Annotated in this window: 45 protein-coding genes and 1 pseudogene (1 of these 46 running past the window's edge); 26 read left to right on the top strand and 20 right to left on the bottom strand. The window is 59.8% G+C overall.

Translation table 11 applies throughout. The annotated features are described in order from the left end of the window. The 3 genes in view from V8P77_RS10320 to V8P77_RS10310 are tightly spaced (each overlapping or abutting the next) and all read left to right on the top strand, a layout consistent with a single transcriptional unit that may run on beyond the window. Positions 1–110, top strand: the final stretch of a protein-coding gene (locus tag V8P77_RS10320; RefSeq protein WP_335912291.1) for an ABC transporter substrate-binding protein. 916 nt of this gene lie to the left of the window's left edge; 110 of the gene's 1026 nt are visible here — the last part of the coding sequence; its start codon lies off the left edge, out of view; the stop codon is at positions 108–110. Continuing rightward, positions 107–1147, top strand: coding sequence for a FecCD family ABC transporter permease (locus tag V8P77_RS10315; RefSeq protein WP_335912289.1), 1041 nt, complete (start codon positions 107–109; stop codon positions 1145–1147). Before V8P77_RS10320 ends, V8P77_RS10315 begins: the two co-directional genes overlap by 4 nt. Beyond that, the gene (locus tag V8P77_RS10310) at positions 1144–1905 is read left to right on the top strand and encodes an ABC transporter ATP-binding protein (RefSeq protein ID WP_335912288.1); all 762 of its coding nucleotides are present in this window, start codon (positions 1144–1146) and stop codon (positions 1903–1905) included. The genes V8P77_RS10315 and V8P77_RS10310 overlap by 4 nt, the downstream gene beginning before the upstream one ends. Positions 1906–1931: 26 nt before the next feature. On the opposite strand, the gene glgB is transcribed toward V8P77_RS10310, so the two are convergent. The 3 genes from glgB to V8P77_RS10295 are packed head-to-tail and all read right to left on the bottom strand — an operon-like array spanning position 1932 to position 10645. Beyond that, positions 1932–4142, bottom strand: a complete 2211-nt coding sequence (gene glgB / locus V8P77_RS10305; RefSeq protein ID WP_335912286.1) for a 1,4-alpha-glucan branching protein GlgB — start codon at positions 4140–4142, stop codon at positions 1932–1934. Beyond that, positions 4139–7420 carry a maltose alpha-D-glucosyltransferase gene (gene treS / locus V8P77_RS10300; RefSeq protein WP_335912284.1) on the bottom strand — a complete coding sequence of 1094 codons (3282 nt, stop codon included), beginning with the start codon at positions 7418–7420 and terminating at the stop codon, positions 4139–4141. Before treS ends, glgB begins: the two co-directional genes overlap by 4 nt. Continuing rightward, on the bottom strand, positions 7421–10645 hold the full coding sequence (locus V8P77_RS10295) for an alpha-1,4-glucan--maltose-1-phosphate maltosyltransferase (RefSeq protein ID WP_335912283.1): 3225 nt from the start codon (positions 10643–10645) through the stop codon (positions 7421–7423). It lies immediately after the preceding gene. Positions 10646–10978: 333 nt separating this feature from the next. On the opposite strand from V8P77_RS10295, the gene V8P77_RS10290 reads away from it, so the two are divergent. After that, entirely contained in the window at positions 10979–11884 is a 906-nt protein-coding gene (locus V8P77_RS10290; protein WP_335912282.1) for an MBL fold metallo-hydrolase, read from the top strand. Then, entirely contained in the window at positions 11881–12651 is a 771-nt protein-coding gene (locus V8P77_RS10285) for a phosphotransferase enzyme family protein (protein ID WP_335912281.1), read from the top strand. Before V8P77_RS10290 ends, V8P77_RS10285 begins: the two co-directional genes overlap by 4 nt. A gap of 51 nt (positions 12652–12702) precedes the next feature. On the opposite strand, the gene corA is transcribed toward V8P77_RS10285, so the two are convergent. From corA to V8P77_RS10260, 5 genes are all read right to left on the bottom strand, one after another. Further along, entirely contained in the window at positions 12703–13746 is a 1044-nt protein-coding gene (gene corA, locus V8P77_RS10280) for a magnesium/cobalt transporter CorA (protein ID WP_335912279.1), read from the bottom strand. A 411-nt stretch (positions 13747–14157) separates the two neighbouring features. Then, on the bottom strand, positions 14158–15267 hold the full coding sequence (locus V8P77_RS10275; protein WP_335912884.1) for an alpha/beta hydrolase: 1110 nt from the start codon (positions 15265–15267) through the stop codon (positions 14158–14160). Positions 15268–15516: 249 nt separating this feature from the next. Further along, positions 15517–18591 (bottom strand): efflux RND transporter permease subunit, encoded by a 3075-nt coding sequence (locus tag V8P77_RS10270; RefSeq protein WP_335912278.1) that lies wholly within the window; start codon positions 18589–18591, stop codon positions 15517–15519. Further along, entirely contained in the window at positions 18588–19673 is a 1086-nt protein-coding gene (locus tag V8P77_RS10265) for an efflux RND transporter periplasmic adaptor subunit (protein ID WP_335912276.1), read from the bottom strand. Before V8P77_RS10265 ends, V8P77_RS10270 begins: the two co-directional genes overlap by 4 nt. Continuing rightward, positions 19670–20743 (bottom strand): efflux RND transporter periplasmic adaptor subunit, encoded by a 1074-nt coding sequence (locus V8P77_RS10260; RefSeq protein WP_335912275.1) that lies wholly within the window; start codon positions 20741–20743, stop codon positions 19670–19672. The genes V8P77_RS10265 and V8P77_RS10260 overlap by 4 nt, the downstream gene beginning before the upstream one ends. A 110-nt stretch (positions 20744–20853) precedes the next feature. Between V8P77_RS10260 and V8P77_RS10255 the strand changes: the two genes are divergently transcribed. After that, positions 20854–21486, top strand: a complete 633-nt coding sequence (locus tag V8P77_RS10255) for a TetR/AcrR family transcriptional regulator (protein WP_335912274.1) — start codon at positions 20854–20856, stop codon at positions 21484–21486. Between the two features lie 75 nt (positions 21487–21561). Further along, positions 21562–22638, top strand: a complete 1077-nt coding sequence (locus V8P77_RS10250; protein WP_335912272.1) for a LacI family DNA-binding transcriptional regulator — start codon at positions 21562–21564, stop codon at positions 22636–22638. 250 nt (positions 22639–22888) lie between these two features. Here V8P77_RS10250 and V8P77_RS10245 read toward each other — a convergent pair whose 3' ends face one another. Genes V8P77_RS10245 through V8P77_RS10220 form a run of 6 tightly spaced genes read right to left on the bottom strand, consistent with a single transcriptional unit; the run spans position 22889 to position 31024 of the window. Beyond that, on the bottom strand, positions 22889–23935 hold the full coding sequence (locus V8P77_RS10245; protein ID WP_335912270.1) for a carbohydrate ABC transporter permease: 1047 nt from the start codon (positions 23933–23935) through the stop codon (positions 22889–22891). A 1-nt stretch (position 23936) separates the two neighbouring features. Continuing rightward, on the bottom strand, positions 23937–24932 hold the full coding sequence (locus tag V8P77_RS10240; protein ID WP_128406876.1) for a carbohydrate ABC transporter permease: 996 nt from the start codon (positions 24930–24932) through the stop codon (positions 23937–23939). 2 nt (positions 24933–24934) lie between these two features. Continuing rightward, on the bottom strand, positions 24935–26041 hold the full coding sequence (locus V8P77_RS10235) for an ABC transporter ATP-binding protein (RefSeq protein WP_335912266.1): 1107 nt from the start codon (positions 26039–26041) through the stop codon (positions 24935–24937). Then, positions 26029–27393, bottom strand: a complete 1365-nt coding sequence (pglB, locus tag V8P77_RS10230) for a polygalacturonase PglB (RefSeq protein WP_335912264.1) — start codon at positions 27391–27393, stop codon at positions 26029–26031. Before pglB ends, V8P77_RS10235 begins: the two co-directional genes overlap by 13 nt. Continuing rightward, the gene (gene bglB, locus V8P77_RS10225) at positions 27390–28484 is read right to left on the bottom strand and encodes a beta-galactosidase BglB (protein ID WP_335912262.1); all 1095 of its coding nucleotides are present in this window, start codon (positions 28482–28484) and stop codon (positions 27390–27392) included. The genes pglB and bglB overlap by 4 nt, the downstream gene beginning before the upstream one ends. Positions 28485–28501: 17 nt before the next feature. Beyond that, positions 28502–31024: a hypothetical protein gene (locus tag V8P77_RS10220; protein ID WP_335912260.1), complete on the bottom strand. Its 2523-nt coding sequence runs from the start codon at positions 31022–31024 to the stop codon at positions 28502–28504. Positions 31025–31215: 191 nt separating this feature from the next. Between V8P77_RS10220 and V8P77_RS10215 the strand changes: the two genes are divergently transcribed. Both V8P77_RS10215 and V8P77_RS10210 read left to right on the top strand, forming a co-directional pair. Then, positions 31216–32502, top strand: a complete 1287-nt coding sequence (locus V8P77_RS10215; RefSeq protein ID WP_335912259.1) for an ABC transporter substrate-binding protein — start codon at positions 31216–31218, stop codon at positions 32500–32502. Positions 32503–32859: 357 nt separating this feature from the next. Then, positions 32860–34122 carry a DUF3422 domain-containing protein gene (locus V8P77_RS10210; protein ID WP_335912258.1) on the top strand — a complete coding sequence of 421 codons (1263 nt, stop codon included), beginning with the start codon at positions 32860–32862 and terminating at the stop codon, positions 34120–34122. 75 nt (positions 34123–34197) lie between these two features. Here the strand turns inward: V8P77_RS10210 and V8P77_RS10205 are convergent, their stop codons facing one another. The 6 genes from V8P77_RS10205 to V8P77_RS10180 form a co-directional block, all read right to left on the bottom strand. Beyond that, on the bottom strand, positions 34198–36342 hold the full coding sequence (locus tag V8P77_RS10205; protein ID WP_335912256.1) for a methyl-accepting chemotaxis protein: 2145 nt from the start codon (positions 36340–36342) through the stop codon (positions 34198–34200). Between the two features lie 16 nt (positions 36343–36358). Next, the gene (locus tag V8P77_RS10200) at positions 36359–37288 is read right to left on the bottom strand and encodes a substrate-binding domain-containing protein (protein ID WP_335912254.1); all 930 of its coding nucleotides are present in this window, start codon (positions 37286–37288) and stop codon (positions 36359–36361) included. Positions 37289–37486: 198 nt separating this feature from the next. Next, positions 37487–38371 (bottom strand): carbohydrate ABC transporter permease, encoded by an 885-nt coding sequence (locus V8P77_RS10195; RefSeq protein WP_077976876.1) that lies wholly within the window; start codon positions 38369–38371, stop codon positions 37487–37489. Then, the gene (locus tag V8P77_RS10190; protein WP_183594545.1) at positions 38361–39335 is read right to left on the bottom strand and encodes a carbohydrate ABC transporter permease; all 975 of its coding nucleotides are present in this window, start codon (positions 39333–39335) and stop codon (positions 38361–38363) included. The genes V8P77_RS10195 and V8P77_RS10190 overlap by 11 nt, the downstream gene beginning before the upstream one ends. A gap of 81 nt (positions 39336–39416) precedes the next feature. Next, complete coding sequence (locus V8P77_RS10185; protein ID WP_335912247.1) at positions 39417–40640, bottom strand: ABC transporter substrate-binding protein; 1224 nt, start codon at positions 40638–40640, stop codon at positions 39417–39419. 49 nt (positions 40641–40689) lie between these two features. Further along, positions 40690–42012 (bottom strand): alpha-L-fucosidase, encoded by a 1323-nt coding sequence (locus V8P77_RS10180; protein WP_335912246.1) that lies wholly within the window; start codon positions 42010–42012, stop codon positions 40690–40692. A 208-nt stretch (positions 42013–42220) separates the two neighbouring features. On the opposite strand from V8P77_RS10180, the gene V8P77_RS10175 reads away from it, so the two are divergent. The 17 genes and pseudogenes from V8P77_RS10175 to V8P77_RS10095 all read left to right on the top strand — a co-directional run bounded on the left by V8P77_RS10175 (position 42221) and on the right by V8P77_RS10095 (position 57512). Continuing rightward, positions 42221–43228: a LacI family DNA-binding transcriptional regulator gene (locus tag V8P77_RS10175; protein WP_316030493.1), complete on the top strand. Its 1008-nt coding sequence runs from the start codon at positions 42221–42223 to the stop codon at positions 43226–43228. Between the two features lie 196 nt (positions 43229–43424). Continuing rightward, positions 43425–44153, top strand: a complete 729-nt coding sequence (locus tag V8P77_RS10170) for a FadR/GntR family transcriptional regulator (protein ID WP_080664651.1) — start codon at positions 43425–43427, stop codon at positions 44151–44153. A gap of 193 nt (positions 44154–44346) precedes the next feature. Continuing rightward, a pseudogene (locus V8P77_RS10165) lies at positions 44347–44874 on the top strand (cysteine hydrolase family protein). Further along, positions 44768–45010 carry a hypothetical protein gene (locus tag V8P77_RS10160; protein ID WP_335912243.1) on the top strand — a complete coding sequence of 81 codons (243 nt, stop codon included), beginning with the start codon at positions 44768–44770 and terminating at the stop codon, positions 45008–45010. Before V8P77_RS10165 ends, V8P77_RS10160 begins: the two are co-directional and overlap by 107 nt. 228 nt (positions 45011–45238) lie before the next feature. Beyond that, positions 45239–46798, top strand: coding sequence for a thiol-disulfide oxidoreductase DCC family protein (locus tag V8P77_RS10155; RefSeq protein WP_335912242.1), 1560 nt, complete (start codon positions 45239–45241; stop codon positions 46796–46798). Positions 46799–47327: 529 nt separating this feature from the next. Further along, entirely contained in the window at positions 47328–48020 is a 693-nt protein-coding gene (locus V8P77_RS10150) for a WbqC family protein (protein ID WP_335912240.1), read from the top strand. Between the two features lie 482 nt (positions 48021–48502). Then, complete coding sequence (locus V8P77_RS10145; protein WP_335912238.1) at positions 48503–49600, top strand: class I SAM-dependent methyltransferase; 1098 nt, start codon at positions 48503–48505, stop codon at positions 49598–49600. Further along, the gene (locus V8P77_RS10140; protein WP_335912237.1) at positions 49597–50418 is read left to right on the top strand and encodes a phytanoyl-CoA dioxygenase family protein; all 822 of its coding nucleotides are present in this window, start codon (positions 49597–49599) and stop codon (positions 50416–50418) included. The genes V8P77_RS10145 and V8P77_RS10140 overlap by 4 nt, the downstream gene beginning before the upstream one ends. Beyond that, positions 50415–51362 (top strand): glycosyltransferase family 2 protein, encoded by a 948-nt coding sequence (locus tag V8P77_RS10135; protein ID WP_335912236.1) that lies wholly within the window; start codon positions 50415–50417, stop codon positions 51360–51362. The genes V8P77_RS10140 and V8P77_RS10135 overlap by 4 nt, the downstream gene beginning before the upstream one ends. 397 nt (positions 51363–51759) lie before the next feature. Then, a complete protein-coding gene (locus V8P77_RS10130) occupies positions 51760–52389 on the top strand; it encodes a class I SAM-dependent methyltransferase (RefSeq protein WP_335912234.1) in 630 nt (209 codons plus the stop codon). Positions 52390–52391: 2 nt separating this feature from the next. Continuing rightward, positions 52392–53057 carry an acetyltransferase gene (locus tag V8P77_RS10125; protein WP_164038638.1) on the top strand — a complete coding sequence of 222 codons (666 nt, stop codon included), beginning with the start codon at positions 52392–52394 and terminating at the stop codon, positions 53055–53057. Then, positions 53054–53995, top strand: a complete 942-nt coding sequence (locus tag V8P77_RS10120; RefSeq protein ID WP_335912232.1) for a glycoside hydrolase family protein — start codon at positions 53054–53056, stop codon at positions 53993–53995. Before V8P77_RS10125 ends, V8P77_RS10120 begins: the two co-directional genes overlap by 4 nt. Before the next feature lie 7 nt (positions 53996–54002). Continuing rightward, positions 54003–54392, top strand: coding sequence for a GtrA family protein (locus V8P77_RS10115; protein ID WP_335912230.1), 390 nt, complete (start codon positions 54003–54005; stop codon positions 54390–54392). Next, positions 54389–55270: a class I SAM-dependent methyltransferase gene (locus V8P77_RS10110; RefSeq protein WP_335912229.1), complete on the top strand. Its 882-nt coding sequence runs from the start codon at positions 54389–54391 to the stop codon at positions 55268–55270. The genes V8P77_RS10115 and V8P77_RS10110 overlap by 4 nt, the downstream gene beginning before the upstream one ends. A 70-nt stretch (positions 55271–55340) precedes the next feature. Further along, positions 55341–56228: a glucose-1-phosphate thymidylyltransferase RfbA gene (gene rfbA, locus V8P77_RS10105; protein WP_335912228.1), complete on the top strand. Its 888-nt coding sequence runs from the start codon at positions 55341–55343 to the stop codon at positions 56226–56228. Further along, positions 56225–57361, top strand: coding sequence for a dTDP-4-amino-4,6-dideoxygalactose transaminase (gene rffA / locus V8P77_RS10100; protein ID WP_335912226.1), 1137 nt, complete (start codon positions 56225–56227; stop codon positions 57359–57361). Before rfbA ends, rffA begins: the two co-directional genes overlap by 4 nt. Before the next feature lie 22 nt (positions 57362–57383). Beyond that, complete coding sequence (locus V8P77_RS10095; protein ID WP_373694578.1) at positions 57384–57512, top strand: NAD-dependent epimerase/dehydratase family protein; 129 nt, start codon at positions 57384–57386, stop codon at positions 57510–57512. Positions 57513–57671 lie beyond the last annotated feature (159 nt).

The following is a 57671-nucleotide window of genomic DNA, read 5'->3' as shown; positions in this document are numbered from 1 at the left end:
ACAAGGCGATCGTGATCATGGACGGCCAGGCCATGAACCCGACCGTCCGCACGGTCTACGGCGCCGAGCAGGTGGCCGGCCAGTTGAAGGCTCTCGGTCTGTTGAAGTGACGGAAGCGGGCTGTCTCTTCCGGCAGCTGGGAGGGGTCCTCGCGCTGCTCCTCGCCTCTTTCTGCCTTATCGCTGTCGCCATTGGCGTCAGCGTCGGGATCGGCGACCTGCCTATCCCGCTTGCAACCACGTTTTCGGCCGTTACCAACCGGCTCGGATGGACCGCGGTCGAGCTGAACCGCATCCACGAGACGGTGATCTGGGATTATCGTCTCAGCCGGGCGCTCGTTGCCGCCTTCTGCGGTGCGGGCCTTGCGCTATCGGGCGCGATCATGCAGTCGCTGCTGCGTAACCCGCTTGCCGAACCCTATGTACTCGGCATCTCGGCCGGCGCCTCTTCCGGCGCCGTCGCCATCGTGATCCTGGGGATCGGCTCGGGCGCCGTATCGCTCTCGGCCGGCGCCTTTGCCGGCGCCTTCGCAGCCTTCTTTTTCGTCGCCCTCCTGTCGAACGGCACGCGCGGCGGAGCGGATCGCACCATCCTTGCCGGTGTCGCCGCTTCACAGCTTTTCAACGCCACGACCTCCTATATCGTCACCACCTCGGCCAATGCGCAGCAGGCCCGCGACGTCATGTTCTGGCTGCTCGGCAGCTTCGGCGGCGTGCGCTGGCCGGAATTCGCACTGGTCTCGATCATCGTCGGCATCGGCCTCATCGGCTGCCTGTTTTACGCCCGCGTGCTCGACGCCTTCGCCTTCGGCGACGAGGCGGCATCCTCGCTCGGCGTCAATGTCGGCCGTGCGCGGATGGTGCTCTTCGCGCTGACGGCAATGATGACGGCAACGATCGTCAGCATGGTCGGGTCGATCGGCTTCGTCGGCCTCGTCGTGCCGCATGTCGCCCGCTTTGTCGTCGGGTCGCTGCATGTCCGCCTGCTGCCGGCCTGCGCCATTGCGGGGGCGATCTTCATGGTGCTCGCCGACATCACCGCGCGCGCCCTCATTCCGAACCAGATCCTGCCGATCGGCGTCGTCACGGCCCTGGTGGGCGTCCCCTTTTTCTCGATCATCCTCTACCGGTTCCAGCGCGCATCATGAGCATCAAGGCCGACAACCTCATCTGGAAAATTGGCAGGAAGACCATTCTCGATGACGTTTCCATGGAGGCGCAGCCCGGCCGGATGCTTGGCCTGCTCGGGCCGAACGGCTCGGGCAAGACCTCGTTGCTGCGGCTTCTGGCCGGCCTGAAGCGGCCGCATTCCGGCCGCGTCACGCTCGACCGGAGCGACATCGGCACGATCAGCCGCCGCTCGATCGCCCGGCGGATCGCCTTCGTCGAGCAGCACGCCACGACAAATGCCAATCTTAGGGTCGTCGACGTCGTCAAGCTCGGCCGTTTCCCGCACCGGTCGATGTTTTCAGGCTGGACGAGGGCCGACGAAGAGGCGGTCGAAGAGGCGCTGACGCGCGCCGGCATGGCGGAGAAGCGCGACGATCGCTGGCAGAACCTGTCGGGCGGCGAAAAGCAGCGGACCCATATCGCAAGGGCGCTTGCCCAGTCGCCACAGGAGCTGATCCTCGACGAGCCTACAAACCATCTCGATATCCAGCACCAGATCGGGCTGATGCGGCTCGTCTCCGGCCTGCCGATCACCAGCATCGTCGCCCTGCACGATCTCAACCATGCCGCCATGTTCTGCGACCAGCTGATCATCCTGCAGCATGGCAGGATCGTCGCCTCCGGCGCGCCGCAGGACGTCTTGAGCGAGGATCTTCTAAGGAATGTCTTCTCCATAGAGGCCCGTATCGAAACGTCGCCCTATCATTCGCGCCCGCATATCCACTATCTCAGGTGACGGAACCGTCACCTAGATGACCGCCGTCAGGGCGACGGCCCCTGCAGAAAAATCGTCGATAGCGGCGGCAGCGTCAGGGACAGGGAGACGGGCCGGCCGCGGGCGGGCACAGGTTCAGTCGATACCGCGCCGTTGACCAGGCCCGAGCCGCCATATTCCCGGGCATCCGTCGTCATCCGCTCGATCCACACGCCGTCTCTCGGCACACCGATCCTGTAGCCGTAACGCGGCACCGGCGTAAAATTCGACATGACCAGCACCGACGAAGCGCGATCGGGCGCATAACGGAGCATTCCGAGGACGGAATTGGCGGCGTCATCGGCGGTCGCCCATTCGAAGCCCTCGGGATGAAAGTCGCCGAACTGCAATGCCGGCTCGTCCCCGTAAAGGCCGTTCAGATCCTTCACCAGCCGCTGGATCCCCACATGCTGAGGTTGGTCCAGCACATCCCAGGTCACCGACCCGTCATGGTTCCACTCGCCAGGCTGAGCGACTTCGCTTCCCATGAACAAGAGCTTCTTGCCGGGATGGCCCCACATGAAGGCGAGATAGCTGCGCAGATTGGCGAATTTCTGCCATTCGTCGCCCGGCATCTTCGTCAGCAGCGAGCCCTTTCCGTAGACGACCTCGTCATGTGAAATCGGCAGAATGAAGCGTTCGGAATAGGCATAGATCATGCCGAAGGTCATCGTGCCATGGGCGTAACTCCGGTAAATCGGATCCTTCTCGATGTAACTCAGGCTGTCATGCATCCAGCCCATGTTCCATTTGATGTCGAAGCCCAGCCCCCCTTGCTCCGGCGGCTTCGTCACCCCCGGCCAGGCCGTCGATTCCTCGGCGATCGTCACCGCGTGCGGGCAGCGCTCGTGAATGATGCTGTTCAGGTGCTTGAAGAATTCGACAGCTTCCAGATTCTCCCGGCCGCCATACTGGTTGGGAATCCATTCGCCCTCGTTGCGGCTGTAGTCGCGGTAGAGCATCGAGGCAACGGCATCGACCCGCAAGCCGTCGATATGGTAGCGCTCCAGCCACTCCAGCGCACTCGCGATCAGAAACCCTTTCACCTCGTTGCGGCCGAGATTGTAGATCAGCGTGTTCCAGTCGCGGTGAAAGCCTTCACGCGGATCTTCGTGCTCGTAGAGCGCGCTGCCGTCGAAGCGGGCAAGTCCCCAGACGTCAGTGGGAAAATGGGCCGGCACCCAATCGAGGATGACGCCTAGCCCGGCCCCATGGCAGCGGTCGATAAAATAGGCGAAGTCCTCAGGCGTCCCATATCGGCCAGTGGGAGCGAACAGACCGAGCGGCTGATAGCCCCAGGACCCGCCGAACGGATGCTCCATGATCGGAAGCAACTCGATATGGGTAAAGCCCATGTCGCTGACATAGGGAACCAGCCGCTGGCTGAGTTCGACCCAGTCGAGCGACCTGTTGCCATCCTTTTGATCGCGAAGCCAGGAGCCGGCGTGCACCTCATAGACGGAGAACGCACCCTCCAGCCTGTCTTGTCGGGACCGGCCCTTCATCCAGCGGTCATCGGTCCATCGAAACGGCGTCGACGATGCGACGATGGAGGCGGTGGACGGAGCGGCCTCACTCGCCCTTGCCACCGGATCGGCCTTCTGCGGCAGGCAGGTCCCCTCAGCATCGACGATCTCAAACTTGTATCTTTCTCCGGGTGCCAGCCGGGGGATAAACAGCTCCCAGACGCCCGCCGACTGTCTCAGCCGCATCGGGTTTCGTCGCCCATCCCAGGCGTTGAAGTCGCCGACGACCGAGACGCGGCGCGCATTCGGAGCCCACACGGCGAAACGAACGCCCGATACACCCTCGATCGACATCGCCACCGCGCCGAGCGTCCGGCTCAGACTATAGTGAGTGCCCTCCGATATCAGATGGAGGTCGAGCTCTCCGAGCAGCAGACCGAAACTGTAGGGGTCCTCGGTGATCTGGACTGCATCCGGCCACGTGATCCGCAGCCGGTATCCCGTCCTCGAGGCGGCGGTCGCGGCAAACAGGCCTGACGGGTGGGCGATGCTGAACGGCGTCACCACCCGGCCGCTCGTCGCATCGATGAGATCAACCGCTTCGGCGCCAGGCAGGTATACCCGCACGATCGTCATGCCGCCGCTTTGGTGGGGACCGAGGATCGAAAAGGGATCGCCATGGCGCCCTTCGATCAAGGCCCATATCGGATCCTGTCCGATGCCCGCCAGTAGTTCCGAGCGCTCAACATTCATGCCTTGACCCCCGCCAGACGCGATACGATTTCGGCAAAGCCGGATAGGGGGATCGGAAGCCATTTCGGCCTGTTGCGGGCCTCATAAGCGATCTCATAGGCGGCCTTTTCGAGAAGAAAGGCATCGAGAACCCTCCGTCTTTGATTGGGTGGCATGTCAAGCTCCTTCGATACGGAGACCGCCTGCGAATAGGCATCGAGAAAGGCCTCCTCGGCATGGCGCCCAAAGCGGGCGATCGCCTCGCGCCGGACTTCGTTCTCGTGCTCGATGACCGCGTCGTTATCGAGCTGGGCGGTGGCCACGAGATAGTTCAGCGATCTCAAAAGGCCGGCGACATCACGCAGCGGGTTTGTCTTGGCGCGGCGCTCGGTCAAGTTTTTCGCGGGCTCGCCCTCGAAGTCGATGATGACGGCATCGCCTTCGCTGACGAGGATCTGGCCAAGATGAAAATCGCCATGCGTGCGCGTCATCAGCATATTACGGGCGCTTTCCGCCAGCGTCGCGGCGAGTTCGACGAGTTCGGAGCGGCGCTCGAGAAGCGGTGCCGCAAGCAGGTCGATGGCGGGATCGGCATTCTCCGCGCGTTCGTCGAGCTTCGATAGGGCATAGGCGACCTCGCCGGCAACGGCCTTCTTTATCGCTTCGACCTCACTGTCGCCAGCGACCACCGGGCTGAAGGCCTCGTCCCCGGTATCCCCGGCGAGCACGACATGCAGCTCGCCGAGCCTGAGGCCGACCATCGCGACGAAGCTGATCAACGGCCGAAAGACGTCATCGCCCGGTTGGACGGCCGGGTCGTTCAGCACGAGTTCGTCTGCCCCACGGCGCAGATTGTTCAACATCCAGTTCCAGGCGTCGCCCTGATTGCGGATCGCGCCCTGGACGATGATCAAGGTCGAACGTCGTCCGCTGGAATCGGTGTGCGCGACCTCGCCGAGCAGGGGTGCCGTGTGGTCATAGCCGGCGCGGGTGAGATAGCGCGTCATCTCGACCTCCGGATGAATGCCGGGAAAGATGTGCCTGATCAGCTTGATCATCGCTAGGTCGCCGACGATCAACGAGCTGTTGGACTGCTCGGCCGAGAGCCAATGGACCGGAAGGTCGTCGGTGACTTCGAGGCGGTCGAGCCGCTCTGTGCCGAGAAATTCGAGGGTGCCGGTGCGGCCGGTGATGCGCGAGCGGTCTCCAAGCCCGCGCAGGATGCCACGCGCCATCGCCTCCACGGCAAATCCGTCCGTGAGGAAACCGACGCGCCTGCCCTGGCGAATCCGTCCGAGTGCCAGCTGCTGGGTCAGCGCGGACGGTTGCGCATCGTCCCAGGCAACCGCCAGCGGCAGCTGGTAGGATTCGCTGTGGTTCGGCAGCACGGCTTCCAATTCGCCGAGAACGATGCCGTCGGCAAACGGGATCGGCGTTGCGGAGATTAGACGGGCCGCCTGAAGCGCCTGGTCCTTCGCCCCGAACCACCGCCGCTTCGCGAGATAGGCCGGCAGGATTTCTGTGCTGAGGACGCGCGCAAGCTTGGGTTCATCGACAAGATCGAGCAGGCCGCGGCGGATGACCATCGTCACCAGATCGGGAAGCTGCTCCGGCGGCGCGGTGCGCCATGCCGGCGGGTCGGCATCGGCCTCCAGCTGGAACCAGAAGAAACCGTAGGGCGGCAATGTCAGCAGATAGGTCAGCTGGCCGATCGGCGGAAAGGGCGACATGCCGGTCAATTCGATCGGTACGCGGCCCTCGAAAGCCGAGAGGTCGAGCTCGACCGCCTGGGGCAGCCGGGAAAGGTTTGCGACGCACATCAGCGTCTCGCCGTCATATTCTCTGAGATAGGCAAGGATCTTGCGATTCTCGGGCGAGAGAAACCGCAGCGAACCTCGCCCGAAGGCCGGATGCCTGCCGCGCAGCGCCAGCATCTTTCGCGTCCAGTTGAGCAGCGAATGCGCATCCGTGCTCTGCGCCTCGACGTTGACCGCCTCGAAACCGTAAAGGGGATCTGCGACCGGCGGCAGTACGAGACGCGCCGGGTCTACCCTGGAGAATCCGCCATTGCGGTCCGGAGACCATTGCATCGGCGTCCTCACCCCGTCCCGGTCGCCGAGATAGATATTGTCGCCCATGCCGATCTCGTCGCCGTAATAGATGACAGGCGTTCCCGGCATCGACAGAAGAAGCGCGTTCATCAGCTCGATCCGCCGGCGGTCGCGCTCCATCAACGGCGCCAGGCGCCGCCTTATGCCGAGATTGATGCGGGCACGTTTGTCGGATGCATAGGTCTCCCAGAGATAATCCCGCTCGGCGTCGGTCACCATTTCGAGCGTCAGCTCGTCGTGGTTGCGAAGGAAGATCGCCCATTGGCAATTCTCCGGGATTTCGGGCGTCTGGCGCAGGATGTCGGTGATCGGAAACCGGTCCTCCTTGGCGATCGCCATATACATGCGCGGCATCAGCGGGAAGTGGAAGGCCATGTGGCATTCGTCACCCTCTCCGAAATATTCGCGCGTGTCCTCCGGCCATTGATTGGCCTCGGCAAGCAGCATCACGCCGGGGTGGGTGGCATCGAGCGCGGCGCGTATGCGTTTGAGGATCGCATGGGTTTCCGGCAGGTTTTCGTTGATCGTCCCCTCGCGCTCGACGAGGTAGGGGATCGCGTCGAGACGAAAACCGTCGATGCCGGTTTCCAGCCAGAAGCGCATCACCCTCAGCAATTCCTCCATGACAAGGGGGCTATCGAAATTGAGGTCGGGCTGATGGGAATAGAAGCGGTGCCAGTAATAGGCGCCGGCGATCGCGTCCCATGTCCAGTTGGATTTTTCCGTATCGATGAAAATGATCCGCGTTTCCGGAAATTTCTGATCGGTATCGGACCAAACGTAGAAGTCGCGCTCTGGCGATCCCGCCGGCGCCTGGCGCGCACGCTGGAACCAGGGATGCTGATCGGAGGTGTGATTGATGACAAGTTCGATGATGACGCGGATATTGCGCTGGTGGGCGGCGTCGACGAAAGCGCGGAAGTCCTCTACCGTTCCGTAATCGGAGCTGACACTGCCGTAGTCGGCAATGTCGTAGCCGTCGTCTCGGCGCGGCGAGGGAAAGAACGGCAGCAGCCAGATGGCGTTGACGCCAAGGGCTGCGATATGATCGAGCTTCTGGTGCAGGCCTGCGAAATCGCCGACGCCGTCGCCATTGGCGTCGTAGAACGACTTGATGTGCAGCTGGTAAATGATCGCATCCTTGTACCAGAGCGGCTGGTTCATACCATCAGGATTCAACGTGTCCATTCATGCCTCCGCTGCGCGAACGCGCCAGATCGCAAAGGGCAGGATCTGAGGGTTGAAGCTCACTCTTTGCCACTTGCCATTCCATCTGAACCGATGCCCAGCGACCAGATCGTCGGCGTCGAGCGCTCCACCGTCTCCGAGCGACCACTTCCAGAGGGGCAGCTCGACCTCGCTTTCCTGAAAGTTGTGTGGATCGAGACTGATGGCGATCAACAATACATTGTCGCGGGCGCGGCTCGCCTTTTCGAAGAACAGGATGTTGTCGTTCCAGGCGTTCAGCAGCGTCAGACCGAGATGGGAATGCAGGGCAAGATTTTCGTTCCGGATGCGGTTGAGCATCCTGATCTCGGCGATGATATTGCCCGGGCGGTCGTAGTCCCAGGCGCGGATCTCATACTTCTCGCTGTCGGCATATTCCTTGCGCTTGGCATCAGGACGCCCCTCGCATAGTTCGAAACCGTTGTAGACGCCCCAAAGCCCCGACAGCGTGGCGGCCAACGCCGCCCGAATTAGGAAGGCGGAACGCGGCGCGTTCTGAAGGAAATCCGGATTGATATCGTGGGTGTTGACGAAGAAATGCGGGCGGAAGAATTCCTTCGGCGCCGTCTCCGTCAGCTCCCGCATATATTGCTCGAGCTCCCACTTGGCATTGCGCCAGGTGAAGTAGGTATAGGACTGGGAGAAGCCGATCTTTGCCAGCCGGTACATGACCTTCGGCTTGGTGAAGGCTTCCGAGAGGAAGACGACATCGGGGTGGCGGGCCCTGATATCGCCGATCAGCCATTCCCAGAACGGAAAGGGCTTGGTGTGTGGATTGTCGACGCGAAACAGCTTGACGCCCTGGTCCACCCAAAGCTGAACGACATCCCTGAGCTCCACCCACAACGAAGGCAGCGCATCTCTGGTGTAGAAATCGACGTTGACGATGTCCTCGTATTTCTTCGGCGGGTTTTCGGCATATTTGATCGTGCCGTCGGGACGCCAGTCGAACCAGCCGGGATGCTCCTTCAGCCAGGGGTGATCCGGCGACGCCTGGATTGCGAGGTCGAGAGCAATCTCCAGGCCATGCCGGCCTGCCTCCTCCACCAGCCGGCGGAAATCCTCGAACTCGCCGAGCTCGGGATGGATGGCATCATGGCCGCCGTCCTCGGAGCCGATGGCATAGGGACTTCCGGGGTCGCCCGGCCCGGCTTTCAGGCTGTTGTTGCGGCCTTTCCGGTTGGTCGAGCCGATCGGATGAATCGGCGGGAAATAGAGCACGTCGAAGCCCATGTCACGGATGTCGGGCAATCTCGGGATGACGTCGTCGAAGGTGCCGTGCCGGTCCGGGTCGCCGCTCTGAGAGCGCGGAAAGATCTGGTACCAGCTGGCAAAGGCAGCCTCCTTGCGTTCGGCATCGACGGCGCTTGCCGTCGAGCGAAGCCGAAACGGCCGCCTGTCCGCCTTGTTCATCAATTCCGATGTTCGGGCATCGAGCAGGATCGCCGTGCGCTCGGCATCCGAGGCGCTTTCGAGACTGCTGACGAGGGCCTTCAATTCGGCGCCGAGCGCGGCACCTGCATGCGTCTCAGCCGAGCGAACCAGGTTCAGCCCCTCCTGGAGTTCGAGCTTCAGGTCCAGCCGGGCATCGTTCTTCTTCGTCAGTTCGTAGCGAAAGATCGCAAACGGGTTCTTCCATGCCTCGACGGCGAATTCATAGCGTCCGGTGCGTTCCAGCAGGAACTCGGCACGCCAGCGGTCGTTTTCGACCAGTTGCATCTCCGTCTCGTTCCAGTCCGCCGCATCGAGCGGCCGCCAGAGCAGGACCGCGGCAATCGGGTCGTGGCCATCAGCGAATATATCCGCCTCGACGGTGAGGATATCGCCGACCACCCGTTTGACGGGAAAGCGCCCGTCATCGACCCGCGGCATGATGTTTTCGATGGCGAGCCGCGGCGATGCCGTCGCCTGCTCGACGTCGAGGATCGGCCGGGATGTGATCGGCGCCGGCGCCTTGCATTCGACCACCAGGGTCTCCCCTGCCCGCAACCGCAGAGCCGTACCATCGGCTGCGACTGGAAGAAAACCGGAAGCCGCTTCGCGCAGTGCAGTTACCGGAGCGGGCGCATTTTTCCGAAGGTCCCTGTTGAGCAGGATGAACCGCACATTCTCGGCGTCGCGAAGATCTTCCGCCGCCGATTGCAGCAGCGCTGAGACCGGTCCGTTGGCATTGCGGATGAGCCGAAGCGATGATGCAAACACATGGGGAGCCTTGCCGATCTCCGTGTTCGCAAGGCGAATTTCGGAGGAGATATCGAAAGCGAGATCATGGCGCAGCCCCCGCAAGCCCGTTCCATTCCCATGGGTCGGATCGAGCGGTGTGGCGGCGCCATATTCGAAGCCCATCGGAACCATCAGGCCGCCGCCCAGCGAGGCGGCAAGGCGCAGCGCCCTTATGGCCCGCCGTTCGAGGATTTCGCGACTCTCGGTTCCGTGCGCGATCCGCCTGGCGAATGGCGGCTCGGGAAAAGCGATCTGCCAGCCAAGCTGCTTCTGGACGCGGTGTTCTTCGATGAACCATCTCTCGTCAAAATCCCACCAGGCCATCGATGAAAAACATCCATCAAAGCCTGTATTCTTGACCGCCTCCCTCACCCCGAAATCAGTGCCGGGCGTCCAGGCGAAGAATTGCGCGTCCGCCTTTTCGCGCACTGCCGCAATCAGCGATTTGAAAACTACCGGCGCAATGCGATCGATTCCGAGCGCCCGATAACCGGAGAGCCCAAGACCGGCCAGCCCTCGCAGCCGTTCGGTCCATTCTTCCAACAGCCGCGATTGAGACTCCGCCTCCATCGTCATCATCGGTTGCGCCGGGTCCAATGGCGAGCGCCTCGGATCGACCGGGCGAAAGCCAGCCTTGGTATCCCGGGCCTTGCCGTCGAGCATCAGATCCATCATCAGAGCAACGCCGCTCTTGCGGCCGGCCTCCACCAGGCGACCCACCCCATCCTCGACGGCGCTTCCGAGCGACAGTTGAGGATCGAGACAATTCAGATCTTGGAAGGCAAAGATGCTGCGCGCGGCGCCCCGATCGAAGAGCGGTGCCGTCAGCACACGGTCGAAACCAGTATCCGCAGCATGGTCGAAAACCTCGCGCCACGCATCGATACCCTGAAGAAGGAGTGGATTGACATAATAGATCCGGGGTGGGGTGCTCAACACACCCTGGTTTGGAGAGAATGACATCGGCCGCCGCTCGAGTTTGGTTTGAAGGCAAACTTCTGTTGCCCGACGTTGTTCCACCGAAAGTTTCAATTCAGGTTGCGCCAGACATCGCCGACCGTACCGGCGCGGGACCGATGGAACGCGCTCGATACGCGCGTCAAAAGCCTTGAACTGCGCAGACGGACCTTGAAGGTTCGCGACATAATTGGATAGTCTTAGGCTTTCTGCGACGATGACCCATTTGGCCGACGGAAGCCCCGTCGCCGCCCCGCACCGTTCTGAAAGATCAGGCGCCCGAACGAGACTTGATGTATCCGAATGAAATCACTGCGATTGCAATAGAGGCGAGCAGACGTGAATCCATCGGTGGAATTGTGTTCATATCCCGAACTCGATGATCGAATCGTGATCGTCAGGGCGGGGGACGAGGTTGATGGCGTGTTTGTCCGCACCGAAAAGTTCAATGTCCTGATCGATACGCTCGGCACGCCCGAACTCTGCATGGCGGCGCTGGACCTGCTCGAGGGACAGACGAACGCTCGTCCGTTGATCGTCATCAATTCGCACATGGATTGGGATCATTTCTGGGGAAATGCCGCCATTGCCGGGCGCGCTCCGATTATCGCGCATGTCGCCGCGCTCGACCGTTTACGCGACCCTTCCGCACGGGAGGTCCTGAGGGACAAGGCGAGCCAGGAGTCGAGGTTTCGGAACGTCGACCTCATCGGTCCCGATATCACATTCTCCGGCTCGATGACCCTCAACGGCGGCGATCTGACCCTGGAACTCATTCATACGCCGGGGCACACGCCCGATCATATCGCCGTATGGATTCCCGAACTTCGCATTTGCCTGGCCGTTGACGCGGTGGAATACCCCATCCCCGAAGTCTGGAGCAAAAGTGCAGGCGACCTGCGCCTGATCCGTTCCTCGCTCGAGCGGATACGTGACCTCAATGCAAGACTGGTCATCCCTGCGCACGGTCGGACGCACTCTCCTTCGGCGGTGGATGACAACCTCGCCTATTTCCGAGCCCTGGCCGATCGTGTCGGCAGTTTGAGCGAGAGCCAGCTGGCCGATCCGCAACTCGGCAGTTCAAGCGGCCTGCGGCTTGAAAACTTCGTCCCCATCCCCGACGGAATGCCTTCCGACACGGTGGCATTCTACCGGAACTGCCATGAGACAAACCTTGGTGCCACGGTTCAGGCCCATATCGAAAAACTGAATTCGCATAAAGAACGTCTGGGGGCCGGAACGTGAAACTGTTGGAGGGCGGACGAACCGGGCAGATTTGGCAGGACGGCAATACCGTGATCAGGCCTTCCGGCGCATGGACGCCGACGGTGCACCGGTTTTTGCGCCATCTCAGGAGCAGAGGCTTTCCGGGAGCGCCGGATCCTATCGAGATAACCGAGAACCAGGAAGTCGTCAGCTATGTCAGCGGGCGCGTCTGCGAAGACTTGAGCGACCGGTTTGTCGGATCGGAACGCATGCTGCCTTCCGCAGCCAAGCTTCTGCGCGATTTTCATTTGGCATCTCAAGGGTTTCTCGAATCGGATCGCGAGATCCAGACATGGATGCTGCCGCCACAGGAGCCGCGCGAGATCATATGCCACGGCGATTATGCGCCCTACAATGTCGCGACGGTAGACCATGAAGCTGTCGGGATCATCGATTTCGACACCGCCCATCCCGCCCCGCGCCTGTGGGATCTGGCCTATTCGGTCTACCGCTGGGCGCCGCTTTCCGATCCCGCCAATCCGGACGTGACCTTCGGCCTCGACGATCAGCTGCGCCGGGCGGAAATCTTCTGCACGGCATATGGGGCGACGATGGAAGACCGGCTCCAGCTCCCTGAGATGATCTGCAGGCGGCTGCAGGCGCTCGTCGATTTCATGCTGACAAGTGCGGCCGCCGGAGATGAGACGTTCATGGAGGACGTGGTTGCCGGAGACGCCCGGCTGTATCTCAGCGATATGGACTACGTTCGCAGCAATCGGGACCGGCTGCTGAAGGCGTTGCGCTGACGTACCATCGCCAAGCCGAATGTCTGTCGCACATCCCCCTGCATCACATATTTAGAGCCACTTCTTCCGACGGAAGAAAGTGAAGAGGCCCAGGCACAAGGTGACGATGACGCCTAGCACGACGAAATAGCCATACTGGAATTTCAGCTCCGGCATATCGTTGAAATTCATCCCATAGATGCCGGCGATCGCGGTGGGAACGGCGAGGATCGCCGCCCAGGCGGCGAGCTTGCGAGCGATTGCCGTCTGCTCCGTTTGGCCGATCATTACGCTGGCCTCGAAGGCGAAGGCGAGGACCTCGCGCAGTGCATCGATATCTTCCTGAACCCGGCGGACGTGATCGGTCACGTCGCGAAACAGCGACTGGAGCGTCGGATCCATGCCGGGAAGATCGATGTGCTCGTATCGCCGGCAGACGTCTACCAGCGGCACCACAGCATTGCGCAGCCGCAGCAGCTTGCGCCGCAACATGTAAAGCCGCTCGATGTCGGACTTTTCCAGCTGTTCGCGCAGCACCAGATCCTCGAGCTTCTCGACCTCCTCCTGCACGACCTCGATGACAGGCATGTAGTTGTCGACGATGAAATCGAGGATGGAATAGAGAATATAATTCTCGCCATGGGCAAGTGCTGCCGGCGTGGCCTCGCATCGCTGACGCACCGCCAGATAGGAGGACGAGTCGCCGTGGCGGACGGAAACGACATAACCGCGACCGACGAACAGATGCGTTTCGCCGAAGACGATTTCGTCATCCTTCATATGGGCGGTCCGGGCGACGATGAACATCGCGTCGCCGTAAATTTCCAGTTTCGGGCGCTGGTGGGGCTGCGCCGCATCCTCGATCGCCAAGGCATGGAGGTTGAACTCGGCCTGGACCTGATGCAGCAGCACTTCATCAGGCTCGTGCAGGCCGATCCAGACGACGGCATTCTCCCGGCTTCGCCATTCGCCGGCCTCCTCTATCCTGATGTCGCGAATGCGTTGCCCATGCTGATAAACGGCGGCGGCCACGACGCCGGGCCGTTCATACGGAGGCGATGTGGAACCCCCGTCTGCCAGAGCGGAAATACCGTTCAGATCCTTCAGGCGTTCCAAATCCAGCTATCCTCTCCATTCCCGCACGGGATCAAATATCCGCGGGCCAATCCCTTCGCCGGTCAGGCGCTCAGCCGATCATAATGCTATTTCGTAAAACATGCATCACCGTGCCTGTGCGGGGTCTGACCAGCCGCCTTCATCTGGCCAGGCGCCGGGCAGCGTCATGTGTCCGTGGAAATATCGTCTATGCGGTTGCCGCTCGCCGCTGAAACGGGCGACGACAGGAAACCCCGACATAAAAAGGCGCCCGGCCATTGCCGGGCGCTTTTCATTCATATCCTCGAGGTCAATTTGACCGCAGGGGAAAGTTTTCTCTCCATTTGCGCATGTGACAATTAAATAGTCACATTATGTACATCTCTTGGTGATGCCTGAGGACTAGCCATCACCGCCCTGACCTCAGTCTGGTCATTGCGAGCCGACGACACGCCCGGCCAGACGAAACGGACTCGCGACTGCGGCGCCGGCAGCATCGAAGACATAGGCGCCGACGTCGCCGGCGGTCGAACGCCTCCCGCTTTCGAAGGAGGCAAGCTGCGCTCCGAACTTGGCGAGCGACGCGTAGCGGTCATGCCCCAGCCCGTCGGATGCCTGGATCGACGTGATGTCGATGACCCGAAGCCTTTCCTTCAAGGCAGCCTCCCTGATGACTGGGTCGTCGATATCGAGGCGTCCGACCCGCGCCCGCTCTCCCGCTATGAAGCTCGATGCCACCAGCGCCCGGTCGTCCTTCGAAACGAGAAGGGATATGGGGATCGGCATCCGCCCGATATCCTTCAGCTGGGACCGAAAAACATCGACGTCGATGTCAGGGGCGGCCAGGATCACCGCCAGTTTGCCGATGGCGTCGTCGCGATGCTGCAGCTTGAGCTGGCGCACCGTCTCCATGACCAGGAATCCGCCCATGCTGTGTCCGAAAAGGATGATGCGTTTCACCTTTCCTGAAGCCGCGAGCGACGTGACAAGCGAATCGAGGTCGCTGCGCGAGGACAGCGCCGCATCGCGGTCGGCGACATAGCCGGCGACGGCAGCGGCTGAAGGCCACGAAAACAGAATCGGAGAGCCCGGAATATTGGCATCCGCGGCGATCTGCGCGGTGCGAAACAGCGCCTCCTGATAACTGTAGTTATAGCCATGCACAAAGATGCCGACGGTGCCATCGGACTGCGTGGAGCGGAGCGCCTCCTCTACGAAGGCGTCCTTTGCAAGTTGCTTGCGCCCGACGACGGCAAATTGCCGTTCGGGATCCGGCGTCGCGGTCGGATATGTGATCGCAGTGTCCTTTCGGTCGGGAGGTACCGAAAACCCATACCGCTCATAGGTGAGATTGTCGGCCCATGCGCTGCCGAACCCGCCCCGTATGCTATCGGGGGTTCTGTTGGTCGCTACGAGAACGCTCACGCTGACCGGGGCCTCTTCGGCATGAGTCAGTTGACTTAGATGAACTGGCTTCAATACGTCCGGCGATGGTCTCGTCGCACAGCCTGCAAGCATCGCCAGGCCGATCGCGGCAATCATTGCCGGCCCGGTCTTCAGGAGCTCTCGGTGATCTGCCTTCGAGGGTTCCGGAGAATACCGTTCCGTCATCGATAAATTTCCCTTGGGATCAAGGCTCTCCGGCGCATGCTTCAGCCAATCTCGTCATACGGCATGTCGTTTTCGTTCCCGCGTGGGATGGCATCGCCTGCGCCACCCCACACATTTCATCGCGGCCCGTGTTGCAGCGGCCGCCGCGGCGGCCGTGGGCGATGGCCGTCGAAGACTGCTTCATACCCCTGCCGCTGCGGCTTCAGCCCGAACGCCTTCGTCCCTCGGGATCCTGAACCACGCGACGTAGAGCGCAGGCAGGAACAGCAGGGTGAGCGCGGTTCCGATGACGATGCCGCCCATCATGGCGTAGGCCATCGGGCCCCAGAAGATCTCGCGCGAGATCGGGATGAGCGCGAGCGTGGCTGCCGCGGCCGTCAGCATGATCGGCCGCATACGATGTTCGGTGGCCTCGATGACCGCCTGCCAGGGCGCCATTCCTTCGCTGCGCAGGTGTTCGATTTGGACGACCAGAATGACGGAGTTGCGGATCAGGATGCCGATAAGCGCCAGCACGCCGAGGATCGCGACGAAGCCCATGGGAGCGTTGCTAAGCAGCAGCGCTGCGACCACGCCGATCAGGGCGGTCGGCGCAACCGCGAACACCAGGAAGAGGCGGCTGAAGCTCTGTAGCTGGATCATCAGGATCGTCGCCATCGTAAACAGCATCAGCGGAGCGACCGCTGCGATCGGCCCCTGGGCATCTGCACTGGATTCGACCGCGCCACCCACTTCCACCTTGTACCCCACGGGAAGGTTTTTCTGGAATTCTTCGACCTTCGGCTTGAGCTGTTCGACGATCGTGGCCGGTTGCGTCGGACCGACGACGGCCGCCTTGACCGTTATGGTGGGTTGCCTGTCGCGACGCCAGATGGTCGGCTGCTCGAGCTCGTAGCGGAAATTCGCCACGGCAGAGAGCGGCACGACCTTGCCGTTGGAGGTGGAGAGCTGCAGGTTCTGCAGCGTCTGGATGGAGTCGCGCTCGGATGCCCTGGCGCGGCCGATGACGTTGACCAGGTAGATGTCGTCTCGAACCTGCGTGGCCGTCGAGCCTTCGACAATGCCGTTGAGGGCGGTGGCGATGTCCTCGGAGGATACGCCGAGCTGGCGCGCCTTGTCCTGCAGGACATCGACCTTCACCACGCGGGACGGCTCATTCCAGTCCAGGACCATGTTCGCCAGAAGCGGGTGCGATCCCATGACGCCGGCAAACTGCTGGGAGAGGTCGCGGACCTTTTGAATATCGGGGCCGCTGATCCGGTACTGGACCGGCTTGCCCACCGGCGGACCGATGTCGAGAAGCTTGACGAAGGCGTCGGTGCCGGGGAAGGTTTTCGTCAGATAGTCCTGCAGTTCCGCTCGCACCTTGTCGCGCACGTCGAGCCCTTTCGTGACGATGATCGTCTGTCCGAACGACACGTCGGGCGTCTGCACGTCAAAGGACAAGATGAAGCGCGGCGCACCCTGGCCGACATAGGTCGTCCAATGATCGACATCCTTGTTATCGGCCAGCATCTCCTTTTCGAACTTGGCCATCTGCCTGTTGGTTTCGGCGATCGAACTGTTGTTGGGGAGATTCCAGTCGATGACGAGCTCGGTCCTGTCCGAATTGGGGAAGAACTGCTGCTGCACCAGCCCCATGCCGCCAATCGAAAGTGCGAAGACGCCGACCGTGAGGATGATGGTGACCCAGCGCCAGCGCATCGCCAGCCCCAGAAGCCAAGAGAAGACGGAAGCGAAGCGGCCCTTCTTCTCGTGATGCGATTTCACCGTCTTCGGCAGGATCGTGACGCCGAGAAGCGGCGTGAACAGCACCGCCACCACCCAGGAAACGATCAGCGAAACTGCGATGACCACGAAAAGCGTGAAGGTGAACTCACCGGCGGCGCTGTTGTTGAGACCGACCGGGATGAAACCGGCAACGGTGACGAGCGTCCCCGTCAACATCGGGAAGGCGGTCGATGTATAGACGTGGGTGGCGGCTTTCCTCAGATCGTCGCCCGCCTCCAGGCGGGCAACCATCATCTCGACAGCAATCATGGCGTCGTCGACAAGTAGCCCGAGCGCGATGATGAGTGCGCCGAGCGAGATGCGCTGAAGCGAAATGCCGGAATATTCCATCACCACGAAGGTGATGGCGAGCACGAGAGGTATGGAGATCGCCACCACCATGCCGGCGCGAAGACCAAGGCTGATGAAGCTGATGATCAGCACGATGACGATCGCCTCGAAAAGCGCGCGGGTAAATCCGGACACAGCTTCGTCGACAACGGCCGGCTGATCGGAAACGCGGTGGACGTCCACGCCGATCGGAAGGTCAGCGACGACACGTTTCATCTGCGCGTCGAGCCCCTCGCCGAACTCCAGCAGATTGGCGCCCTGCTTCATGCCGATGGCAAGCCCGATCGCCGGCTGGCCGTTGAAGCGGAACAGCGACGAGGGCGGATCCACGTAGCCGCGTTTGATCGTGGCGACGTCGCTCAGCGGAAAGAAGCGGTTGTTTATCCGAAGATTGATCGATCTCAGGCTTTCCTCGGAGGTGAATTGGCCACTCACCCGCAATGCGATGCGTTCCGGCCCGGCGTCGACGAAGCCGGACTGCGTGACGGCATTCTGCGCCTGCAGTGTGTTGATGACGGACTGCTGGTCGATGCCGAGTGCGGCGATCTGGCGTGTGGAGAATTCGAGATAGATCGCTTCGTCCTGGGCGCCGACCACATCGACCTTGCCGACGTTGGGCACGGTCAGGACTTCGGAGCGGGCGTTTTCCACGAGATCGCGAAGCTGGCGCTGGGTAAGGCCGTCGCTGGTGAAGGCGTAGATGTTTCCGAAGACGTCGCCGAAGCGATCGTTGAAGAAAGGACCGACGACCCCGGTGGGGAAATCGCCCTTGATGTCGGCGATCATGTTGCGGATGCGCAGCCAGGTCGGCGCGACATCCTTTGCCTTGGTCGTCGGCAGCAGCTCGACGAAGACGGTCGTCTGGCCGGCAACGGTCTCGCTCTTGGTGTAGTCAAGCGATTCCAGTTCCTGGAGCTTTTTCTCGATTCTGTCGGTCACCTGCCGCGTCACCTCTTCGGCGGAGGCGCCGGGCCACTGCGCGGTGATCACCATCGTCTTGATCGTGAAGTTCGGGTCTTCCTCGCGGCCGAGCTTCACGTAAGAGAAGGCGCCTGCGAGAATGAAGACGATCATGAAGTACCAGACGAGCGAACGGTGTTCGAGCGCCCAGTCGGAAAGATTGAAGGACTTCACTGGCTGATCTCCTGGTCGATCCTGATGGTCTGGCCATCTTCAAGTTTATGCACGCCTGCCACGACCACCCTTTCCCCCGGGGCGAGCCCCTCGGTGACGCGGATGGTGCCTCCGTCTTCGACGTCACCGTCGATCTTCACGCGGCGAAGCGATACTTTCCTGGCAGGCGCATCGACAATCCAGACGCTCGGGCCGTCGCTGCCCGCAAGGATTGCCGAGGAAGGCAGGACGATCTCAGGATCCGCGGCGATGGTTGCAGAGGCTCTGATGACCGAGCCGAGCCTGAAGGCTTCCGGCGGATTGGTGAGCGCGATCTTGGTCCTGCTCGTGCGGGTAGAGGTCTCCGCCTCCGGCGCTATTTCACGCACGGTCCCGGACGTGCGGATGGTCGGATCGAGCTGTAGCGTCACCTCGAAGGGCGCGCCGGTCTTCAGTTTCTGGGCGGCGGCCTGCGGGACATCGACAACGGCGTCGCGCTTGTCCGGCCGGGCGATGGTGACGACCGTCTGGCCGGCCGACACCACCTGGCCGACCTCGGCCGAAGTCGCCGTCACCACACCATCGAATTCCGCCCGAAGCTGCGCATAACCGAGCTGCTCCTTGGCCTTGTCGAGATTGGCCTGCGCCTTGGCGACGGCGGCTGCGGCGGTTCGCCTTGCCTGCTCTGCCTCTTCGAGTGAAGCTTCGGTGCCGGAGCGCGACGCCAGCAGCGCGCGCTGGCGCTGCTCGGTGGTCACCGCGTTTCTGAGTTGGGCGTCGCTGTTTTCGACGTCCGACTGAGCGTTGCGTACAGCAAGCTCCAGCGCTAGCGGATCGATGGCGGCAACGACGTCATCCTTCTTGACGAGATCACCGACATTGACGTTGCGGGCGATCATCCGCCCGAGAATCCGAAAGCCGAGTTCGGTCTCGATCGTCGGTTCGATCGTACCGGTGAGGCCCAGGCTCGTAGCGGGCGTCTGCTTGACTGTCATCGACAGCACGGGACGGGGCGCTTCCTCCTTGCTTTCCTCCTGCGGCGCGCAGGAGGAGATCAGGGCCGTGCCCACCATCAGTGCGACTATGTTGAGATGAATACTCACTTGGAAGCTTCCTTGACATAAGACACGATTTCACCCGGCCTGAGGAATTTGGTCCCGTCGGTCACCACGACATCTCCTTCCGACACGCCTGACTTGACGATGAAGCTGCCGGTCTCGTAGCCGGCGACGTCCACTGCCCTTGCCGAAACCGCAGACGATGCGGGATCGACGATCCAGACGGCCGGCTTGCCGCCCTTGGAGGTCATGGCCGACCAGGGAAGCTGGATGACGTCCTGCGAGACGTAATTGAATCTTCCGACGACGGGAGCGCCGAGGGGAATGGGAGCGTCGCTCGATATCGCGACCTTGACCCTGATGGTTCCGGTGGAAGAATCGATGGTCGGCGAAATCTCGCGGATCTTCGCCGCAATCTTCTGCGAGGGGCTCGACAGAAGGGTCACGGTCCCGTCACCGTCGATCGGGCGCAGGAACGCGCTTTCGACCACTTCGAAGACGGCATCCCGGTCGCCATCATGGGCAAGCGTGAAGACGACCTGTGCCGCCTGCGCCACCTGCCCGACCTCAGCATTGCGGGCGGTGATCACCCCGTCGGCGTCCGCCTTCAGCTCTGTGTAAGACAAGGTGTCCTCAGCGGTTTCCAACAGCGCCTGCGCCGACTTCGTCGATGCCTGCGCGGACAGAAGCGCCTCCTGCGCCTGGTCGAGCGCCGCCCGCGTCGTCACCTGGGTTCGAAACAGGCTCTGCTGGCGGTCGAAGGCAAGCTGCGCCTGGGTCCGTTGCGCCTCAGCCGACTGAAGATTGGCGGCCGCCACATCCAGGTCTGCCTTCTGCTCTTCCGGATCGATGCGGGCGAGCAGTTGCCCCGCCTTCACGGACTGTCCGACTTCCACCAGCCGCTCGATGATCTTGCCGCTGACGCGGAAGGACAGATCGGTCTGGACACGGGCGCGGACGTCTCCGGTGATCGCGCCACCTTGGACCAGCGGCTCAGGCTTGGCGACGACGACGCTGACCTGCCGTGGGGTTGGCTCAGTCGGCCCGCGCTCATCGCTGCATGATCCGAGACCGATGGCGCATGCGATCGCTGTGGCGACCAGAATGGTTCTCATAGTTGACCTCTTGCTCTCAACGGCAGCTCCTATATAATTGACTGACGTATTAGTCAATGAAACTTTGTGCCGCAGGGACGAGAGCGTGCGCAACTAGGGAGGCGAGGCAAATGGCAGTTCAGAAGAAGATCACGCGCGCGGAACAGAAAGCGCTGCGGCCCATCCAGATCCTGGATGCCGCCTTCGAGGAATTCGTGAGAAGCGGTTTCACCGGCACGCGCGTCGAAGACATCGCCGACAGGGTCGGCGTCACCAAGGGTACGGTCTACGTCTACTTCGAGACCAAGGAGAAGCTTTTCGAAGCCATGATCAACCATTTCTCCGTGCCGTTTCACGAGTTGCTGGGGATCACGGAGGGCCTAAGCGGCAACGCTACCGACCGGCTGCTTTCCATTCTCGGCCTGCTCTACGAACAAATCGCCGAGGATCGCACGACTCGCGAGCTGACGCGGCTGGTCATAGCCGAAGGACACCGGTTCCCCGACCTGATTGACCGCCACCACGATCAGTTCATTGAGCCGATCATCGCCAAGGTCGACGCTCTCATTCTGGAGGGTGTGGCGTCGGGAGAGTTTCGCGAAATTCCGGTGGAATTCTCCGAAATCGTGGTCGCACCGATCCTGACGACGACCGTTCTGCGGCTGATATTCGATGACCGACGCGTGCCCACCCCCAATAAGGAGGCCTTCCTGCGGGCCTATTTCGATTTGCTGCTCAATGGCCTGCTTGCCAAACCGCACTGATCGCCGAATAACGGAAAATACCGCGCCAGGCACATGGCTTTTCTCAAGTTTTTATGTGAAACCATCGAGTTAGCCATGCCCTCGAAGGCACGACCTCAATTCGTGACGGAAAAAGTGGAACGCAAAGTCAATCTCAAGGATGTCGCGCGCGATGCGGACGTGTCGCTGAGCACAGCCTCGCACGCGCTCAACGGAACCGCACCGCTGACGATCGAGGTACGCGAAAGGGTGCTGGATTCGGCCAAACGCTTAGGCTACCTCGACCGCCGGAGGAAGAAGGCGACGATCGCGGCCTTGCGCGTCCTGCTTCTTGCGATTCCCGACGATGCCGCACCGGAGAGCGACCTCAACCTGGTGAGCTGGACGATCCTCAACGGTCTTCGCAGGGAGTGCGAGCGTCGCGGCATCAGGATCGTACCCTTTGTCAGCACCGGTCGGCGTATCGACGGCGCTCAGGTCAGGCAGATTGCACTCTCGGAACGTGCCGACGGCATCGTGGTCCTGAACGACGATCAGCCGGAACTGATCCGAAGCCTCGCCTCCCCTGATATGCCTGTTGTCATCGTCAACGGCGAAGATCCCGCCATGCTGGTCGATACGGTCACCCCCGAAAACCGTTTCGGAGCGCGGCTCGGCATCGAGCACCTGCTGGCGCTCGGGCATCGCCGCATCCTGCACCTGACCTGGAAGGGCCGCACGACGATCCAGCGCCGATATGACGGCTTTTCCGATGCCTATTTCGCCGCGCAGCTGCCGATGCCTGACGATATGATCGTCGAGGCCGAGGGATATGAGCCCAGGCACGGCGAGACTGCGATCAACGCGCTGCTCGACCGCGATCCCACGGTGAAAGGAGCGACCGCCGTCTTCTGCGCCGCCGATAATCTGGCGCTCGGCTGCCTGAAGGCACTGGCCGATCGCGACATACGCGTGCCGGAAGCGATATCAGTCCTCGGGTTCGACGATATCGTCCCCGGCGAATTCAGCCGGCCGCCGCTTTCGACGGTCAGCGTTCCCACAGACAGGCTCGGCGCTGCCGCCTTGGCGCTGATCGAACAGAGGCTGATCGCCAACGATCCGCAACGGCCGGCCCACCGCCTGGAACTTGGATGCCACCTTGTCCTGCGCGGCAGCATCGCGCCGCCGCGTTAGATGTCCTGGGCGTGATGCTGTATTCCGGCATTTCGTAGATGGAATTGGAGAGGTCCAGGCGATCAGTTGGAACCTCGGTGCCGGTCAGGATGCTTGTCACAAGATGGCCGACGAATGAGGGCTTTGGACAAAGACAAAAACCGAAACGCGCCGCATGAACCAGGTTCAATGCGACGCGCCTCAGCCGGGAGGAAGCCGTGGCATGGGTCGTTCGGCGATTGCGGGGAGGTCTATCTCCACGCCTCGCCGTTCACTTCATGCCTGTTCCGGCGATGCCCGTGGTGATGTACTTCTGCAGGAACAGGAACACGACGGTGACAGGCAGCAGGCTGAGGAACGTCATCGCCAGGATATAGTGCCACTGCACCGAGAACTCTCCCTGGAATGCGTTCAGGCCGACCTGCAGCGTGAAATTCTCACGGCTGTTGAGGACGATCAGCGGCCAGAGGAAGTCGTTCCAACGCCAGAGCACCGAAAATATCGCCAGCACCGCGAGTGCCGGCGCCGTCAGCGGCAGGATGATGCGCCAGAAGATGCAGAATTCGCTCGCCGCATCGACGCGCGCCGCCTCTATCAGTTCATCGGGTATGGTGAGCATGTATTGCCGCAGCAGGAAGACGGCCGTCGGAGAGGCGATCGTCGGCAGGATGACGCCCCAGAGATTGTCGGCAAGGCCGACCCCGACGATGACGAGATAGGCCGGCACCATGACGACCGCGAGCGGGATCATCAGCGTCGAGATGATGATGACGAAAACAGTCGTGTCGCCTGCAAACTTGTATTTCGACAGGGCGAAGGCCGCCATGGCGTTGACGATGAGCGTCAGCAGCGTTGCGACGAAGGTGACGAACACTGAATTCTTGAGGAAGGTCAAGAAGTTGAAGCGCGTCAGCGGATCGGAGTAATTCTGCGTGGCGACTGTCAGCTTCTGCACCGGCGTCATCCCCTTGACGTCGACGCTGACGGGTGGTCCCGGATTTGCGGGATCGACCATCTGGGCCTTGAGGCCGATGCGGCGGACCATGGCCATTTCACGTGGCTTACCGTCGACGGTGACCTGCCAGAGGCTGAGCGGCTTGTCGAAGCCGGGCACCGTCTGCTCGACGGCGGCCCGCGGAAGCAGCGTCGGCGGAAACCGGGTGATCTCGGCGGCCGGCTTCAGCGAGGAGAGGCCCGCCCAGAGGACCGGAAGCAACACCACGAAGGTTCCGCCGATCAGCCAGACCCATGACAATATGTCGGTTATATCGATTCGCCCGGCCCGGCGTATGCGCGTGAAAAAGCTGATCGGGTTCATCTCAGGACTCCATTCGCTTGCCGATGCGCAGCTGTATGAGGGTGAGAACCAGAAGCACCAACCCCATGAGAACCGATGCGGCGGAGGCCAGTCCGAAGAGGCGAAGATCGCTGCCGAATGCCATCTGGTAGATATATTGGACGATGAAGCTGTTGGCCGTGCCTGGACCGCCGCCATTGGTCAGAACCCAGGCCTCGTCGAAGATCTGGACGGACTTGATCATCAAAAGAATGAACACGACCAGCAGGTTCGGAGCAAGAAGGGGAAGCGTGATCCTGAAAAGCGTTCGGCGCGGCGAAGCGGCGTCGATCGAGGCAGCCTCGTAGAGCTCCTTCGGGATGGCCTGGAGGCCGGCGAGCAGAATGAGCGTGTAAAAGCCCATGTGAAACCAGACCGACACCACCACGACGAAGAAGCGCGACCAGCCGACGTCGAGCAGGAAGATTTCAGGGGGAACGCCGATCATCTGGAAGAAAGCGTTCAGCAGCCCGTTGCGATCGAGGAACCATTTCCAGATCAGGCCGATGACGACGGGTGACAGCAAGACGGGATAGAAGAACATCGCCCGGAAGAAGCCACGCGCGACGATCGCCCGGTTGAGGATCAGCGCCGTGATCAGCGCCACCAGTAATGTAGCGACGACATTGAAGGCCACGAACCAGAGCGTGTTCCACACAGCCGTCCAGAACAGCGATTCCTGGCAGGTTCCCGGCTGCAGATAATTGCCGCAGGAAAGCAGCGTGCGGAAATTGTCCAGGCCGACGAAGGGGCGCTCCGACACGAAAAGATTGGTTCCGCCGGTGAAGGCGTAACCGACCGCGATCGCGATCGGAAGGAACGTGAAGATAGCGAACAGAACGAGGTTCGGCGCCAGGAACAGCCATGGCATACGCTTGCGGCCGAAGATGCGCTCGATCACATTTATCGGAGCTTCGACCACCCTCATCGCCGTTTCCCCCGCCTGGGACAGCAATGCACCTGCCTTGAGCGCCGCCATGGTCAGCGCCTCCCCTGTCCGGGCCGCCGGGCAAAAGCCAAGCCGCTTTCGGGATCGAACAGATGAACCCGCCCCGGGGCGGCATCGATCAGGATGTGATCACCAGGGGCCGGCGCGAAATGGCCGGCCTCATGAATGATGATCTGCTCGTCATACCCTGCAAGGTTGCCATAGACATAGGTCTCGGTGCCGAGTCCCTCGTGATACTGGACAATGAACGGCAGGCCTTGCTCGCTGGAGCGTGAAAAATGCGCGGGCCGAATGCCGGCGAGAACGGCCTGTCCGACCGCAATGCCGGCGGGATCGACATCGCTGACGACCTTACCACCATTGCCGACATCGATGACGACACCGCTTTCCTCGATGCCAGCGACCTTGCCCTTGATGATGTTCATCCGCGGCGAGCCGAGGAAGCCCGCGACGAAGAGATTGCGCGGGCTGTCGAACAGGTCCAGCGGCGCTCCGACCTGCTCGACCCGCCCGGCGCGCAGCACGACGATCTTGTCGGCCATCGTCATCGCCTCGACCTGGTCATGCGTGACATAGATCATCGTCGTCTTGATGTCGCGGTGGAGCTTGGTGATCTCGGCCCGGGTCTGGACGCGCAGCGCCGCATCGAGATTGGAAAGCGGTTCGTCGAAGAGAAAAATGTCGGGTTCGCGCACGATGGCCCGGCCGATCGCCACGCGCTGGCGCTGGCCGCCCGAAAGCTGCTTCGGACGCCGGTCCAGATAGGGTTCGATCGCCAGCATCCTGGCAGCTTCGGCAATCCGCGCCTCGATCTCGGCGCGTTTGAACTTCAGGTTCTCCAGGCCGAAAGCGAGGTTCTTGCGAACGCTCATATGCGGATAGAGCGCGTAGGATTGGAAGACCATTGCAATCTTGCGCTCGGCCGGCGAGAGTGCGCTGACGTCGCGGCCCCCGATCGCGATTGCGCCCTCTGTGACCTCTTCCAGGCCGGCAATGACACGCAGCAGGGTCGACTTGCCGCAACCCGACGGACCGACAAAGACGACGAACTCGCCGTCTTGGATATCGAGTTCGACGTCATGCAGGACTTTGACCGAGCCATACGACTTGTTGACGTTGGAAAGTTTCAGTTCTGCCATGTCCCACTCCCATCAGGTGCCGCCGTTTCGAAGACGGCGTCGTTTTTGTTCCAGCCTTGCGGCAGCGGTGTCGGCCTCGTGATCCGCACCTCATTCATCGAGATCCCGGTAACCCCCGCCACGTAGACGGCCGGCATTCCTCCCGGATAGTGCTCAAGACCAATCACCCGGCCGTCCGACCCGCGGGTCCAGGCATTCGCACGGCCGCCGCCATCGGCTTTCGGGGAAAGGTCCGCGTTCGTCGGACGCAGGTCGTAGGATCGCGCCGTGCCAAGCTGCCCAGGCTGCTGATCAATGGCGATGCGCGTCAGCGACGCGTTCCTGATGCCGGCCGACGAGGTCGAAATGACGGTGATCGCCCCCTCCATCCGACCGGTTATGTCCTCGACGATGAGATTTTCGATGGCGCCTGCCGTGCGCTCCGCGACACGATCGACGACATTGACCGTCAGTGCCTCCCCCGAGCCCCAGAAACCATCGGGGGTCTCGCGGCACTCTACCGCAATTCGCGAAAACCTTACGTTCGATATCCGGCCGCCGTCGCGGGAAAATATGCCGAGCGCCCTGTTGGAGGATGAGACGCTGCAATCCTCGAACACGACATTGGTGACGTCGCCGTGCGTTTCCGTGCCGATCTTCAGCGCACAGCTGAGGCTCTGAACGGAGCATCGGCGGATAAGAATATTCTCGCACCGCCCGATGGCGACACGATCAGGACTGATACTCGTCTTCAGACATACGCCGTCGTCGGCCGTCGATATCCTGCAGTCCTCGATGACGGCGCCGCGGCAGGCATCCAGCACGATGCCGTCGGTATTGGGAAGGCGGCGGCCGTTGTCGATTGTCACGTTCCGGACCGTAACATCGGTGCAGTTGACGAAGTGCAGCGTCCACATCGGCGAGCGGCTGATATGGACGGAGCTGATCTCGACCTCGTCGCAGCCCTCGAAGACGACGACGCGGGGACGAAATTCGGCCGGGATGAAGGTTCCGACAGTCTCGTCGTCTCCGATGATGAAGCTCTCGCAGCCGGCTTCGATGCGCCCTTCCCCCGTCAAGCTTATCCGCCGCGCATGCTTGGCGACGATCATGCCGCGGTCCGATTTTTCCGCGATCACCGAAACGCTGGTATGCGCGTAGGCCGCGTAATCGGGAACCGGACGCAGGATGGCGCCGGCGGCAAGATGCAAATCGACACCGGAGCACAGCCGCAGCCCCCGGCAGATGTGGATGCCAGCCAGGAGCTCCAAGCGTCCGCCGCCGGAAGCAGAAAGATGATCGATCGCCGCCTGCAGGCGGTCGGTATTGTCGCCGTCGAGCGCCTCGATTGTGACGAGGGAGGCGACACTCATTGGCGACGGCCGTTCTCGAGAAAGACTTCCGTCAGGAGCAGCATCGTCAGCGCCTGGCCGTAAGGCGTCGGCACGTTGGGGATGCGCCGGTAGAAATCGAGGTCATGGCCCATCGGCGTGCCGTCCGAGACGCCGTGGACGACGCCTTCCTCGTCGATCTGCGCCAGCACGGCCGCAAGCGCGCGCTCGGCATAGGCCCTGTCGTCCTTGTCGAGAATGCCGGCATCGATGGCGCGCAATATGCCGTAGGCAATGCCTGCCGTGGCGGAGGTTTCCAGCGGCGAGGACGGATCGTCCAGAAGCGTCGTGAACATACCGTCCGGCCGCTGGTATGCCTTGAGCGAACGCACCTGGCTGACCAGGACATTCGAAAGAAACCGGCGGTCCTTCTCGGCGAGCGTCGGCACGAGATCGAAGAGCTCGGGGATCGCGACGGTGATCCAGGCATTGCCGCGCGCCCAGAAGGCATTGGCGAAATTGTGCCGGCCGTTGAAGGTCCAGCCGTGATACCAGAGGCCGCTCACCGGATCGGAGAGATAGCGGGTGTGGAGCACGAACTGATAGACGGCCTCGTCGATCCATTCGCTGCGCTCGCAGAGCACGCCGGCCCGGGCGAGAAACAGGCAGGCCATGAACAGGGTGTCGTCCCATAGTTCGCCGTCATTGAGGCGCTCCTTGACGACGTGCTGAAAGCCGCCATCCTCGGTCTTCGGCAGTTCCTTGACGAGCCATTCGGCCCAGTCCTCGACGAGCGCGCGAAAATCGGGACGGTCGACATGCTGGACAAGGATCGCCAGCGGCAGCATCGGCGCCGTGCTGTTGATCTGGCGCGGCGGCAGTCCGCGTTCGATCTGGGCGCCGTACCAGGCGACGAGATCCTGCAGCGCTTTCTGGTCGTTGGCGGAAATGGCGCGCCGCAGGAAGCCGTAGAGACCGACGCCGACTTCCCAGTCCCATTCGTCGAACTGGATTCCGGAGGCGGAATTTCCGGTCACGAGACCTTCCTTGATGCCTCTGAGCCGGCTGAAAGCCGTTGCCACGCGATCGATCGTCGTCAGGAGGGCGGCGTTATCGACAGATGCTGTGTTCATGCGGGAAACCTATTGTTTTAGGAGTAGAACGGCCCGTCAGTGCCGGCATGAGGTGCGGCGCTGTCGTGTGTGAGGATCGGGTGCGGCTGATCGTGGGTGAATGGCCTCGCCTCGCCGCCGATCGACAGACCGTCGGCATAGGAAAGAGAAAGCACCGGGCCGCCCGGCGGCGTCAGGGAAAGACGCCGAAGCGCGGGATCGAAGAGAACCGCCGTCTGGCACAGGCGTTCGATGAACGCCTTGAAAGCGTCGCCGTTGCCGCATCCAATGATGGCGGCCCAGCCGCACAACGGCCCGTGGGAGCGCACCTCACGGCCGTCGGTCGGGCCATCGGCAATCAGTTCCAGAGTGTTCGACGCCCAGAGGGCGGAAAATCCCCTGCCCGACCGGGCAATCAGCCATTTGTCTTCGATGATGAGGTCGTCCAGCCCGTCGCGGCCGATATAGGCGTGCGTCCATGCATGGCGTGCGGCGCTTGTATCCTCGATCAGGAGGGCGACGTCGCGATGCTGGGCGACGCGCGGCAGGATGCCGTTGCCGGCCCAATAGGACGGCCTTTGATTGCCCCAGGGATCGTCTTCGCCGGGATGATTGATCCAAAGTCTTGCCATCGGATGGCCGGCGAGCCTGATATCCAGAACGTGTTGCTGGTGTCCCTTCTGGCCGGTCTTGTGATCGACGACCGTCGAAAGCTGCGCCGCCTCGTTCTTGAACAGCACGAGTTTTCCGCTCTCCAGCCCCTGGCTGTAACGCGCTTCGACGCTTCTTCCTCGCGACAGCGAAGCAAGTTCGGCGAGATCGGCCGGGGGCTCGTAACTGCCGGCGCAGAACATCGGCAGTGCCGCGACGCCGTTGTTGAGCCACCCGGTTCCGAAGGCGACCTGGGCGAAGGGCGCCAGCTCAGTCAGCGGGCCGGCGCGCAGCTCCTTGTCGTAGGCGCGTCCCTGCGATCCTGCCGGAACGCCGCCGAGCGTGTGAAGGGCGATCATGCGGAAGATGAGATCGACCTGACTGCGGGCCCGATCGGCGATCTCGCTCTCCGCCCACCGCTCCAGCGCCAAGAGACCGATGAAATCGATCGGGTAATAGGCGGCCGAGTTCCACTCCGCCAACCCATGGGCTTCGACGCTGTCGAACCAGCGCCCGAGGCGCTCGCGGCCAAGTTCCGCCTGCTGCCGGCCTGTCCTGCCCGAGGCCGAAAACACCTCGTCGGGCAGAAGAAGTCCGGCCAGCAGCTGGCTCGTATGGAAGCAGAGTACATGGTTCTCGCTCCAGAACCACATTGCGTCGTTGCCCGGCTCATCGATCCAGTAGCGGTAGGAGAGAACGGAATGGCGGATGCGGTCGACCGTGGCCCTGGGCATCCGGTCGCCGTAGGCGCCGAGCAGCCACAACAGCGGCACCATGATGAAATCCGAGCAATCCTCCCGCGCGTCGATGGAGGCGAGCGTCGCGTCGATGATGCGGTCGAAGCTTTCCTGGTCGTGATGGCCGGTTTCCATCATCGCGATAAGCCGCCCGGCGCGGTTGGCGCCGAAGCGGGCGCTGTATTCCAGCGCCTGGCGCTTGCGCGCGGCAAGCGATGCCTCTGCCGGCAATGGCGAGATGCCGCTCATGAAGGCGGCATCGATGACGCGGGTGACCGAGCCAGGCCCGGAGCCGATCGTCATGTGGATGCCGTGATAACCGTCGGCAATGCCGCAGACGTCGTCGGCCGTGAGGCTGCTTTGATGGGTCTTGAGCGTCAGTCGGGAATGCGCGAGAACGGGCCGCTCGTGGCCATGGCCGACGACCTTGATCTCGACAGGCAAGTCGCGTTCGGGTGCCGTGCCGAAGATGATCTCCAGCGGCTGATTGACGAAGACGTCGCGGGCCGGACGAACGCCGCGCGCAAGGGCTTCCAGCTCGCGGACCTCATCCTGATCAAGCGATACAGGCAGCAGCACGCTAAGCGGCTCGCCGTCCAGCATCTCGAGCTCGAAGAACCACGTCGTGTCGCGCTCGGCGAGATCTTCGGTGTGGACGAGAATCTGGTTGTCGCCGGCGTCCAGCGCCAGCTTTATGTCGGTTGCGCTCTCGGTGTTGCGCTTGAAGGGTTCGAAGCGCACTGCCTCCTGTCCGTTGACCCATATGCGAACGCCGCCGCAGGTCTTCAGTCTGAGATTGAGCGCTCGCGCAGTCTCCGTCCTGAACGTGCCCTTCAGCCAGCGCCTGACATGCGTGGGCACATGCCAGAAGCCGGTAAACTCGACGCGGCGGTTCGAGCCGGGAAGATAGAGGCTTTCGGTCGGCCAGGACGTGTCGGGGATGAGCGCGCGGCCCACCATGGTCGACCAGAAGGCCTTGCGGCAGGGCAGGTCGCCGACATCGACGAAACCGTTGATGAAACGATAGTTCACGCGGTCTTCGGCCGGCGCGGGCTCGCCGGGAAAATAGCTGGCGATAAGGCCGGAAACGGCCCATGCCGTGATCGTCTGCCCCTCGGCCACGCTGTATGCTGGCGCCAACTCGTCCGGCTGCTTGATGCATTCCGTTTTCACAGACCGCCTCCTCCGCAATCCTATGAAAATATTTTCATTAGATTATTTGTGCGTACTATTTTTGCGAATTGCTCAAAAACATCGCTATTGCCGCAGAAAATAGCTTGACGGGGCGAATGTCAAGTATATGAAATTCATTTATCGATGGCTAACGCCGCGATTAATGAAAATATTTTCATGGGAGGATGAAAATGAAGACTTATCTTTCAGGAGCCCTCGCGCTGGCGCTGGCTACCGTTTCTTTCGCATGGGCCGGCGCGGCCATGGCGGAAACCCAGACGATCACCTTTCTGTTCACTGACGACGACCAGGCTTATGTCGAGCGGATGGAAGCGCTCAGCAAGGAATTCGAGACGGCGCATCCCGACATCAAGGTGAATTTCGTCTCGTCGGGTTATGACGCAGTCGCCAAGCAGCTGCCGGTACAGCTTGCCATCGGCGAAGGTCCTGACATCGCCAAGATCACCGACTGGCAGCTGGCGCCCTACTATCTCGACATGCGCCCCTTGATGAAAGACCCGGATGGCTTCGCCAAGCTGCATGGCGAGAGCCTGAACACGCTTCGCTTCCCGGGCGTCAACGATCCGAACTCGATCAACGGCTATGTCGCGTCGCAGACCTTCAACCTGCCCTTCGTCAACAAGACGCTCTTCGAACAGGCGAATGAACCGCTTCCGAAGCCGACAGCCACGCTGAAGGACATCGTCGAAGCCTCGGCGCGCGTCGCCAAGGCGACCGGCGCCCAGATCCCCTTCACGATGGACCGCTCGGGCCATCGCTTCTCCGGCGCCGCCTTCTCCTACGGCTCGAATTACGTCAAGGACGGCAAGTTCTCGTTCCCCGACGATGCCGCCAAGCGCTACATCACAGATCTCTACAACTGGACGAAGGACGGCTCTTTCCCCAAGGAAATGTGGGGTGCGGCCGGCGGAACCCAGTACAAGAACATGGGCGACGAATTCGTCAACGGCAATGTCGTGACCTATGTCGCCGGCAACTGGATGGTCAATCCGTTCCAGAAGAAGATCGGCGACGCCTTCGACTGGACGGCGATCAGCGCGCCCTGCGGCGATGCCGGTTGCTATGCGATGCCCGGCGGCACCGCGATCGTCGGCTTCAAGCGCACCAAGCATCCGGAGGCCGTCGCCGCCTTCATCGAGTTCCTTGGCTCGGAAAAGGTCCAGCGTGAAATCGCCGAAAACTACGTCATCCTGACCGGCGCCGACATCAAGGACCCGCAATACAAGCTCGAGAGCAAGAACGCCAAGGATGCCATGGCCGTCTTCCTCGCAAGCCGCAACAGCGCACCGAAGGCAGCCCGCGACCTGGAACGCCTCAAGGGCTCCTCCGCCATCTATCAGCTCATCGTCCAGCGGATGAGCCAGTTGATCGTCGGCGAGCTTTCCCTCGACGACACCTTCAAGGCGATGAGCGCGGACGTCGACAAGGTCAACGTGGCGCTCGCCGCCAACAAGTAACCGGCCGCGCCTGTCTCCCACAGATTGCGCGCTGCGTCAGCCACGGCCTCGCAACGGGCCGTGGCTGATCGTTTTTCGCCCCTGCCTGGCGTCCTCTCCGACACTTTAATCGGTTTCCAATTGTCGGCGATCTGAACCACACTACAACTGCCGCAAGGAAAGGTAGCGTCGCCAGTTCCGCGGCGCGATGCTGGGAACGGCGGCGACTGGCGAAGGTATGGTGACACGCGGTTCGAGAGAGGTTATAGGCGTTGTCAGCCTTCGCTGGCTCTCAGGCGCCATGGTCAAATCACATATGCCGGCGAGCCGGCTACATCCGGCGACCCAACGCTGCCTACCCTATAGAGGTGCATTTCCATGCCGATGGGCTCCGAGCATCCGCTGCGAAGGGAACTTCACAACGAGCTCCACGCGCGGCCGTCGCTTTACTTCGACGGCGACACGGATGTGTGGCATGTCGCCGTCGTCGGCGACAATGCCCCTCCTCAAATGCCCAATTCCCTGCCGGGACTGGAAGACGTCTCCACGACCCGCGAGGGCAACCACGGCATCGGCCGTTTCGGCGACGGCCGGCTGAAGTGGGAGGCGCATACCGAGTTTCTGACGCTGACCTTCATCGTCCCGGCATCGGCCGAACCCGGCAGCAATCCGCCGGAAGCCTTTCAGGCCTGCTGCCGTCAGATCGACGGAAAGGTCATCGCGGCGGTCCGAGTGCTCGTGCGGGACGAGAAGGACGGACAACGTCCGGAAAAACCGAAGCTGGATTATGTCGCCTCGCAGGTCGGCGGCGGCGATGCGGAAGTGCATTCGAACTTCCGGCTGACCGACAGCGGCTTCGTGGAATTCCTGTTCTTCAACCGCAACCTCAATGCCTATCGCACCGGCCGGATGGTCAGGCGTTTCCTGGAGATCGAGACATACCGGATGATGGCGCTGCTGGCGCTGCCGATGGCGCGCGAAACGGTGTCTAAACTCTCCGTCTTCGATCGGCGCCTCGACCTTCTGATCGCGCATATGCAGAGTGCGGTCAAAGTCGACAAGGCCCTGCTTTCCGAGGTCACCAAGCTCTCGTCGGATGTGCTCAATTTCTCCGCTCTCGCCCGTCACCGCTTCGGCGCGACGAAAGCCTATGCCGAGATCGTCGCGAGCAGATCGTCGGAGCTGCGCGAAGAGCGCGTCGAGCAGCGCCAGCGGATCGGCACCTTCATCGACCGGCGCTTTCAGCCGGCCGTCCGTGCGGTTCACGCCGCCGAACGCCGCCTCGATGAACTGGCCGAACGCGTGAGCCTGGCCGGAGACCTGCTTAGAACCACCGTGCAGGTTCAGCTCGAAGATCAGAACGCCTCGCTGCTGACGTCGATGGAAGAACGGGCGCGCATCCAGGTGCATATCCAGCAGGCGGTCGAAGGCTTCTCCGTCATCGCCATCACCTATTACACCGTCGGCCTCGCAAAAATCTGCCTCGAAAGCATTTCCGAACTGGGGGTCGATCCGCACGTGTCGAAGCTCGCCGTTCTCGGCGCCATCCCGCTCGTGCTTTTCGCCGTTTGGGCAGCAGTTCGTCACGTTCGCAAGAGCATTGCGGGCCACTCTCACGGTCCCGCATCAGAGAGCCACTGAGGCGACGCTGGCCGATGACCGCACGCCGCCGCCCTTTCGAGGCGGCGGCGTTTTCTTGGCTGCATCGACAGAACGTCAGGATGCCATCGCGTAATGGCGATGTTCCGATGACCGGCCGCTGCCCGTCCTGAACCGCCGCAGCAGCTCGGCAAGGCCTTCGGTCTCATGGGTCAGGCTTTGGGCGGCTGCCGTGGTCTCTTCGACCATAGCGGCGTTCTGCTGCGTCACCTTGTCCATCTGGTCGCCGGCAGCCGAGACCTCGCGCAGGCTCGTCGCCTGTTCGCGGGCGGCAGCGGCGATCTCGGCCACGGTCGCATTCATGGCGGTGACCTGCTCGACGATCTGTTCGAGTGAAAGGCCGGATTCACCCACCAGCTGGACACCGGTCTTGACCTGTGCCGAGGAGGTGGAGATCAGTTGCTTGATCTCCCTTGCCGCGTTGGCGGAGCGCTGGGCGAGCTCGCGGACTTCCTGGGCGACGACGGCAAAGCCCTTGCCCGCCTCGCCGGCGCGCGCCGCTTCCACGCCGGCATTCAGCGCCAGCAGGTTGGTCTGGAAGGCGATCTCGTCGATGACGCTGATGATATTGCCGATCTTGGACGACGAATTTTGAATTTCCGTCATCGCATCGATGGCGCGGGCAACGATCTCGCCGCCCTTTTCGGCATTGGTGCGAGCGGTTGCCACAACACCCTGGGCGCGGCTTGCACCCTCCGCCGTTCCGTTGACGCCGCGGGTCACTTCACCCAGCGCCGCGACGGTCTCCTCCAGCGAGGCTGCCTGCTGCTCGGTGCGGCGGGCGAGATCGTTGGAGGCGGTGGAGATTTCCGCAAGGCCAGAGCGGATGGTGCCGACCGCGCGAATGACGGAGTCGACCGCCTCTTCGAGGCTTGCGACCGAGTTGTTGAAATGATCCCGGATCCTGACATAGCGATGGTCGACTTCGCCGACGCGGACAGTGAGGTCGCCCTTCGAGAGTGCGTCCAGCCCGACAGAGATCTGGCGGAAGGCATGCTCCATCACCTGCGCGTCGCTGAGCCGCTCGGCCTCCTGGCGGAGCCGCTCTTCTTCGGCCGCCAGGCGGGCGCGTTCGGCATTGGCTTCGGCGATCAGCTTGGCGCGGCCCGTCTCTTGGAAAACCTTCAACGAACGCGCCATGGCCCCCAGCTCGTGGCGGTGCTCGACGCCGGTTATCACGATCCCTTCCTCACCACGGGCAAGCTGCTCCATGGACTGCGCCATCTTGCGCACCGCCGAGGAAATCAACCGGCCGACGAAATAGGAAAGGACGAGGCCGATGACGATCAGCAGCCCGCTGATGACCAGCGTCGTGCTGGTCGCGGAGGCAACCGTTGCGTCCACCGAACCATCAAGGGTCTTCTGCGCGCCCGTTACCGTCGCCTGCAGATCCTTAAAGCCGCCTGAGATTTTCGGTGCGAGCACGCTGAGCTGCGTCTGGCGGATGTTGCCCGAGGCCTGCAGCACGTCCTTCATGTCGCCGAGACGGGCGGTGTAATTCTGCATCAGCTGGCCGGCGCCCATCAGGCGCTTCTTCTGCAGCTCGTTCTTCGCGGCCTTGGCGGCGGCTTCGTTGAGCGTGACCGCTTCGGCCAGTGCTGCCTGCGCCGTGTCATAGGCCGCAAAATCGTTGGAATGGACGAAGCGCTCGGAGAAATAGAGACTGCGGTTCAGGGCCTCCAGCGTTGCCGCCGTCATCTGCAGCAGGGCCACGTCGTTCTGGCGCCAGGCGCTGCGCACGACGTCGTTGAGCGCGATGCTGGTCCAGGGACCGAATTCGGTGACCTTGGAGATCAAGGCATCGCGCCTGGCCTGAAGTGCCACGATCTCTTCGAAAGCCTTGCCATAGGCGGCAATGTCCTGGCGGATCGCCGCAAGGCCGGACTGCAGGTCCTTGTTGCCGGCAAAACGCGGGTCGTCGGCGTCAAACGCCTTCACGCCGGCGCGGAAGCGATCGACGACACCCTGCGTCGGCGTGGAGCGGAAGGCTTCCGCCGACATCTGAATCTCGTTCAGCTGGTCGCTGTAGTCCGAGATGGCGAGACTTTGGCCGGCCGTGGCGCGATAGGAAGAGAAGATCGAGGCGAGCCCGTTCATGCCGGAGATCGCGCTGACCGTGAGCAGGCTCATCAACAGGATCAGCGGCACGAAGCCGGAGGTGATCTGTGCGCGAATGCCGAATTTATTCCAGAAATGCAACATCATAGTCCTCTTATGCTCACTGGCTCTTCGGCAGATAGGTGGCAATGTTCTCAGGTGTGACGAGTTCGAAGGGAACGTTGTTTTCGCGCGGCACCTTCTCTTTGCGGATCAGCTTGACGGCAGCGTCGACAGCGGCAGCGCCCTGCCCGACGGCGCTCTGGAGAATGGTGACGTCGAGATCGCCGGCGACCATCGCGGCGAGCGCGTCGTCGGTCGCGTCGACGCCGGCGACGACGACATCTTTCATCGGCATGCCGGCCTTCTTCATGGCCCGGATCGCGCCGAGCGCCATCTCGTCATTATTGGCGATGACCGCGTCGAACTTGACGCCGGCCGACAGCCATTCCTGCATCTGCTGGTCGGCATAATCGCTCGACCAATAGGCGGCCTGCCGCTCAACGATCTGAAGGCCCTTGCAATCCGGGGTGGCGATGACGTCGGAGATGTCCCGGGTGCGGGCGCGGGCGGCCGCGTGGAAGGGTTCGCCCATCAGCACGACGACACGGCCTTTGCCTTTGAGGAGCGCGCAGACCTGCTTGGTCTCCAACGTTCCGGATTCCTTCTCGTTGGAGGCGACCACTACCTGATTATCCGGCAGGTCCAGTAGGTTGGAAGGAACATTGTTGATGTAGACCAGCGGAATACCGGCATCTGCCACCATCTTGGTCATTTGCGGCCCGAGATCGCCATCGGAAACTGCAAGGATGATGGCGTCGACCTTGTCGGCAATGAGCTTCTGCACCTGCTGCTTCTGGAGCTCGTTGTCGCCCTTGGCGCTTTCGGTGACGAGCTTGAGGCCCGATATCGTCTGTCCATGCGAGACGACGCCGTTCAGAAGTGCCGTTCTGAATTTGTCGAGATCGGACATCGAAACACCGATCGTCTGGGCATGGGCAGCAGAGATCGATATCGCCAAGGCGATGGATGCAAGCGTAGCCGTTTTCATGAATTCCCCTGCGCAATTCGAATATGAAGGGGTTATTTCAAATTTTGGTTAAATTTTACTTTTCGGCCAGGAGCAAAAGTTAACCGCGGGGATATGGTTGCGGCGGCACGAGAACCTTCTTCGGCGGCGATAGACCGGACTTGAAGCGCATCACAGCAAACTTGATGCGATGCGCTTAAATCTTTGTTCTTATGAAGATTAGCGCCCACCAAAGCCGGAGCTGACGGTGATTCCCTTGTAGATCACCCTCTGCAACACGATGGCCAGGATGACGCCGGGCACCATGGAGATCGTCGCACCGGCCATGATGTAATTCCACGCGGTGCCCTGCTGTGTCTGGAACAGGGTGAGCCCGAGCGGCAGCGTGGCCATTTCGACGCCGCTGGTGGCGATCAGCGGCCAGAGGAAACTCTTCCACTGCGCGATGAAGGTGAACAGCGCCAGCAGGCCGATGGCCGGCATGGCAAGTGGAACGATGACCGTGACCAGGATGCGCAGGCGCGAAGCCCCGTCCATCATCGCCGCCTCGTCGAGATCCTTGGGAATGCCGAGGATGAACTGCCGCAGCAGAAAGGTGCCGAAGGAGCTGAAGGCGACCGGCAGGATCATGCCGTGATAGGTGTTGATCCAGCCGAGCTTGCTGACGACGAGGAAGAGCGGGATGACCAACATCACCTGCGGGATCATCAGCGTGCTGAGATAGGTAAGCAGAAGCCCCTCCCGTCCGGGAAATCTCAGCCGGGCGAAGGCGTAGGCAGACAGGCAGGAGACTGCAATCACGATCGCCGTAACGCCACAGGCGACCACGAAGGAATTCAACAGGAAGGTTCCAAATGGCAGGGAAACCAGGGCTTCGACGAATGTTCCCCAATGATACTCCTCAGGGAAGATGCGGACCGGCACAGCCATCACCTCGGCATTGGAGCGCACCGCGTTCGACACCATCCAGAAGAAGGGGAAGAGGAAAAGCAGCGCGATCAGCGAAAGTGCCGTGTAGCTGACGAAGGTGCCGACGCGCCGCAATATGCGGTGACGACGCTGGGACACGGAATGCGGATGCCGCGAGGTCTGATCAATCGTCATAGTGCACCCATTTGCGCTGCATGTGGAATTGCAGGATGGTGAGCGCCATGATCATGACGAACATCACCCAGGCCAATGCGGAGGCATAGCCCATCTGGAAGTTGGAGAAGCCTTTCTGGTAGATGGCGAAACCGAGCGTGGCCGTCGCCGAGCCCGGGCCGCCGCGCGTCATGGCAAATATCTCGTCGAAGACCTGCAGCGAGGTAATCGCCGTCATAACAGTGCCAAAGAAGATGGTCGGCGAGATGAGCGGCAGGCGGATGCGCCAGAAGCGCTGCCAGGCGTTGGCGCCGTCGATCGTCGCCGCCTCGAGATAGTGCTTCGGCACCAGGTCGAGGGCGGCGTTGAACATCACGACATTATAGCCGACATTTGCCCACAAGGTGACAAGCACGACCGCCTGCATGGCCCAAGTCGAGCTCAGCAGGAAATTCGGCAGGCCGAGGCCGAGCGCGCGGATAATGGTGTCCGCCAGGCCGTCCGGCGTGAAGATCAGCAACCACACCACCGACGCCGCGATGGTCGGTGTAAAGGTCGGCAGGAAGAAGATCACCCGGAAGATCGCCTTGCCGCGCTTCAGGCTCGATATCCAGACCGCGAGCGTCAGCGAGACGATGATATTCAGCGCCAGATACTCGACGGCAAAGAACAGCGTGTTGCTCAATACGGTGTAGAAGGCCGGATCGACAGTGAAGAGCCTGATATAATTCTGAAAGCCGACGAAGGATGGCGTCGAGATCAGCTGCCAGTTGGTAAAGCTGAGCGCCAGCGACGCCACAATCGGCAAGGCCATGAAGACCATGAAGCCGAGGAAGCTCGGCAGCAGGAACAGCATGGCTGTCTGCGTCTCCGGCTTCAGGAAGCGCCGTGGTTGACCGGGTTGCAAGGGAACTTCGGCAACAGCGCTTTGCGACATGTCTTCCTCCATGCGCGGCTGGTCCTGCCGCAGCGAGAGCTGGCGCATGACCCGAAGACCGGAATGGATTTTCCGAAAGGATCAGACGCAGATTTCAAAGCAAGGCGCGTCCTGCCGGACGCGCTGGCTCTATTGCTGCGCGAGGCTCTGGATGGACTCCATCGTCTGCTTGGCGTCGACGCTACCGGCGAAAGCCGGCGGGAAATACTGGTTGAAGAGATTTTCCACCGCTGCCCAGTTGTTGGTGATCACGTAAGGCACGGAGTGCGCCAGGGAATAGTCGATGGCCTCGCCGCCGTTGGTGATGTCCTTGGCCGCCACCTTGTACCAGGCGGATTGCGACGCAGTGCGCGCCGGCAAGGCACGGCCCTGTTCCGCGAGATAGGACAAGGCTTCCGGGCTGGTCAGCACCTGGATCGCCTTCCAGGCCGCGTCCTTGTTCTTGCTCGTCGTGGAAATACCGAAGCCGGAGCCTGCGGTCACGGCCGAAAGTTCGCCCTCTTCGCGCGGCAGGGTGGTGAGGCCGATTTTGAACTTCGCCTGGCCCTTCATGCCGATGATCGACCAGGGGCCGTCGATATACATGGCGACGTTACCCGAATTGAACCGGCCCTGGACGACATCACCGGGATTCGCGCCACCTGATGGAACCAGCGGCGCGATCTTATCCTTGGCTGCAAAGCCGATCAGCCTGTCGGCGGCAGCAACTGCGCTCGTACTGGTCAAGTCAAGCTCGCCGGCGTCGTTGACGTATTTATCGCCCCAGGCCGCGGCCAGGACCGAATAGTTCGTCGGGGTGATGCCGAAGCCATACTTGCCGTCCTTCGTCAGCTTCTTGGCGGCATCGGTGAACTCGGCAAGCGTCCAGCCCGGCTTCGGCAGCGGAACGCCGGCGGCTTCGAGCGCGTCCTGGTTATAATAGATGACCCACGGACCAACGTCGTAAGGCAGACCGTAGAGCTGCTTGTCGACGGACATGCCTCCGATGATCGAGGGGGTGAAGGCACCGACGTCGAACTTATCGGCCTCGATCCGGTCATTCAGCGGCTCGAGCAGCGAATAGAAGTTCGGCATGCGCAGCGACTGCATGGAAACGATGTCGGCGAGCTGTCCCGAAGCCGCCAGCACCGGCAGCCGCGTCCAATAGTCGACCCAGCCCGTCGTCGTCAGCGTCACCTTGATGTCGGGATACTTGGCGGTCACCATCTCTGCCAGGTGCTGCCAACTCTTGGTGTCGGTTTCGGAGCCGGTCCACATCTGCCAGGTCAGATTGACCTGCTCGGCCGATGCGGCTGTGGCAAAAAGACTGCTGCCGATAGCGGCAAGCAAAAGCGTTTTCTTCAGAACCTTCATGGGTTTCTCCTCCCTCCATGAACGCAAAGGACACGCGGTGCGATCGAGCTCACGCCTTGAGGACGATCTCGATCACCGGGACGGTAACGTCAGGTTGCCGGACCGGCAGTTCGAGCGTGATCATGCCTTCCGGCACCATCACGCCGATGTTGGAATCCACTTCCTTCGTCTGGCTGAGCCAGCGCACTTCGCTGGCGTCATGCAGGAACTGCGCATAGGCGATCCTGTCGGCGAGACCTTCGATGTGGATGTGGCGATAAGGCCAATTGTAGACGTGCAGATAAAGACGGTTGCCGCGCTGGGTATAGCGGCAGCCGGCCGGCACCGGATAGTCGGACGGCCCCGCCCCATAGATGGAGCGCCCGTTGACGGCCATCCAGTTCTGGTAGACCTCCAGCGCAGCGATCGCGCGCGCATCGAGCGTGCCCCGGCCGGTCGGGCCAACATTCATCAGGAGGTTACCGCCGAGCGAGACGGAATCGATGAGCAGCTGGATGATCTGTTCCGGGCTCTTCCAGGTATCCTCGTCACGGTGATATCCCCAGGAACCGCTGAAGGTGTGGCAGGCTTCCCAGAGCACCCCCTGGCTGGCGATGGCGGGGGCCACGCGCGGCGTATATTGCTCCGGTGTCGTTACGTCGGGCAGGGTGCCGGGCGGCAGATCGAGGCGGTTGTTGACGATGATGCCGGGCTGCAGCTCGCGCACCAGATCGACCAGCCGCTCGCTCTCCCAGTCGCCGCGCCCCTTGCCGGGCAGGCCATGATATTCGCGCCCCGGATAGCTGAAATCGAACCAGATGATGTCGACGCGGCCGAAGCCGGTCAGAAGTTCGCGCACCTGTTCGCGCATATAGGCAGCGTAGTTGGCGATGTTACGGCCGGCATTCAGTGCCTTGGCGTCCGGATGATTGCGCAAGGGATGGTGAACGTCGATCGGGAAATCGGGATGCTGCCAGTCAAGCAGCGAATAGTAGAAGCCGATCTTCAGCCCTTCGGCACGGAAGGCGTCGACCAGCGGCGTGAGCAGATCCTTGCCACAGGGCGTGTTCGGCGCCTTGTAGTCCGTCACCTTGCTGTCCCAGAGGCAGAAACCCTCGTGATGCTTGGTCGTCACCACGACATATTTCATGCCGGCGAGACGTGCCCGGCGAGCCCATTCCTTGGGATCGTAGAGATCAGGATCGAAATTGTCGAAATAGCGCTGGTAATGCTCGTCGGTCAGCTCTTCCCGGTTCTTCAACCACTCGTGCCGGGCGCCCAGCGCATAGAGGCCCCAATGAATGAACATGCCCAGGCGATCGTGGCTGAACCAGGCGTGTTTGCCCGCCCCTCCCGACGCCGGATTTTCCGGCTGGCGTTCCGAACTCATCACAGGTTTCTCCTCCCTGTTTTCCGGTCCAACATCATATCGAACCGGTTCGGTAAATGATCATCTCGCCTGATCTGATGTCTGTCAAGCCGAAATTCGCGATCGAAAGATCACTGAGGCAAACCCTATGAAACAGGTTGATTTGAAGCATGAATGTTGCGCCGATCAATAAAATCGGACATAACAAGGCATTAGAACCGGTTCGACAGAAATGACCACGATACGAGACGTAGCGCGCCTTGCGGGGGTTTCCATCTCGACCGTCTCGCTCGCGCTCAACAGCCCGAAGCGGGTCGGCGCCGAGACGCTCGACCGCATTCAGCAGGCGATAAAATCGACCGGTTACCGCATCGACCCGGTGGCCCAGACGCTGGCGCGCGGACGCAGCTCGCTGATCGGTTTCGTTTCGGCCAATCTCGGCAACATGTTCTTCGGCGACATCCGTCGAGAGATCGAGCACCAGGCGCTTGACCACGGCTATTTCGTCCTGATCGCCGACTCCTCCGGCAGGGCCGATCTCGAGCGAGCGCTGTTGGAGCGGCTGGAGGCGCAGAAGATCGCCGGCATTGCGCTGGCGGCAAACGGGCGCGGCGAGGAGTACGCCACGTTCCTGCGCGACTTCAAGACCCCGATCGTGATGTTCGACCAGAAGCTGGAAGGCGCCGAGCGCGATTTTGTCGGCTCCGACAACCCGCTGACCACCACCATCCTGACGGAACATCTGCTGCAGCTCGGCCACCGGCGCATCGGCTTCATCTCCGGGCCGAGTGGCCTGCACACCGCCGACGAGCGCCTGAAGGGCTTCATCAACACGATGGCCGGCGCCGGCGTGGACATCGATCCTTCGCTGGTGGTCGAAGGTGGCTACACCAGAACCGGCGGCCATGCGCAGGCGATGCGCCTGCTCACCCGCCGCGATCGGCCGACCGCCATCATCGGAGCCAACAACATGACGGGCCTCGCAGCGCTGCAGGTGATGCAGGAGATGGGCTTCCGCTGCCCTGACGACGTATCGCTGGCGATGGTCGACGACGTGCCCTGGAGCAATGTCATCACCCCTCGCATCACCATGGTGGTGCAGGATGCGCAGAAGCTCGGGGAATTGGCGGCCCAGCGCCTCCTGGCAAGAATAGCAAGCCCGGAGGCTGCCGCAGCACCCCCGCAGGATTTTATCCTGACGCCGAAGTTCGTGCGCGGGGAGTCGACCAAGCGGTTGTGAGTGTTTCTCCAGATCCGCACACCTATGCCAAAGCCGCGTCGAAAGACGCCAGCGCGGTGCCGGATTCCGCTGGTTGGCCCTTGTCCATTGAAAGGTGGGCAAATTTGTCATACATGTGTGATGAATCGTGAATTCGCAGTGCCGCGCGTTTGAGCGGCATTCGGATCAAGAGCCGATGCGGGGGTCAGGCGTGGCTATGCAGATGAAGGATCGCAGCAAAGGCTCCGGCTCGCTGGTCTCACAGGTTGGCGAAAGTCTCCGGCAAGCCATATTGAGCGGCCAGTATTCTGCTGGCGACAAGCTTCCGAGCGAGCACGAACTGACCGAAACGCATAGCGTCAGCCGCACCGTCGTGCGCGAGGCAGTGGCAGCACTTCGCTCTGACGGGCTTGTCGAGGTGCGCCAGGGGGCTGGGATTTTCGTACTCGGCGCCGATCCGGCGCTCTCCGCGCGGAAAGTCGACAAAGCCCGCGTCGCCTCCGATCTCGAGGTACTCGAGATCAGAACACCTGTCGAAATCGAGGCGGCGGGCCTTGCAGCCTTGCGCCGCTCCCCGGCACAGGAGGAGGCGATATTTGAATGTCATCGCAAAATCCTCCAGTGCATCGAGAGCGATCAATCCATTCGCGATGCGGATCTCGAGCTCCATGCCGCGATCGCGGAGGCCACGAACAATCCGCTGTTCAGGCAGTTCCTGGAGTCGCAGGGCTCGGCGATCATCCCGCAGTCGAGGCTCGTCCCGGAATCAAGGACGGCCGAACAGACCGCCTATCGAAAGCTGATCCACAAGGAGCACGAGGCAATCGTCGTCGCCATTTCGGACAGAGACGACCAGGCCGCCCGCAACGCCATGCGCGACCATCTGGTCGGCAGCCAGGCCAGGTACCGCAACCTGCTAAGAGATCTGCGAAGCTTTACGAGCTGACATCCTAACCGGAATTGCGTGGAAGTCGGACCGATTATGTGAGCACGGCCGGCAGGCGACGGATGTGGCCCCGAGGCTCTTGTCGCAAGGCCATCCTCAGTGTGGCTATTGGCGCGAATTGTCCGTTATTTGTCCGGCGGACGCATTTTCCCCTGTCTTCAAATCGCCGAATATCACTTCATGATCAACCTGCATGGAGCAAGAAATGTCCGGCCACGATACTGTCCTTCTCGTTATCGACGCCCAGGAGTCCTTCAGACACCGCGAATATTGGAATGAAAACCTCGCTTCCGTCTGTCGATCGTCGGCAGGCTGATCGACGGTGCGGACGCCGATGGAATACCCATCATCCAGATCTTCCATGTCGATGAAAACGGGCCGTTTTCGAAGCATCCGGAACGGCGTTCGTCGTATCCTCGTCTCGGCATCCGCACCGAACAGTGCTGCGAAACCACGACCCGCCATGCCTCGGATCTCGGCTATCAAGTCGACTATGTCGGTGAGGCGACCCTGACCTTCTCGATGACCGACGCCGCAGGACGCACCTGGAGCGCCAAGGAAATCCGGGATCGGACCGAGTTGGTCCCTGTCGGGCCGCTTCGCTCAGGATTATCGTGACCTCTGCGGATGGACATGGCGAAATTGCTTTTGGCGCAATGCAAGCCACGCTCGATCTCGGCAACAGTCAGTCCATGATCTCATTCACATGGTCCGGATTTGACGAAATGGACGAGGTCTCGGGCGACGGTCATGTCGAACTGCTCGACGATGGCTCGATCGAGATCACATTCGCATACCAATATGGCGACGAGGCCATTCTCAAAGCAAAACCAGAGACTTCTTCAACAGCCTGCTAAAGAGTAAGGGCCCGATCCCGGCCGACTTCGCCACCAGTCCGGCTTACTCGCCGTAGTTGGCCACTTGGCGACGATTGGCTTCCGCGGTCGCGCCTTGAGCTTCGCTCGATTCTAAAGTAAGCGTTCGCTTGGACAGAGGTCATGGAAGCAGGAGGCGCTAAGCTCCAGGGCGCTGAACGGTACGCCCCTAATGAGACTTAGCGAAGAAATCGAAGGCGACGGTTGAGCATGGTTGATGCGACGGATATATCAGCGGGCGTGGAATCCCTTTCAAACGTGCGCCGCAGCAAAGGGATCCTCGTAACCAGCCTGATATTCATCATTGCTCTTTCCCTGGTCGCTCTTACCGGAACTTGGGACTGGTTCGCGAAGCGCTTTTTCGGCTTTTTCCCGCTGCTGATCGGTTTGTTCGTACTCGGCATCCACCCCGTAGTTAGAGTGAAGGCCGCAGTCGTCCTAAGTGGTCTTGCGGATTGGCTCGCTAGACGCGGGGCCTTCGTATCAAATCCAGAGGAGGAAGCACCGAAATTTGCGCTGATCCGAATAGTATTTGGGCTCCTCATGATCGAGCGCGCCTTCTGGATGATCTCCTATCTTGAGCCTTCGGACTGGGGGCAGCCATCGATTTGGTTGACTGCCATGATGGGATTGCTGTGCGGCGTCTTGGTGACAGCGGGTCTACTGACGCAGTACGCACTCGTGTACCTGATCGTTTTTCAATGGCAGATGGGAGATATACTGCTCCGCACATCCACATTGGGAAACTGGATCGCAGCGATGCTTTCAGTGCTCCTGATTTTCGCAAACGCCGGCGCGAATTTTTCGCTGGACCGGCTGCTTATGAAAAGAGGCACGTTCGCGTGCAAGGCCATCTCAGCGTTCTACTATGACAACGGTTTGCCAAGTGAATCCGGGCTGCAGCTCGCAAAGTTGATGACGCTGGCCTGTTACTGGTGCGTGTGCCTGTACTCGCTTTCAATCCATTTGGGCGAGCCTGCCTGGATGTCAGGTTCGGCCGGCCCACTGCTGCTCACCAATAACTTCATGTCCAGATATTCGAGTGAGTTTAGCTGGCTGCTTTCGCAAGGCCCGATCCCGGTTTTCCTGGCGCGCGTATCACTCTGGGCGATGTTGCCGTGGTATCTTCTGCTGCTTCCGTTTGTGCTTCTCGGCGGAGTGTTTCGCAAATATGTAATCATGTGGGGCTTGCTGTTCTTCGGGCTGAGCCTATTCCTCCTCCAGCTCGGGTGGCTAGCCCAATTCGAGTTCCTGTTCCTGGCCGCCTTGTTTTGGACCAGGACGTTTATCAGTGGCGCAAACAGGCTTCAGGTGGCGTACGATGACCGCTGCAATCTGTGCGATAGAACGGTGACGTTCGTAAAGGCCGTCGATCTCTTCAGGCGAGTCCACCTTAAGCCGTTGTCCAAGAACATTCCTTGGCTTATCGAAGTCGGCATCGATCCAGATGATGCACGAAAGGACCTTTACGCTGTTGACGTCAGCAGCGGGAATGCCGTCAAAGGTTACGAGTTCTATGTGCTTTTATCGAAGCACGTGTTCCTTTTGCTGCCGCTTCATCCGTTGCTCATAGTCGGCCGATATTTGGGCGGACCGGCAGTGTACAGGTTCGTTGCCGAGCGTCGGACGAGGATGTTCGGCGTCTGTCAAATCCCTACGCCAAAGCCAGAGTATACGCTGCTGCCAACGGGCCAGATGGTCCACAAGGACATCGTCCCGGGTGATCCGATCTCCATCGTCTTATCTCGCTTCCTCTGCCGTACCTGGTGAAGAACCCTCCAACGGTCCTGCGGAAAATCCAAAGATCCGTTGCGGCGCCAACGAACGCAGCTGGTATCTACGGGGTCGGTCCAATCGACGTGTTTAATTCTACCGATCTTCGGATGGCTGAGAACTGGTTTACCCTCAGCAAGAAGACCAAGGACGGCCTCGAACAGCTTCTTCCAATATTCTCCGAGGACGGGAAACGTCTAGCTGCTCACAGATCGGACCGGGTCTATTTTGGGCACACTGTGGCGTTCAGGCGCGGCGTAATCGGGAAGGAGGGCTGCCAACTTGAAGCTTTTCGCCAGCAGGTCAGCTACCTTGGCGAAAACGAACACTTAAACGGTGAGACCCTCATTTATCGTCAGTACGTGGAGCCGCTACCCAGCGTGGATTTGCTACTGCGGGGCCAATATATGGCGAGCGAGAGACGACTGGTTTGCGAAGTGACGTTTTAGCGGAACTGTCAACGTTTGAGGAGCGGCTGTCCATATACAATCATCGCCTGCCGAGCCATTCGAGCGAAGGAAATGAAGTGAAGAAGGTGGCTATCGTCCAGTCAAACTATATCCCGTGGAAGGGTTATTTCGATATGATCGCCGCCGTGGATGAGTTTATCCTCTATGACGACATGCAATATACGCGACGTGATTGGCGCAATCGCAATCAGATCAAGACGCCGCAGGGGATTCAATGGCTCACAGTCCCCGTTCAGGTAAAGGGAAAGTACCACCAGAAAATCCGAGAAACTGAGATAGAAGGCACCGAATGGGCGAACGCCCATTGGAAGAGCCTGATCCAGAACTATCGTCGTGCTGCACACTTTGAGGAAATCGCTGTGTGGCTGGAGCCCCTTTACCTGAATGAACAGCCAAGTCACCTTTCGCCGCTCAATCGCCGATTCATTGAAGCAATCTGCAATTATCTCTCAATCCAAACTGTAATTTCCCATTCATGGGACTACACGTTAGTGGAAGGAAAGACAGAGCGTCTGGCTGCGCTTTGTGCTCAAGCGGGTGGCACAGAGTACGTATCTGGCCCCGCGGCAAAAGACTATGTAGATGAAGAAGTCTTTAAAGAACGAGGAATCAGGCTCACCTGGTTCGACTATGCCGGCTATCCTAAATACCCCCAGCTCTGGGGTGAATTCGTTCATGGAGTGACGATTCTCGATCTTCTCTTTAATTGTGGAAGGGACTCGCGAAATCACATGAGATACCTGAAATGAAACCTTCACAGCGCCAAATTTCTGGTCCGCTAGTGAATCGCACTTTTAGAGTGGCGGAATGATTGGCCCGCTAGAGGTGTTTCGGTGTTTCGACACTTTTGCCAACTCCCGGGAACAAGGAACGAAGGGTGGATGATCGGCGCTCTCTGAAGCTCGGGGGGTGCAATGTAAATAGCGTGGGGCAGTTTTGATCCTTGGGAGAGGCATCATGAGTTGATTAACACCTGAATCTTTGGCATGGGTTTCCGGTGCCGCACGACCCATTGGAGCATTGGTGCGCGTGTGCAGAAAGACGAAAGCGTACCGGATACTGACGCCAATCCTCCACATTTTTAAGGCTTGCGCGTGGTGACAAAATTGCGTTATTGCGGTCCGCTAGCAAGCATTGCGGGGGACTTCGCTTGACGGAATATATTTCTAGGTGTCCCGCGTGTGGATCAGCAGATTGTAGAAATCTACCTATTCCGCATGCAGCCCGCTCGATGGTTAGCGACGGCAAGGTGGTATCGAATCCTCTTAAGCGCTGTTCTTGTAACAACTGCGGCCATGGCTTCCACACCCAGAATTTTTCAGAAGAGCAAATAAAAGAGATTTATAGCGCCGATTACTCGATCGGCCTGCGAGACGCGGTGGCGGAGGCTGCGCGCTCCGCCGAATATAGCCGACAGATAGAAGCTTTCTTGACGCATCATCTGGGGAATGAAGCCAATTTCTCCAAAATCATAGAGTTTGGATGCGGCAGCGGTACGTTGCTCGGTCATCTGACCAATAGGCTTGGCGCTCAAATTGCAACCGGAGTGGAGCCTAGTTCCCGGGTAGCCGCGAATGCGCGTTCAAACGCGGGAGGTCGAATTTCCATCCACGAGGGTTTTGCTGAGCAGTTCGAGGCCCCCCTCCCCGGCTACAATCTTTGCCTGTCCGTTAACGTGGTCGAGCACACACGTAATCCCCTCGGTTTTCTGCAAGCATGCCGACGCGTCATTGATAAAACGGGGAATATTGTCGTCATTTGTCCGGATGGAGAAATCGTGGGGTCGGAGTTGCTCTTTTACGATCATATATCCAACTTTACGTCCGCTTCCTTGGCAATGATTGTAGCGGGTGCAAACCTGCGGATGGTTGCGAACTCCCCCTTAACAGGCAGCCTGCAGGGATTTAGGATTTACCTGTTGCAGTTCGGCGACGCTGACCTCGACAATCAGACCCGCGGCTTCGCGTTTCTTTCTCAGGAGCGCGCAGAGTATGTGAACACCTGGAGCAAGATACAAGACGCGACCAACCGGGTGCTTAAGGGCCGGAAGTATGGCATCTTCGGCACGGGTGAGTATTCGGATCTTCTTCACGCCTATAGCCCGTCCGTGATCGAAAACGCAGAGTTTTTTGTTAGGGATCAACCGGTAGAGGCGGATTTCTATGGTAAACCTGTTGTATCAGTCAAAGACTTCTTGAGCTTTCCAAGAATGACCCTGATCGCGGCTGTGCATGAGCGAAGCTGGTCGCTTGTCCGAGATCGTTTTGGATCGGAGGGTGTTCCGATCTTTCATTCTCTTGAAATTGCAAGGCAGGATGCCATCCCATGACGGAAATTTCTCGCTACGGCGTTATTGCGACAACCGAAGCAAACGACATTTACGACATCCTCGCGGAGGAGGTCAGGCTCCTGGGATACACTACGCTAGATTCCGGACTGGCCGGGACTCAGCTCGATGAACTCTCGCAGTTGTTCAATAGAGCGGAGCTAGAATACGATACCGAGGCAACAGACCGAGGTTATGATCTTAGCAAGATCAATGAGCGTGATACGATTCGCCTCCTTCCGATGGTGTGCCCCAATTTCTGGGAGGTCGTTTTCAATCGGCCACTTCATGAGTTATTGTCACGGCTCCTCGGCGGTTACTTCATCCTGAACCAGGTGAACGGCCTGATAAATCGTGGCCACCAAAGCAAATATCACCAAGCCCAGTATCACAGAGATCTTCCGTATCAGCATTTCACTAGCTCTCGGCCGCTCGCTATCAATGCACTCTTTGCATTAGACGACTTCACTATCGAAAATGGCGCCACGCGCGTGATCCCGGGAACCCATCATCGTGAAGCGTTTCCACCTGACGAAGTTGTTCGGCGTTTGGAGACCCACGTCACCGTCAAACGGGGGACGTTCATTGTCTTGGACTGCATGGTTTACCACGCCGGCAGCACCAATAAGACCGATAAAAATCGTCGCGCGATCAATCACGTGTTCACGATTCCTATGCTGCGTCAGCAGTTCCATATTCCGTCTGTGCTAGGTGAAGCTCCAGATTTTACAGACCAGCAAAAGAAAATATTGGGCTATGGCCTGGAAGAATTTCGTTCAGTTGGCGACTGGTTCAAGTCTCGGTTGCCGAAAGTCAAATGAGTTCCATGACACGCAAGTTATCCATTGTTACCACCCTATACAGGTCAATGGACACAATCGATGAGTTCATCCAACGCGCCTTGGCCGCGGGAGAGGCGGTGTCGGATGATATTGAAATCGTGATTGTCGATGATGGCAGTCCGGATGGTTCGGCGAACATCGTGCGAAATTGGGTTGAGCGCGACGCCCGGATCTCGCTGTTATGCTTGAGCAGAAATTTCGGGCACCATAAAGCGATGCTCGCGGGTTTGGAGCATGCTCAGGGCGACCTAATATTCCTGATTGACAGCGATCTCGAGGAGCCTCCCGAGTTGCTTTCGGAAATGGCGCAGGTTTTGCGGGGAAAAGCTGTTGATTGTCTCTACGGGCTGCAGGAACGTCGGAAAGGCGGCCGGATGGAGCGGATATCGGGGCACCTTTTTTATTGGCTTTTCTCCGCGTTAAGCGAGGTACGCATACCCCAGAACGTATCAACGATGCGATTGATGACCCGTCGCTATGTATCCGCTCTACTTAAATTTCGCGACAAAAACCCAGTCTTCGTTCCACTAAGCATTCTTGTTGGCTATCCCCAGGCATCGTTCCCTTTTGTCAAAGCCAGCACCTCGGATACGACCTACTCGCTAGGAAGGCGGATTGCCCTGACTGCCCTTGCTATCACGACATTTTCGGCCAAGCCATTGATATTAATGCTGTGCTTCAGCTTAATGATGGCTTTCTTAGGTATCGTCTACGGCGGGTTTGTTGTGGTGCGCGCGCTGACCGGACCGGTCCAAGACGGATGGGCGTCACTCATGGCCGTCGTGGTCTTTTTCTTCAGCTTGAATGCTGTTTTTACCGGGCTGATGGGCCTTTATGTCAAACAGATCCTGGAGGAGGTGAAGGATAGACCCCGCTCAATCATTCGAGATATCTATTCTAAAAGGAATTCCTCAGAGAACTAGCCGATCTATTCCGAAAAATACGCTACAAAGTTGGAGGGGCCTTTCCAACGTCGTCAGCCGGGCGGTATATGCTGTCGCGCGTGTTGGACTAGATATTGCTGGAATGGCTACCACGTGGCGTAACCCACCTGGTGTTCATGTTGGCGATCGCCCGAGTCAATCGCAGATACCCCGTCAGGTGAGTATTCGGACGCGGTAGCTGGCTCACGGGAAATGACCAAAATTGGATACGAGAAGTTGCTGGTCCCTCACAAGTGCGAGCGCTCAAAGCGATAACGAAGATTGGAGGAAGAGCTCAAATTTCTTTAAGTGGCGGGGCTGGTAGTGTATTTACAGGATTTTTTGAGACCAATTAGCGCCGCTAAACATCAGCGCCCTTACACGTGGTGGGACATTCATGGTTGAATCGAGTGATGACATCCTGAAGGATGTGGCTAACTATTATTCGGGACGGATCGCTGAACATGGCCAAACCGCAGCAGGTGTGGACTGGAACAGCCAAGCCGGCCAAATCATGCGTTTCGATCAACTTCTCAAGGTGGTCGATTCTTCGCAACCATATTCTATCGCCGATATAGGATGCGGCTACGGAGCGTTGCGTGACCACCTCTCGCAGTTGGGACACACCACCCGGTACATAGGTGTCGACATTGCCCTGCCCATGATTGAAGCAGCGCGTTCGCGCATTGCCGCGTCGCCTGATGTAACGTTTAGGTTGGGTAACTCGCCAGGTGAGGTCGTCGACTATTCCATAGCGTCCGGGATTTTCAATGTGCGGCTGGGTCGGACGGACGAGGAGTGGCTTGCGTATCTGGTGGAAACACTGGACATGATGAACATATCCAGCGGGATAGGTTTTTCTTTCAATTGTCTAACATCCTATTCTGATGCAGACCGGATGCGGGGTGATCTTTTCTACGCCAACCCGCTGGACTTATTCGATCTTTGCAAACGGCGTTATTCCCGACAGGTAGCTTTGTTGCATGACTATGAGCTATACGAGTTTACGATGATTGTGAGGAAGTAGCTATGACGCGGAAGCTCATCATTTTTGGGGCTGGTGATATCGCCCAACTCGCGCATTACTATTTCCAAAATGACAGCGATTATGATGTGGTCGCGTTCACTGTGGACGAAGCCTATTTAACTGAACGAGAATTTTGTGGCCTGCCGGTCGTTGCCTTCGAAAACGTCGCTGATCTCTATCCACCGGCCGACCATGCCCTTTTCGTCGCACTCAGCTACTCCAAGCTGAACCAAATCCGCAAGGAGAAATTCGAGGCCGGGCTGGCTCTCGGTTACGATCTTGCAAGCTATATCAGTTCTAGCGCAACAGTCCTCAACGGGCATTCCTTCGGGCGTAATTGTTTTATTCTTGAAGACAATACGATCCAACCGTTTTCGCATATTGGTGATAATGTCACGTTGTGGAGCGGTAACCACATAGGTCATCATTCGGATATCGGAAGTCACACGTTCATATCCTCCCATGTTGTGGTGTCCGGTGGTGTCAGGATCGGCGAGCAATGTTTCATAGGGGTCAATGCTACGCTTCGTGATCACGTTAGTATCGGGGCAAAGTGCGTTATCGGTGCCGCGGCGCTCATACTGTCCGATGCCGAGGCTGATGGAGTTTACGTAGCTAGCGCCTCTGAACGCTCGCGTGTTCCAAGCTCAAAATTGCGCAAGATATGACCGGCACATGGGTTAAAACCGGCCTGCTCTTCAAACCGTCCGGTTTGCACCCGAAGCTGAGGAGTCACGCTGCCAACCCGCTCGCACTCCACCTTGAAGGTGACACATATAGGGTGTTTTTTAGCGGGCGCGACAGCGAGAATCGTTCCTCTGTGGGCGCCGTTGATATTAATCTCTTGACGCGAGAAGTCGTTCACGAACACAAGCAGCCCTTTCTGGTACACGGTGCTGGCGGCAGTTTCTTTGAAGCGGGTATCAGCATCGGTAACTGTTATTATGCGGGGGTGCAGCGCTATATGCTATTCATGGGATGGCAGAGGCCTCCGGGAGGGCACTGGCGTGGCGATATAGGCCGTATAAAGGTTCGACCCGATCTGACGCTTGAGCTGGACGCCGACGTAGCGTTCATGGCTTCGGATGAGGAAGATTTAGTCAGTTTTTCCTATCCATGGGTTGAAAAGACGGATAGTGAAACGTTCAGGATGTGGTATGGGTCCACCGTAACCTGGGACGCGGGCAACGGTGAAATGCTCCATGTTATCAAGTCCGCAAGTTCAAGGGATGGCCATATATGGCACAAGGAAGGTGTGGCAATTCCCTATGAAATTGGTAGGGCGCAAGCCTTCTCCAGGCCCACGGTTCTCATTGATGCGGCGTGTGGTTACCGGATGTGGTTTTCTTATCGCAGCGGTCAGGGCGAAGCCTATCGGATCGGGTATTCTGAAAGCCGGGACGGAATCGCGTGGATCTTGAAATTGGACCAGGTGGGTATAGACGTTTCCGAAAACGGTTGGGATAGCGCGATGATCGAGTACCCTTACGTGTTTCGGCACGAGGACAATACCTATATGCTATATAATGGCGATGGCTACGGTAAAACGGGTTTTGGCTTGGCTGTTCTGGACGACAATAAGGTGGAGAGATCTGATTCTGTCTAGAAATAGTATGTTGCAGCTGGCCCGTTTTGGATTCATCGGCTTACTGACCAACGGCTTCGGATATATCCTTTACCTCATTGTCACCTTTTCTGAGGTTCCGCCAAAGTTGGCGATGACTATACTTTATTTGGTCGGAGTTTTGATGAGCTTTGCCGCCAATCGGCGCTGGGTTTTTATTCAGGCTGCGGAGCAGCAGGGCGCCCTAGTCCGATATGGAATCATCTATGGCATTGGTTACGCGCTGAACTACAGCATCCTCTACGTGTTTGTGGATAGGCTCCATTACGCGCACTTCTATGTGCAAGCATTTGGTATAGTTGCTGTGGCCGCATTCGTATATCTGGCGTCCAACATTTATGCCTTCCCGTCCACCAGCAAGAGAAAACAAAACCCGTGAACTCCCGTTGTCTGGTTTGTGGAACGAAATTCGACAGCGAAGCCGGCACGCCTCGTTGCCCCGCTTGCGGTTGGGAGCCTGATGAAATAGGTGGAATAGCAGCCTACGCTCCACAGTTTGCTAACCACGGAGGGGGATTTGAGGCTTCTTATTTCAAGGTTTTGTCGGAATTAGAGGCGACGAATTTCTGGTTTCAGTCCCGAAACGATCTTATCCTATGGGCTTTGGGGAAGTACCACCCCAAATTCCGCTCTTTTCTGGAAATCGGCTGTGGGACGGGTTTTGTTCTTTCCGGCGTCACCAAAAAATACCCGGAAGCTGAGATTTCAGGGAGTGAAATATTTATAGAGGGGCTGCGATTGGCTTCGCGGAGATTGCCAAATGCGCGGCTCATGCAGATGGATGCAAGGGCAATTCCATTCGCGGAGGAATTTGATGCCATCGGCGCATTTGATGTCCTTGAGCACATCGAGGAAGATGAAACCGTTCTGCAGCAAATGCACGCAGCACTGAAACCCCAAGGGACGCTGCTGGTGACCGTTCCGCAACATCCATGGCTGTGGAGCCCTCTTGACGATTATGCTCACCATTGCCGCCGCTATACGGCCAGCGAATTGAGCAGCAAAGTTAGAGCCGCGGGCTTTACCATCCTTCGTGACACGTCCTTCGTTTCGCTCCTGCTGCCGGCGATGCTTGCTTCGCGTTTGCTAAGCCGGAATAAATCGGTTGAGGAGATCGATGTTCGAAACGAGATGGAACTTCCAAGCCTGCTCAATAGCACTTTCAGATGGGTGTTGCGTGCGGAAAGCGTTCTCATCAGAACTGGTTTAAACCTTCCGCTGGGTGGTTCACGACTACTCGTCGCCAGAAAGATGTGAAAGCAATCATCTTTCTGCATGAGAGGGTTATCTATCCAATCGAGGCCGATCGTGTCGGTGGGAGACATGAATGAAAGCGATTGTTCTTGCTGGCGGCGCGGGGTCGCGCCTGTATCCTCTGACGCAAGTCTCCAGTAAGCAGCTCCAGGCTGTTTTCGACAAACCTATGATCTATTACCCTCTGACCGTTCTGATTGCGTCAGGGGTCAGAGAATTCTGTCTCATTGCGACGCCGCATGACTTGCCTCGGTATCAGAATTTGCTTGGGGATGGCAACCAATGGGGAGTGGCAATCCAGTATCGCGAGCAGCCGAGACCCGAAGGGATTGCACAGGCATTTTTGATTGCGGCGGATTTTGTTGGCTCCGATGACGTGATCTTGATGCTGGGCGACAATATCTTTTCCGGTGGGGACGATTTCCCCCGGGCAGTCTCCAGCTTTACGGGTGGCGCAACAATTTTCGCTTACCATGTCAAGGACCCAGAGCGCTATGGCGTGGTGGAGTTCGACCGGAACGGAAAAGCAATCTCCATTGAAGAAAAGCCCCAGCACCCCAAAAGCAACTACGCCGTGCCTGGCGTGTATGTCTACGACAACAGCGTGTTGGCCATTGCGAAGGCGGTGAAGCCGTCCATCCGGGGGGAACTGGAAATCACGGATATCAATCTGGAATACCTGAGGCTGGGCAAGCTGCAGGTGCGGCGCTTGAGCCGTGGCTTTGCCTGGCTTGACGCCGGTACCAGTACTGCGCTGCACGAAGCTTCTTCCTACATCGAGGCGATAGAGCGACGGCAAGGCGTAAAAATCGGTTGTCCGGAAGAGGCGGCGCTGGTTCGAGGGTTCCTCGGCATTGCCCAATTTGAAACCTTGATTGGGCGCATGCCGGCATGCGAGTACAGCGACTATCTGCGCGGCGTCGCCGACGAGTGGCACAGGCTTCAAGAGGATAAGCAGTGAGCGAGAAAATCCCGTTCAACCGGCCGTTTATGACCGGTAAAGAGCTATATTACATCGCGGAAGCGAAGTTCGGCAACATGCTTGCTGGTGACGGGCCTTTCACGAAACGTTGCCACGAGTGGCTGGAAAACAAAAGTGGATGTGCAAAACCGCTGCTGACGCACTCATGCACCGCCGCGCTGGAGATGGCGGCTTTGCTTCTCGACATCGAGCCTGGTGACGAGATCATCATGCCCTCATATACTTTTGTCTCTACCGCCAATGCGTTCGCGCTGCGCGGCGGTGTGCCGGTGTTCGTCGATATCCGGGAAGACACTTTGAACCTGGACGAACGCCTGATCGAGCCGGCTATCACCTCGCGCACTCGCGCTATCGCCCCGGTTCATTATGCGGGTGTCGCCTGCGAGATGGACGCTATCATGAGCATTGCCAAACGCCATGGCCTCAGGGTCGTGGAAGATGCGGCACAGGGCGTGATGGCAGCCTATAAAGGCCGGGCACTGGGCAGCATTGGTGATCTCGGGGCCTACAGCTTTCACGAAACCAAGAATGTAATTTCAGGGGAAGGCGGGGCCCTGCTGGTAAACGACCCCGCTCTGGCGGTGCGCGCCGAAATCATCCGCGAGAAAGGCACGGACCGTGGTCGTTATTTCCGGGGAGAGGTCGATAAATACACTTGGCAGGAGGTGGGCTCTTCGTTCTTGCCGGGCGAGTTGATCGCGGCTTTCCTATTTGCCCAGCTTGAAGAAGCCGAGCGCATCACCAATCATCGCTTGGGCATCTGGCAACATTATCACACGCTTCTTGAACCGCTCGAGGCTAAAGGATTGCTTCGCCGGCCCATCGTCCCGGACGAATGCCAGCACAATGCCCACATGTACTACGTTTTGCTGGCGCCGGAGATCGATCGTCAGAAGGTACTTAGTGAGCTGAAGAGGAGCGATATCTTCTCGGTCTTCCATTATGTGCCCCTGCACTCCTCGCCCGCCGGAAAACGGTATGGCCGCACGCAGGGCGACTTGCAGGTGACCAACATCCAGTCGGAAAGGCTGGTGCGTCTGCCCTTGTGGGTTGATCTGACTGCTGAGCAGCAGGAACACGTTGTCAGGGTTTTGAAAGATGCCGTCGGCTGAGCCATCAAGAGCATCGACGGGAATGAAAATTCTGGTGATGGGCGGGGCCGGCTTTATCGGGTCGGCAGTTATCCGTCACATCATCCAGAATACCGGCGACTCGATCATCAACGTCGACAAGCTGACCTATGCTGGAAACCTTGAAAACTGAGCGAGGGCGATGGCTCAGACCGCTATGCGTTGGAGAAGCCGATATATGCAACCGTACCGAGTTGGAACGGATATTTGCTCAGCTTAGTCCCGGTGCCACCATGCATTGGGCTGGCACCCGACGGAGACCTTCGAGAGCGGCATTCGAAAAACCGTACGT

The sequence above is a fragment of the Rhizobium aouanii genome (assembly GCF_037002925.1).
Classification (GTDB): domain Bacteria; phylum Pseudomonadota; class Alphaproteobacteria; order Rhizobiales; family Rhizobiaceae; genus Rhizobium; species Rhizobium aouanii.
Note: the sequence above shows the minus strand (reverse complement) of the source record. Positions and strands in the feature narration are given on the sequence as shown.

Bases quoted from the DNA above. Each gene is read 5' to 3' on its own strand.
- V8P77_RS10295 (WP_335912283.1), bottom strand. From the start codon at position 10,645: ATGTCATTCTCTCCAAACCAGGGTGTGTTGAGCACCCCACCCCGGATC.
- pglB (WP_335912264.1), bottom strand. From the start codon at position 27,393: ATGAGTGTCGCCTCCCTCGTCACAATCGAGGCGCTCGACGGCGACAAT.
- V8P77_RS10195 (WP_077976876.1), bottom strand. From the start codon at position 38,371: ATGACGATTGATCAGACCTCGCGGCATCCGCATTCCGTGTCCCAGCGT.
- V8P77_RS10175 (WP_316030493.1), top strand. From the start codon at position 42,221: ATGACCACGATACGAGACGTAGCGCGCCTTGCGGGGGTTTCCATCTCG.
- V8P77_RS10145 (WP_335912238.1), top strand. From the start codon at position 48,503: ATGGTTAGCGACGGCAAGGTGGTATCGAATCCTCTTAAGCGCTGTTCT.
- V8P77_RS10240 (WP_128406876.1), bottom strand. From the start codon at position 24,932: ATGGCGGCGCTCAAGGCAGGTGCATTGCTGTCCCAGGCGGGGGAAACG.
- V8P77_RS10200 (WP_335912254.1), bottom strand. From the start codon at position 37,288: ATGAAAACGGCTACGCTTGCATCCATCGCCTTGGCGATATCGATCTCT.
- V8P77_RS10170 (WP_080664651.1), top strand. From the start codon at position 43,425: ATGCAGATGAAGGATCGCAGCAAAGGCTCCGGCTCGCTGGTCTCACAG.
- treS (WP_335912284.1), bottom strand. From the start codon at position 7,420: ATGGACACGTTGAATCCTGATGGTATGAACCAGCCGCTCTGGTACAAG.
- V8P77_RS10130 (WP_335912234.1), top strand. From the start codon at position 51,760: ATGGTTGAATCGAGTGATGACATCCTGAAGGATGTGGCTAACTATTAT.
- V8P77_RS10210 (WP_335912258.1), top strand. From the start codon at position 32,860: ATGCCGATGGGCTCCGAGCATCCGCTGCGAAGGGAACTTCACAACGAG.
- V8P77_RS10215 (WP_335912259.1), top strand. From the start codon at position 31,216: ATGAAGACTTATCTTTCAGGAGCCCTCGCGCTGGCGCTGGCTACCGTT.
- V8P77_RS10155 (WP_335912242.1), top strand. From the start codon at position 45,239: ATGGTTGATGCGACGGATATATCAGCGGGCGTGGAATCCCTTTCAAAC.
- V8P77_RS10185 (WP_335912247.1), bottom strand. From the start codon at position 40,640: ATGAAGGTTCTGAAGAAAACGCTTTTGCTTGCCGCTATCGGCAGCAGT.
- rfbA (WP_335912228.1), top strand. From the start codon at position 55,341: ATGAAAGCGATTGTTCTTGCTGGCGGCGCGGGGTCGCGCCTGTATCCT.
- V8P77_RS10245 (WP_335912270.1), bottom strand. From the start codon at position 23,935: ATGAACCCGATCAGCTTTTTCACGCGCATACGCCGGGCCGGGCGAATC.
- V8P77_RS10135 (WP_335912236.1), top strand. From the start codon at position 50,415: ATGAGTTCCATGACACGCAAGTTATCCATTGTTACCACCCTATACAGG.
- V8P77_RS10250 (WP_335912272.1), top strand. From the start codon at position 21,562: ATGCCCTCGAAGGCACGACCTCAATTCGTGACGGAAAAAGTGGAACGC.
- bglB (WP_335912262.1), bottom strand. From the start codon at position 28,484: ATGAACACAGCATCTGTCGATAACGCCGCCCTCCTGACGACGATCGAT.
- V8P77_RS10310 (WP_335912288.1), top strand. From the start codon at position 1,144: ATGAGCATCAAGGCCGACAACCTCATCTGGAAAATTGGCAGGAAGACC.
- V8P77_RS10275 (WP_335912884.1), bottom strand. From the start codon at position 15,267: ATGATTGCCGCGATCGGCCTGGCGATGCTTGCAGGCTGTGCGACGAGA.
- glgB (WP_335912286.1), bottom strand. From the start codon at position 4,142: ATGAATGTTGAGCGCTCGGAACTACTGGCGGGCATCGGACAGGATCCG.
- V8P77_RS10115 (WP_335912230.1), top strand. From the start codon at position 54,003: ATGTTGCAGCTGGCCCGTTTTGGATTCATCGGCTTACTGACCAACGGC.
- V8P77_RS10120 (WP_335912232.1), top strand. From the start codon at position 53,054: ATGACCGGCACATGGGTTAAAACCGGCCTGCTCTTCAAACCGTCCGGT.
- V8P77_RS10255 (WP_335912274.1), top strand. From the start codon at position 20,854: ATGGCAGTTCAGAAGAAGATCACGCGCGCGGAACAGAAAGCGCTGCGG.
- V8P77_RS10140 (WP_335912237.1), top strand. From the start codon at position 49,597: ATGACGGAAATTTCTCGCTACGGCGTTATTGCGACAACCGAAGCAAAC.
- V8P77_RS10095 (WP_373694578.1), top strand. From the start codon at position 57,384: ATGAAAATTCTGGTGATGGGCGGGGCCGGCTTTATCGGGTCGGCAGTT.
- V8P77_RS10205 (WP_335912256.1), bottom strand. From the start codon at position 36,342: ATGTTGCATTTCTGGAATAAATTCGGCATTCGCGCACAGATCACCTCC.
- V8P77_RS10260 (WP_335912275.1), bottom strand. From the start codon at position 20,743: ATGAGAACCATTCTGGTCGCCACAGCGATCGCATGCGCCATCGGTCTC.
- V8P77_RS10235 (WP_335912266.1), bottom strand. From the start codon at position 26,041: ATGGCAGAACTGAAACTTTCCAACGTCAACAAGTCGTATGGCTCGGTC.
- V8P77_RS10125 (WP_164038638.1), top strand. From the start codon at position 52,392: ATGACGCGGAAGCTCATCATTTTTGGGGCTGGTGATATCGCCCAACTC.
- V8P77_RS10190 (WP_183594545.1), bottom strand. From the start codon at position 39,335: ATGCGCCAGCTCTCGCTGCGGCAGGACCAGCCGCGCATGGAGGAAGAC.